This is a genomic window from Ancylobacter moscoviensis, from assembly GCF_007559435.1.
GTDB lineage: Bacteria > Pseudomonadota > Alphaproteobacteria > Rhizobiales > Xanthobacteraceae > Ancylobacter > Ancylobacter moscoviensis.
In genome coordinates, this window is sequence record NZ_VMBP01000002.1 from 1 (window position 1) to 55,530 (window position 55,530).

Below are 55,530 nucleotides of genomic sequence, written 5' to 3' on the forward strand. Positions count from 1 at the left end.
GAGCTCTTCTTCCGCGACAACACCATGATGCTCTTCGCCGACGCCAAAAAAATGGTCGAGGATATCGTCAAGAATCTTTGACGGCCGGCCGTCGCGGCGGCCTCATCCTTGTGCAAGCAAAAGGCCGGGCCCACGCCCGGCCTTTTTCATGTGCGGCCATGTCGCCGCCAATGCTGCGCTGCCGCGACTCTTTTCGTTGACGGCTTGTGTATGGCATACCAGACTTAGACCAAAGAATAAGATGACGTGACGGCCAAGGCCCGCAACCAGAGGGATGTGCCATGCTTGTCGCTGATCTCATGAAGCTCAAAAGCGCCCGCGTGCCGACGATACGCATGTCGGAAAACATCGAGATGGCCACCACGCTGCTCAATCGCGAGCACATCGGCGCCGTGGTGGTGAAGGATGCCTGCGGTTCGGAAGGGGATACCGTGGTCGGCATCTTCTCCGAGCGCGACGTGGTGCGCGCCCTCGCCGAGCGCGGCGCGGCGGCGCTGCGCCTCACCGTCGGCGATCTGATGTCGCGCAACATGATCTCCTGCGCCATGGACGACACGATCGACCATGTGCGCGCGCTGATGGACCAGCATCATGTGCGCCATCTGCCGGTGCTCGAGGAACACCAGCTCGTCGGCGTGCTGAGTATCCGCGACGTGCTTGCCCATGACGTTCGCCAGGCGAACGAGTTCACCGGCCGGGCAACGCCGGCAACGGTCCACCCGCTGCCGGCCTGATCCCGCAGGGAGAAACCCGGCGCCTCACAGCGCCGGGGAGGTCTCCTGCCGCATGGGCGCCGATTCCATCTGGTGCACGCGGTCGATCACCGCCTTCTGCACCTTCTCGAAGGCGCGGACCTCGATCTGCCGCACGCGCTCGCGCGACACGCCGAACTCGGCGGCGAGGTCCTCCAGCGTCATCGGGTCGTCCGACAGGCGCCGCGCCTCGAAGATCCGGCGCTCGCGCTCGTTGAGGACGGAGAGGGCGCCGGACAGCGCGCTGCGCCGGTTGTCCATCTCCTCGACCTCGGCGAGCGTGGTTTCCTGGCTGTCACGGTCGTCGGCAAGCCAGTCCTGCCACTCGCCGCCGCCCTCGACATCGCCGCGCAGGGGCGCGTTGAGCGAGGCGTCGCCGCCGAGACGGCGGTTCATGTCGATGACTTCCTGCTCGGTGACGCCGAGCTTGGTGGCGATCTGCTGCACCTGGTCGGGGCGCAGGTCGCCGTCCTCGAGCGCGGAGATCTGGCTCTTCGCCTTGCGCAGGTTGAAGAACAGCTTCTTCTGCGCCGCCGTGGTGCCCATCTTCACCAGGCTCCACGAGCGCAGGATGTACTCCTGGATCGAGGCCTTGATCCACCACATGGCATAGGTGGCGAGGCGGAAGCCCTTATCGGGCTCGAAGCGCTTCACCGCCTGCATGAGGCCGACATTGCCCTCCGAGATGACCTCGGAGATCGGCAGGCCGTAGCCGCGGTAGCCCATGGCGATCTTGGCCACGAGACGCAGATGGCTGGTGACGAGCTTGTGCGCGGCTTCCGGGTCCTCGTGCTCGCGCCAGCGCTTAGCGAGCATATATTCTTCCTGCGGCTCCAGCATCGGGAACCGGCGGATTTCCGCGAGATAGCGGCTCAGGCCGCCCTCCGCGGAAGGTAGGCTCATAGCGGAACGGGCCATGAATGCACCCTCCTGTCTTTCTCGGTCCCCATGATTGGGCGACCGGTTTACGGCCGCTTTCAGCCGGCCGTTATTCTATAATAACAGGAACATCGTCTTTTTGCGAAAGCGCAAGGCGATGAGGGGTCACGATGCGTTGAGCGGGCGTGTCCGCGCTCAACTTCTCCCATCGAGCGGCGCTTCGAGAGCCGCCTGGAGGCGCGCGAGATCGTCGGGAAGCGCGCTTTCGAACAGCATGAAGTCGCCGGTGGCCGGATGCTCGAAACCCAGCCGAAAGGCGTGCAGCGCCTGCCGCCCCAGCGCGTCCAGCCGGTCGCGGGCTTCCGGGCCGAGACGGTTCGCCCGGGTGCGCTGGCCTCCGCCATAGACCGCGTCGCCCAGCAGCGGATGGCCGATATGGGCCATGTGGATGCGGATCTGGTGCGTGCGGCCGGTTTCCAGCCGGCACTCGACGAGCGAGGCGACGGGGCGGCCCTGCGTGTCCGGGTAGCTTTCCAGGCGCTGCCAGTGGGTGATGGCGAAACGGCCGTTCGTGCGCACCGCGATGCGCTCGCGCGAGACCGGATGGCGCGCGAGCGGCGCGTCCACCGTGCCGCTCGGCAATTCCGGCACGCCCCAGACGAAGGCGAGATAGGCGCGCTCCAAGGGGCCGCTGCGGCCGTGATCGGCGAACTGCGCCGCGAGAACTTTGTGGGCGCGGTCGTTCTTGGCGACCACCATGAGGCCGGAGGTGTCCTTGTCGAGCCGGTGGACGATGCCGGGCCGCCGCACCCCGCCGATGCCGGAAAGACTTGTCCCGCAATGGAACAGCAGAGCGTTGACCAGCGTGCCGTCGGGATTGCCGGGGGCGGGATGGACGACGAGGCCGGCGGGCTTGTCGATGACGATGAGGTCGTCGTCCTCGTGGACGATGACGAGCGGGATATCCTGCGGCACCGGCTCGGCGGGCTCGGGGGCGGGCACCTCCACGGTGAAGCCCTCGCCGGGGCTCACCTTGGCCGAGCCGCCGGTGACGGGGCGGCCGTCGCGCAGCACCTTGCCGTCGGCGATCAGCGCCTGCAGCCGGGTGCGGCTGAGCTCGGGCAGATGGCGTGCCAGCACGCGATCGAGCCGAAGCCCTTCATCCTCCGGCCCGGCAATGATATCGACGCGCGTCGCGGCCGCCTCGGGCGCGATCTCGTCCATATCCTCATTCAGTTCGTCCGGTGCCGGCATGACCTCTCCTGATACAGACGACGAAAAGCTCGATCCGGCCGCCGAACGCGTGCTGCGCAAGCTGCGCGGCTTCGCCGCCTTTTCCGGCCTGCTGATGGCTTTCGGCTTCCTCGCCCTGTTCGGTGCCATCGGATACAGGGTCGTGACGGGTTGGAAAAGCGCGCCGGTGGAGATCGCCGGCACGATTCAGCTTCCCAGGGGGGCGAATGTCCGCTCGGCGGTCGTTTCCGGCGACATGATCGCGGTGACGCTGGAGCGGGACGGTCTGGTCGAGACGCGCTTCTTCGACCTTGCCTCGCGCGCCCCCCGCGGCGTTCTGGGCTTCGCCAGCGAGCCGTAAGGCGGCGGTATGCCGGCCATCCCGCGGGGGCGGACAGCGCCGCCGGTGAAAATCCACCGGGATGAGCGTGCGCCGCCCTTGATCCCGCTGCCGAATGGCTCTAAGAGACCGGCCTGCCTAGATGCGCCCATCGTCTAGCGGTCAGGACGTCGCCCTCTCACGGCGAAAACCGGGGTTCGATTCCCCGTGGGCGCGCCATTCCGTGCGTGGTGCCGGGATGGATGCCGTGGCCGGCGGGTAGATCCCCTTCTCAGCATCGCCTTTCGTGAGCCGCGATCCGTTCGGCGCGTTGCCGGCATCCGCGACAGGTTTCAGCTTTGTCGAACCTCAGAAGATGAAGTCGACGGAGGTCAGCAGCCAGCAGCCTCGTGCCCACTCGATTCGGTTGCCCGAGGCATCCGCGTTGATCGAGCTGGTGCGGAAGACCGGCGTGCCGGGGGTGAGCTGAAGCAGCAGCGCTTCCTCGGCGGTCGCGAAGCCTCCGCTGATGCGGGTCTCGACGCGCCGGTACTTCTGGATTCCGTGCGCCACGAAGACGTCGGTCACCGATTGACGCCGCGAATACACCACCTCGAAGTCCGGCAGCAGATCCGCCGGAAAGACCTTGGTGCTGATGTAGATCGGCTGGCCGTCGGCGCTGCGCACGCGCCGCAGCCGGATTGCCGGCGCGCCGGCCTGCAGCCGCAGCTCGGCGGCCATTTCCGGATCCGCCGGCACCCGCTCCAGAAAGAGCGTCTGGGTGGCGACCGCCTTGCCGTCGGCGCGCAGGCTTTCGGCGAAGCGGCTGCCGTCGCGCACGACCAGTGCCGACGGCAGGCTGCGCACGAAGACGCCGACCCCCTTGCGCGAGGTGAGATGGCCCTCCTGCTGGAGCTGCTGAAGGGCGCGGCGCAGCGTGATGCGGGTCACGCCGAGCTTCTCGGCGAGGTGGATTTCACCGGGAAGCTGGCTGCCGGCCCGCAGGCAGCCGCTGTCGATCAAGGCCAGGATGTAGTCGTAGATCTGTTGCCAGATCGGCGTGTCGCTCCGTGGACGGAAGACGAGGCCGTCGAAGCCGGATACGTCGCCCGACCGGGCGGGCTGGGACCGAAGGCTCGTATTCACGCTGTCACTCCGCCGCGCTCGCGAGGGTGGGTACCGGGAGGCGATCGATCGCCCGGCTAGCATAGACGATTTTGCCGGCGACCATCGTCGCCACCACCTGCGGGTGCGCCATGTCGCCGGCGTCGACCAGGATGAGGTCGGCGCGGTGACCTTCGCCGAGGCTGCCGCGATCCCGCAGCCGCGCCACCCGGGAAGGGTTGCCGGAGACGAGCGGCCAGATGGCGGCCAGCCGGTCCGGCGCGCCGTCGGCCAGCTTGAAGGCGGCATGCAGCGGGGAGGGGTAGTGATAGTCGCTGGTGAGGACGGTGCAGAGGTCCTGGCGGATCGCGTCGGTCGCGTCGAGGGCGCCGTTGTGGCTGCCGCCGCGCACGACGTTGGGGGCGCCCAGGATGACGTCCTCGCCCGCGGCGCGGGCAGCCTCGGCGGTTTGCAGCGTCAAGGGAAACTCGGACGACACCGCACCCAGCGCGCGGAAGCGCAGGCGCTCCTCGGGGGAAGCCTCGTCATGGGCGAGCAGGACGTTGCCGTGCGCGCGCGCGGCGGCGGTCATGGCCTCGATCGCCATGGGAACCTCGTCCCGGCGGCTCCACACATGGTCGAGCAGGGCCATGTATCCCTCGCGGCTGAGGCTCGAGCGTTCGGCCATCTGGCCGATCTTGCGGGCAATGCTGCCCTTCAGCACCGATCCGGTCGTGTGGTCGTTGAGGGCGAGGATGGGGGAGGGAGACAGCTCCAGCCACCGGATCACCTGCGCGGCCTCGTCCAGCGCGAAGGTCTCCCAGCGCAGATGCAGGCGCGTGTCGCAGCTCAGCGATCCCCGCAGGTCGATGAGCATGCTCACGAAGGCCCGCGCGGCGTCGAGGGAACGAAGGCCCGGCTCCCAGGAGATGGTGACGCCGTGGAACGCCGTGGTGATCCCGTTGGCGACGAGCTGGCGGTCGGTGTCGCGCAACGCCAGCTTCGTGTCGAAGCGCACGCCGGGACGCGGCATGATGTGACGCTCGAAGGCGTCCCCATGAAGGTCGACGATGCCGGGCAGGATCAGCAGCCCCGAGGCGTCGAGGGCCGGCGCTCCGGCGCCGCCGTCCGGCGCTCCGGCGCCGCCGTCCGGCGCGAGGGTCGCTCCGGCGACCGCGAGCGGGGCGTCGCTCCAGCGGCCGTCGATCAGTGCCAATCCGTTCTCAATCCGCCAAGCCATTGCCATTCACCTGCTGACCCACCGTCACGAACCCGTCATCTGCTGTATATACAGATAATCAAACAACGATATTCCTGTCTATACAGCAAGAGGCAGAAAATGTTTCGCACGCTCGTTCCCGCCCTCGCCATCACGCTGGCGGCGGCATTCTCGGCGATGGCCGAACCGGTCCGTTTCGCGGTGACGGACATCGAGGGGCTCGAGGCGCTCCAGCAGGAGTTCGGCGGCTTCCAGAAGGCGCTGGAGGAGAAGACCGGCCTCGATATCGAGCTGATCCCGGTCAGCTCCCGCACGGCGGCGGTGGAGGCGATGAATGCCGGCCACGTCGAGCTCGTCCTCACCGGCCCGGCGGAATACGTCGTCATGAAGCAGCTCAGCGATCCGCGGATCGTGGTGGCGTGGCAGCGTCCCGACTATTTCGCTCAGGTCGCCGTGCTGGCGAACGGTCCCATCCGCACCTTGAACGACCTCAAGGGCAAGAAGATCGCCTTCGGGGCGGTCGGCTCGACCTCGCAGCATCTCGGTCCGGCCCAGGCGCTGGCGGATCAGGGGCTGATCTACGGCAAGGACTATGAGGGTGTGATCATCGCCCGCAACGTCGCGGCGGAAGCCCTCATCCGTGGCGACATCGCCGCCATCGGCCTGAACTTCGGCCACCTCAATTCGATCCGCAAGGCTTTCCCGGACGCCGCCTTCGCGGTGGTGGCCCGCGGCCGCGATCTGCCGAACGACATCCTCGTGGCGCGCAAGGACGTTCCCGAGGAGGTGTTCGTGAAGGTCCGCGAGGCGTTCCTCAAGCATGGCAACGAGCTGATGAGCGCGGTGCTGACGGGCGAGGACAATCAGAAGTTCAAGGGCGGTGTCTTCATCACCGACGTGAAGGACAGCGACTACGACTACGTGCGCTCGATGTACCGCACGATCGGCATCGAGAGCTTCGGCTCCTTCGTCGAGTGATCTTCCCGCCGGATGCCGGATGGGCCGCGCGCCCCTCCGGCGTTCCGGTCGCGCATGGCCGTTTCCCGGCAGTTCACCAGATCGTCGACCGATGGAGGCCGCCATGGAGCATGTTCCGGTGCAGAAGACCGACGGGCCTCGTCCGGGCGGTCCTCTGATCGCGCCGCTGGCAAGGGCGCCGGCACCGTCTTCCGGTCCCCCGATCATCCGCACGCACGGTCTCGCCAAGACCTATCCCAACGGACAGGCGGTGTTTGCCGGCATCGAGCTCGATATCCGCGCAAACCAGCGCGTCGCGCTCATCGGTTCCAACGGGGCGGGCAAGTCCACCCTGCTGAAGTGCCTCATCGGCCTTCTTCCCTCCACCGGCGGCGAGATCGCGACGCTGGGCGAGCGCTTCACCGCCATGCCCGGCCCCGCGCAGATGAAACGCCTGCGCCGGCAGATCGGTTTCGTGTTCCAGAACCACGGGCTCGTCGGGCGCCAGTCCGTGCTGACCAATGTGGTGCAGGGCAAGCTCGGCCTGCCGGGCAGCTGGCGCGCCTGGCATCAGGGCATCGCCCCGCGTGCATGGCGCGAGGAGGCGATGCAGGTGCTCGCCGAGGTGCGTCTCGCCGACAAGGCGGGCGCCCGGGCCGATCAGCTGTCCGGCGGTCAGGCCCAGCGCGTCGCCATTGCCCGCGCCCTGATACGCCGTCCGAGGCTCCTGATCGCCGACGAGCCGGCGGCGAGCCTCGATCCGGCGGTCGGGCGCGACATCATGCGCATCTTCTCCGATCTCGCCGGCGAGCACGGCATCACCCTCGTCTACACGACGCACGACATGCAGCACGCGCTCGACTACTCCGACCGCATCGTGGCGCTGAAGGGCGGCAAGGTGCATTTCGACCGGCCCACCGCGCGGGTCTCCCGCCGCGAGATGGATGGCGTGTTCCATGGCTAGCACGACCTCGACGGCGTCTCTCCCCTCGCGCCTGCCCCCGATCTCGCCGCTGTCCTTCACGCTGATCGTCGCCGTCGGCGCGCTGTTCCTCGCCTCGATGGGGCAGGTGGCGCCGTCGCCTGAAAAGCTGGCGGCCGGCGCGCCGCGCATGGCCGAGCTGGTCGGGCGCATGTTGCCGCCCAATTCCGATCCGGCGTTCCTCCAGCGCATGGGCTGGCGCATCCTGGAGACGCTGCAGATCGCGCTCGTCGGCACGGTGTTCGGCGTCATCGCCAGCCTGCCGATGGGCTGGCTGGCGGCGCGCGGCATCTCGCCCCTCGGCGCGCTGCGTCATCTCCCGCGCGCGCTGATCTCGCTGTTCCGTACCGTGCCGGACCTCGTCTGGGCGCTGCTGTTCGTATCGACGCTGGGCCTCGGGGCGGTCGCCGGCACCATGACCATCGTCGTCGACACGATCGGCTTCTGCGGCCGCTTCTTCGCAGAGGCGATGGAGGAGGCGGACAAGAAGCCTCAGGAAGCGCTCCACGCCATCGGCGCCAACCGGGTGACGGTGCTGTGCGGGGCGGTCCTGCCGGACGTCATGCCGACGCTGATCAACTCCTCGCTCTTCGCGCTGGAAAAGGCGGTGCGCTCCTCCGTGGTGCTCGGCCTCGTCGGCGCGGGCGGAATTGGTCAGGAGCTGAAGGTCGCGTTCGACCTGTTCCAGTACAGGAACGCCTCCGCGATCATCCTGGCGATCTTCGTCATCGTGCTGGCGATGGAGTTCCTGACCGACCGTCTGCGCGCGCGCTTCCAGTAGCGCCGCGACGCCGCGCGCTGGGCGAACGTGTCCGCCCTGCGCTTCCGTTCCCTCACGGGCAGCGCGAGAGGATGCGGTTGGTCGCGGCGGTGATGCCGTCGAGCGAGAAGACGTAGCTCGTCTCGTTGCCGCGCGCGGAGGTGGCGGTGATCGCCATTTCGGCGCCGCTGCGCATCGCCTGCAGGAAGGCGGGCTCGCGCTCCGCGCGGTGCAGCCAGGCGCCCTTTCCTTCCGTGAACAGGGTGAAGGTGTCATCGCCGATGCTGGCGACCACCCTGGAACCCTCCGCGAGATCATAGCCGGTCTGCAGGCTGACCTGCGTCCGGGACTGGCGGCTTTCCTTCGCGGTGACGAAGAACGCCACCTCGCCGTGATCGAGATGCGTCGGCCGGGCCGTCGAGGGCCAGCTGACGGCGTAGCATGTCGGCTTGCCGTCGACTTTGTAGGCGTAGGCTCCCCAGTCGTCGAACTTTCCCATTTCGGTAACCTGAGCAGCCTCCACTTCCACGTTGGCGAAGATCAGCATGCTGAGGGCAATGGCGGTCCGTCCGATCATTGGCCTTGCTACTCCTTTTCCGGAATGAGGTCGCGCGAGCCTTTTCGATGCGGCCTAACAGGAGGTTAACCGCGCGGTGCGCGTCCGCCCCGCGCGGGGGCGCCGGCGCCGGGCTCACCTCTCGCGCCGGAACACCATGCCGCCGTGATGCAGCGTGTCCGCGTCGACGAACGTGCCGTCGGCGGTGAAACCGGTGTCGTCCCAGTAATCGATATGGTTTCCGCGCACTTCGTAGCGCCCCTGATAGGCGCTCTGGCGGCTGCCGCGCGCCTCGTCGTAGCGGCCGTTCGGCAGCAGTTCATGGCGGATATGGCCGTCGAGCGTTACCCACATACCGACATAGGGGTGGCTTTGTGCGGGCCGGGAGGGGGATGAAGAATGCGTGATCATCTGGGCGCCGGATCTGTCGATGGGGGGAAGGAGCGTGCCGGTGGCGAGCGCGATCAGGAGCATGGGCAGCCGGCGTGCAGGCCCGTGCCGCGCCTTGGCCATGGGTGCGGCGCATGGGCGCCGCTTCCCGGTTGTCGTGGCGGCGGCAACCGCGTGCGGCGGGGCGTGGACGGACATCCGTCTTGCCCTCACGCGCCGCCGGCCGGGCGCACGACGATCTCGCTGACATCGACGTCGTCTGGTTGCTCGATCGCGTAGCGCACCGCCCGGCCGATCGCGTCGGGCTGCAGCGCGATGGCGCGAAAGCTCTTCATCGCCTCGGCCGCGACCGGGTCGGTGATGGTGTCGGCGAGTTCGCTCTCGACGACGCCGGGATGGATGCAGGTGACGCGGATATGCCTGTTCTCCTGCCTGAGCCCGTCCGAGAGCGCGCGCACCGCGTATTTGGTCGCGCAGTAGACGGCGGCGGTCGGCGAGACCTGCAGCGCGCCGATCGAGGCGATGTTGACGACGTGGCCGGAACCCCGCTGCGTCATCTCCGGCAACACGGCGGCGATGCCGTAGAGCACGCCCTTGATGTTGACGTCGATCATGCGGTCCCATTCCTCGACCTTCAGCGACGTCATGAGCGAGAGCGGCATGACGCCGGCGTTGTTGACGATCACGTCGACGCGCCCGAAGCGTTCGCGCGCCGCATCCGCGAAACCCGCGACGTCGGCGCGATCGGTCACGTCGAGGCGTCGGACGAGAACCTCGCCGCCGATCTCGCGGGCCAGCGCGTCCAAGCGTTCCGTGCGGCGGGCGCCGAGCGCCAGCCGGGCGCCGGCCTTGCCCAGTTCGCGGGCGATGCCCGCCCCGATGCCGCTGGAGGCGCCGGTGATCAGCACGACCTTTTCCAAAGCCATCTCGTTTGTCTCCTCTGCTGCTCCGGACCGGAGTTGGCGGGAAGATAGGGGCATGGCATTGTCGCGATAAGGCGCCTTCAGATGTACGAAATGGAAAGTCATACTAACCAATGAGCCCCGACCTGAACGCGCTCGCGGTCTTCATGCTGGTGGCGGAGGAGAAGAGTTTCCGCGCCGCCGCGGACCGGCTCGGCGTGACCCGCTCCGCCGTCAGCCAGACCATGGCGCGGCTGGAGGCGACGATGGGCATCGCGCTCGTGCGGCGTACCACGCGGAGCGTCAGCCTGACGGAAGCGGGCGAGCGGCTCGCGGTTTCACTGGCTCCGGCAATCGCCGATATCCGCGCTGCGGTGGAGAGCGCCGGCAGCCTCGGCCGGCGCCCGCGCGGCCAGCTGCGTCTGGCGGTCTCGTCGATCGCCGAGACCTTCCTGGCCGGGCCGCTGCTCGCCGGCTTCGCCGGGGCCTATCCCGAGATCCAGCTCGACATCACCGTGACGGATGAGGAATTCGATATCGTGGCCGAGGGCTACGATGCCGGCGTCCGGCTCGGCGAGGTGATCGCGCAGGACATGATCGCCGTCCCCGTCTCGGGCGAGCAGCGCCAGTCCGCCGTGTGCGCGCCGGCCTATCTGGAGCGCGCCGGCATGCCGAAGCATCCGGGCGAGCTGGTGGGCCATCGCTGCATCGGCTGGCGGCCGGCGCCGCGCGTGGCGCCCTATCGGTGGGAATTCGGCGTGGACGGCAGGGAGTTCGCGGTTGAAGTCGCTCCCGAGATCACCACCAACGACATGGCGCTGATGATCAAGCTCGCCGTCGCCGGCGCGGGCATCACCTTCGGCATGGAGGAGAGCTTTCGCGCGGAGGTGGAGCGCGGCCGTCTGGTGCCGATCCTGGAAGAGTTCTGTCCCCGCTTCGCCGGCTTCTATCTCTACTATCCCAGCCGCCGCAATCTCGCGCCGAAACTGCGGGCGCTGACCAATCACCTGCGTACGGCTCGCAGCGGCATGAGGGGCTAGAGGCGGGCGCCGCCGCTGCGAGCACTGCCTCCGCCTTCCAGCCGTGCCGCCGGTCGCCGATGTTCGAAGGACATCAGTTCGTCGCGGGCGAGAGCGCCTCGTCGAGTGCCGCCTGAGCCGGCCAGCCTGTGGTCATCCCCGCGAGGATTTCGGAGGAATGCTGCCCGAGCAGCGGCGCCGGGCCCATCGGCAGCGTTCCCGAGCCGAGGAAGTGCACCGGCTGCGACACCAGCGGGATCGTTCCCGCCGTAGGATGGGCGACGGTGCGGATGAAGCCGCGCGCCTTGGCGTGGACGCTCTCGATCATCTGGTCGACCGACAGGATGGGCGAGGCCGGCACCTGTGCCGCTTCGAGCGCGGCCACCGCCTCGGCGACGCTGCGCGCCCCGCTCCACTGCTCCAGCATCACCTTCAGTTCGGCCTCGTTGGCCTTGCGCGCGATGTCGGTGGCGAAACGCGGGTCCCCGGCCAGCTCCGGCCGCCCGATCGCCGCGGCGAGCCGGGAGAAGAGCGCGTCATTGGCCACCGCGATGATCAGGTGTCCGTCCGCGGCGGCGAAGCTGTCGAGCGGCGCGCTGATCGGATGGGCGTTGCCGATGCGCCCGGGCACCTCGCCGGTGAACAGATACTGGGACAGGGCGGTGATCATGATCGCGACGATGGAATCCACCATGGCGATGTCGAGATGCTGCCCGCGTCCGTCCCGGTTGCGTCCGTGCAGCGCGGCCAGGATCGCCCAGGTTCCCTGCAGGCCGGCGATCAGGTCGCCGATCGATTCACCCACCCGGTTGGGCGCCGAGCCGGCCGGGCCGTTGACGCTCATGATGCCGCTCATCGCCTGGGCGATGATGTCGTAGGCCGGCCGGTGCGACAGCGGCCCTTCCTGGCCGAAGCCGGAGATGCTGGCATAGACCAGCTTCGGGTTGATCGCCGCCAGCGTCTCGTAGTCGATGCCGAGGCGCCGGGCGACGCCGGGCCGGAAGTTCTCGACCACGACATCCGCCTCGCGCGCCAGCGCGTGGACGGTGCGCCGCCCTTCCTCGCTCTTGAGGTCGAGCACCAGCGAGCGCTTGCCCCGGTTGATCAGCAGGAAATAGGCGCTCTCGCCCCCCACGCGGGGCGCGAAGTGGCGGGCATCGTCGCCTTCCGGGCTCTCGATCTTGATGACGTCCGCGCCGGCATCGGCCAGCAGCGCCGTGCAGAACGGGCCGGCCAGCATGCGGGAAAAGTCGAGCACGCGCAGCCCGGCGAGCGGCGGGGGCAGGTGGGTCATCGTCAGGTCTCGTCGCAAAGGGGAAGAAGGCAGGTCACATCGGCCAGCGTCTCGATCCGGCCGAGCCGGTCGAGCAGGCTGGCGGCGTCGGCCGGTGTCGTCACGCTTGCGGCGCAGTCGAGGAACTTGGCCGCCAGCGCCTGGTCGGAGAGCGGGTCGGCCGCCGCGCCGCGCGGAAAGGCCCGGAAGCCCTCGAGCCGCCGTCCGTCGCGCAGAAGCAGCGTGACATGGGCGCCCTCGGGCGCGGCGCGCCGGGCCGCCTCGTCCCAGCGCTCGCCGGTCTGCATGCTGATCCGTGGCAGCAGCCGGGCGAGAGCCGGATCGGCGAGCACGGCGTCGTCGAGATGGCGCAGCCGCACCTCGCCGAACACCAGCGTCGCGGCGATGGCGAAGGGCATGCTGAATTGCGCCTGCTGGCGGTTCGCCGGCAGATCGTAGATGAGATTGGCGATCACCACCGGCGGCACGTCGCAGGCGATGTGCACGATCTCGCCCGGCTCGACGTCATGGGTCCGCGCCAGCTCGTCCACGACGTCGACCGCCGCGTGCGAGGAGAGGCACACCGGGATGCGCTTGACGTCGATGCCGGGCTCGAGAAGCCGCCACGTCCGGCCCAGCGTCGCGAAGGCTTCGTCCTCCCGCACGCCGCCGTTGAACAGGCCGGCGAAGCCGCGCGGATGCTCGACCGCGTCGAGCGGTCCGCTCACGCCGGCCCGCGCCATGAACGCCGCGATCACGCCCGCCTCGGCGGCGCGGCCGGCGAGCACCGGCTTGGCGTCGGTGCCGAAGGCGGCCTTGGCGCCCCCGGTGCCGGCCAGCGCGATGCCGATCGCCGCCCCGGTCGCCCGGGCGTCGAGCCCGTAGAGGCGGGCCGCGGCGACGCTGGCGCCCACCGGCCCGAGCACCGCCGTGGTCCACCAGCCGCGCTCGTACAGCGCCATGGTCATGCCGGCGCCGAGGGCGTACTCCGCCTCCGAGCCGGCGACGATCGCCTCGATCAACGCGGCCCCCGACGCGCCGACGCTCTGCGCCACGGCGAGCGCGGCCGGCACGATCACCGCCGAACCGTGCACGACCCCGGAATAGCAGTTGTCGTCGAAATCGAGCGCATGGGCGGCGGTGGCGTTGGCCGCCGCGGCGCCGGGGGCGGCGAGACGCGCGGCGGAGCCGAGAAGCTGCGCCTCGCCCACCGCGCCGATGTCGGCCAGCACGCCGCGCGCGCGGCGGGCGACCGGGGTCGCCGACCCCGCCAGGGCGACGCCGAGCGTGTCGATCAGGCAGTTGCGGGCGACCCGCTGCACCGGCGCCGGCACATCGCCGGGGCGCAGGCCGCAAGCCCAGCGGGCCATGCGCTCGATGGCGGTCGCCGGTCGCTCCTCCATGGGCGGCTAGCCTCCGGCGGCCGGCGGCGCGCCGAAGGTCCGCAGCCCTTCGCGCTCGACGGTCGCCAGCGCCTCGTCATAGCCGGCATCGGCATGGCGGAACATCGCCACCGAGGAATCGTTGGCCAGCACCCGGCTGAGGCGGCGCGCGGCGTCCTCGCTGCCGTCCGCCACCACCGCGAAGCCGGCATGCTGCGAATAGCCGATGCCGACACCGCCGCCATTGTGCAGCGACACCCAGGTCGCCCCGCTGGCGCAGGAGACCAGCGCGTTGAGCATCGGCCAGTCGGCCACCGCGTCGGAACCGTCCAGCATGCCCTCGCTCTCGCGGTTGGGGCTGGCCACCGAGCCGGAGCTGATATGGTCGCGGGTGACGATGACGGGGGCGCCCACCTCGCCGGAGGCGACCATCTGGTTAAGCGCCAGCCCCGCCGCGACGCGGTCGCGCAGGCCCATCCAGTAGCTGCGCGAGGGCAGTCCCTGGAAGCGGATGCGCGTCTCCGCCATGTCGATCCAGCGCGCGAAGCTGGGGTCCTCGACGATGCCCTTCAGCTTGCGGCTGGAGACGAGGATGTCCTGCGGGTCGCCGGAAAGCGCGATCCAGCGGAACTGCGTCCGGCCCCGGCAGAATTGCGGGCGGACATAGGCCGAGATGAAGCCGGGAAAGGCGAAGGCCTCTTCCACCCCGACATCGCGCGCCATCTGGCGGATGTTGTTGCCATAGTCGAACACCGGAATGCCGCGCGCCCGGAATTCCAGCATCGCGCGCACCTGCCGCGCCATGGTCTGCTTGGCGGCGGCGATGACGGCCTCCGGCTCGCTATCGCGCCGGCGCTCCCACTCGGCGATCGTCCAGCCGGCGGGAATGTAGCCGTAGAGCGGGTCGTGCGCCGCCGTCTGGTCGGTCACGAGATCGGGGAGCGTGCCGCGCGCGAGGATCTCCTCATAGACCTCGGCAGCATTGCCCAGCAGGCCGATCGAGACCGCCTTGCCGGTGCGCTTCGCCTCGGCCAGCAGGGCGAGGGCCTCGTCGAGGCTCGCGGCGCGGCGGTCGAGATAGCCGCCCTCCATGCGCCGCTCGATGCGCTCGGCGCGCATGTCGACCGCCAGCACCGAGCAGCCGGCCATGACGCCCGCCAGCGGCTGCGCGCCGCCCATGCCGCCGAGCCCGGCGGTGAGCAGCCAGCGGCCGGAAAGATCGCCGCCATAATGCTGGCGGCCGGCTTCCACGAAGGTCTCGAAGGTGCCGCCGATGATCCCCTGGCTGCCGATATAGGTCCAAGAGCCGGCCGTCATCTGGCCGTACATCATGAGCCCGCGACGCTCCAGCTCGTCGAAGACCTCCTGCGTCGCCCAGCGGCCGACGAGGTTCGAATTGGCGATCAGCACACGCGGCGCATCGGCATGGGTGCGGATGACGCCGACCGGCTTGCCGGACTGCACCAGCAGCGTCTCGTCATTGTCCATCGCCTTCAGCGTGGCGACGATGCGGTCGAAGGATTCCCAGTTGCGCGCCGCCCGTCCGCGCCCGCCATAGACGACGAGGTCCTCGGGACGCTCGGCGACCTCGGGGTCGAGATTGTTCATCAGCATGCGCAGCGGGCCTTCCGTCTGCCAGCTTCGCGCGTTCAGGGTGGAACCGCGCGGGGCGCGCACGACGCGGCTGTTCTTGGAAATGCTGATGTCGGAGGTGGTCACGCAAGGCTCCCCGATGAGGGGCCACCCGAAGGCGGCCGGCAGGCTTACCGGCGGGACCATAGGGGCGACAGAGAATGAATTGTACTAATGAATTTTCATAATCTGGATAAGACAAACTAATTCAGATCGGGATCGGGCGTGCGGTCTCGGAAATAGTCCTTGGCCGTCTCGACGAAGGCTTCGGCCGCCCGCGTCATGGGCGAGCGGGCGGAGGAGCCGATGATCACGCGCTGCGGCGGCACGATCTCGACCAGCGGCCGGCACACCAGCGGCAACCCGTCATGCGAGCGGTCGCCATAGGGGCGCGTCACCAGCACGCTGTTGCCCAGCCCGTGCGCGACCATGCCCCGCAGGGTCGGCAGCGAGGTGCAGCGGATCAGTTGCTCGGGCATCACGTCGGCGATGCGGAACAGCGACAGGAAATAATCGCGGCTGTGGGGAAGATCGATGAGCACGAAGGGCTCGACGGCGAGGTCGCGCAGCGAGACGCGGTCCTGCGCCCCCAGCGGGTGGCCCTCCGGCAGCAGCGCGTAGGGGCGGTGGGCGCCGAGCGGGATGCGGACCATCTCGCCCATCGTGTCGATCTCGTAGAGCAGCGCGATCTCGATGGCGCCGTCGTCGAGGTCGCGATGAAGCTGGTCGAGCGTCGCCTCGCGCATGCGCACCCGCACCTTGGGATGGGCGGCGCCGAAGGCGCGCATCAGGCCGGGCGCATAGGCGGGGGCGAGGGTCGAGAAGACGCCGATCTCCAGATCGCCGATCAGCTCGTCGTCCTCGCCGGTTCCCATCACCGCCTGGCCATGCGCCAGCAGATGGCGCACCTCGGCGAGCTTGCGTCGGCCGAACGGGGTGAGGTCCACACCCTGCGCATGGCGGCGGACGAACAGCTTCTGGCCGAAGGCCTGTTCGAGCTGGCCGATGGCGACGGACACCGCCGGCTGGGAGACGTGCAGCGTCTCGGCAGCGCGCAGCGTGCTTCCGGCCTCGGCGGTGGCGACGAAGTAGGAGAGCTGTCGCCAGGAGATGTGGAGGGCCATGGATAAGCTTTTTTAATTCAGAATATGAACAGCGAATATTTTTATTATTCCGAACAGGGCGTCAAGCTTGGATCAGTATTCCTGTTCCGAGCGTGCCATGGACCCTTTCTGCTCCGCCGATGACCTCGCCATCGCCGACGCCATCGAGCGTTTCGCGGCGGAACGGATCGCCCCGCGTGCCCACGCCATCGATGCCGGGGCGCTGTTCGCCGGCGAGCATGTTCCCGCGCTCGCCGAGATCGGCCTCATGGGCATGAACCTGCCGGAGCAATGGGGCGGGGCCGGCGTATCGGCGGTCGGGCTCTATCTCGCGGTGGAAGCGCTCGCCGGAGCCTGTGCTTCCACCACTTCGATGCTCACCGCCCACTTCCTGGCGACCGATTCCATATTGATCGGCGGCGATGACGGGCAGCGCGCCCGCTGGCTGCCGGAGGCCGCCGCCGGCACGGCCCTCGGCGCCTTCGCGCTGACCGAGCCCCGCGCCGGCTCCAACCCCGCGGACATGCGCACCCGCGCCACGCGGGAGGGGGAAAATTACCGGCTCGACGGCACCAAGCACTTCATCTCCAACGCGGCGCATGCTCGCTTTCTGGTCGTCTTCGCGCTGACCGATCCCGGAGCGGGCGCGCGCGGCATCAGCGCCTTCGTGGTCGACCGGGAAATGCCGGGCCTGAGCGTCAGCTCGCCGGAGCCCACCATGGGCCTGCGCGGCGGCCATGTGTTCGAAGTCACCTTCGACGGCTGCCTCGTTCCCGCCGGGCGGCGGCTGGGGGAGGAGGGCACGGGGTTCCGCACCGCCATGAAGGTGCTGGACAATGGCCGGGTGGAAGTCGCCGCCACCTCCACCGGCATCGCCGCCGCCGCGTTGAAGGCCGCGCGGGAGTGGGTGCAGCAGCGCGAGGTCGACGGCGCGCCGATCGCCCGGTTCCAGGGGCTCCAGTGGATGCTGGCGGATATGGCGACCGAGCTCGACGCGGCACGCCTTCTCGGGCTGCGGGCCGCCCATCTGCGCGCCAGGCACGGGCGCTTCTCGCAGGAGGCCGCCATGGCCAAGCTGTTCACGGCGGAGGCGGCGGGACGCATCACCGACGCGGCCCTGCAGATCCACGGGGGCTATGGCTACTCGCGCGACCTGCCGCTGGAGCGGCTGGTGCGCGACGCGCGGATCATGCGGATCTACGAGGGCTCCTCGGAAATCCAGCGCAACATCATCGCCCGCACGCTGCTCAAGTGAGGTCCCGGTGATGCAGCTCTCCGCCACTGTGCCATCGCCGGGACCGGGAAGCTGCTCACCGCAAAGGCAGAAGGCCGCTCAATTCTGGTTCATTTTGGATCAAACAGTTCATAATCTATGCAAATTGAAACATTCGTTGCAAAGCCCGTTCGGGCGTCCTAGCCTCGGCGTCATGAAGCACGCTGACTTCGTGACGAAGGTGAAGCACCAGTTCGACGCGCTGCCCGGCCAGATCCGGATCGCCGCCGAGTTCGTGCTCGATCATCCCCAGGATGTGGCGCTCCTCTCCATGCGCGAGCAGGCACGCCGTGCCGGCGTGCCGCCCGCCACCATGACACGCTTCGCGCAGCATCTTGGGCTGGCCGGCTATGACGAGGTGCGGGCCATTCATGCGGCCGCCATCCGCGAGGCGCCGGAGGCGTATAGCGGGCGCGCGCAAAGCCTCGTCTCCCGCCACCGCGAGGTCGGCGTCGCCGGCGTTGCATCGGAAATGACGGCGCGCCTGTCCGGTCATCTCGCCGATATCGGCGTGCCGGCCTCGGTGAGGCGGCTGGTCGACGCCGCGCAGCAGATGGTGCAGGCGCGGCACATCTACTGCCTCGGCCACCGCTCGTCCTTCCCGGCGGCGTTCCAGTTCAATTATCTGCTGTCCTTCTTCGACACCCGCTCGACCCTGCTCGACGCGACCGGCGGCATCGGTCATCCGGGGATGCTGAATGCCGGGGAGGGGGATGTGCTGCTCGCCATCTGCTACTCCCCCGCCGCGCGCCATGTGGTCGAGACGGTCGCGTTCGCCCGCCGCCAGGGCGTCCACGTCATCGCCATCACCGACAGCGAGACGAACCCCATCGGGCGGCTGGCGAACCTCACCCTGCTGGCGTCGAGCCAGTCGCCGTCCTTCTTCGATTCCATCACGCCGGCGGTGGCCGTGTGCGAGACGCTGGTCGCGCTGATCGCCGGCCTGCATCCGGGCGATGTGCCCTCCGCCGTCGCGCGCTCGGAGGAGAAGCTCTGGGATCTCGGCGTCTGGTGGCGACCGGACGATCCGCTCCCGCCCTCGCATTCCGAAAAGACCAGACCGAAAGGGAGGGCCGGGTGATGGACACGCAGACACCCCGCTACAACGCCTACATGCCGTCGGCCGGCATTGCGAGCTTCCTGCGCTCGCCGATCTGCGAGGATTTCTCGAAGGTCGAGGCGGACGTCGCCATTCTCGGCATCCCCTATGATTGCGGCGTCGGCTACCGGCCCGGCACGCGCTTCGGGCCGCGCGAGATCCGCAACCAGTCGACGCGCTACGCCTCCTGGGGCACCGGCAACGCCGCCGGCTACTGGGACGTGAACCAGAAGAAGCGCTTCCTGAGGGATGTCTCGATCGTCGATTGCGGCGACGTCGACATCACCTATTTCGACATCGCCGCCAACATGGCGAAGATCACCGAGTCCGTCTCGGCGCTGCTGGCGCGCGGGGCGCTGCCGGTCATCCTCGGCGGCGACCATTCGGTGACCTTCCCGAACGTGCGCGCCTTCGCCCCGCTTGGCCCGATCGACATCGTCCACATCGACGCCCACATGGATTGGCGCGACGATATCGCCGGCGTGCGCTTTACCAATGCGAGCCCGCTGCGCCGCTCGAAGGAGCTGCCCTTCGTGCGCCACATGGTGCAGCTCGGCATCCGCGACGTGCGCACCCGCGAGAGCGACTACGCCGACGCGACCGCGCAGGGCGTGCAGATCGTCACCCGCGAGGACATCCGCGAGAGGGGCGTGGCGGCGGTGCTGGGCGCGATGCCGGAACTCGGCAACGTCTTCGTCACCATCGACATTGACGGCCTCGACCCCTCCATCGCGCCGGGCACCGGCTCTCCGACCGTCGACGGGCTGCTCTACCACGAGGTGCGGGCGCTGCTGCAGGGCGTGGCGGCGCGGGGCAACGTGGTCGGCTTCGATCTGGTCGAGGTGAATCCCTTCATCGACGTCGAGGGGCAGACCAGCCTCCTCGCCACCACGCTGATCCTCGAATTCCTCGGAGCGATCTTCGCGGCCCGCGGCCGCTGAAGCATACCCGGCGCCCCGCGCGGCGCCGGCGAAATACCAAAAATATCAAGAACATAAAAACCAGATGGAGTTGGGAATGAAGAAGCGAATTATCGGTGCCCTTGGGGCTGCGGCCGTCAGCCTTGCCGCGCTGATGGCCCCTGCCATGGCGGACGGCAATCTGCGTGTCGCCATCCCCGCCAACCTCAACACGCTCGACGCCGCGAAGACCAAGCTCGGCGAAGAGTACATCATGAACTTCCTCGTCTTCAGCGGGCTGACCGAGGTCGACGGCAAGGGCGGCGTGAAGCCCGACCTCGCCGAAAGCTGGGCCAAGAGCGACGACCAGAAGACCTGGACGTTCAAGCTGCGTCCGGGCGTGAAGTTCCACGACGGCCGGCTTCTGGAAGCCGAGGACGTCAAGGCCACCATCCAGCGCATCCAGGACAAGGCCACCGGCTCCACCGCGCGGGTGAATTTCGACATCGTCGAGAGCATCGAGACGCCGGACAAGCAGACCGTCGTCTTCAAGCTGAAGATTCCCTATTCCGGCTTCGCCGAGCTGTTCGGCGACCGCCAGGTCCGCATCCTGCCGCGCGACAAGTTCGATACCGTCGCCACCAGCCCCGTCGGCACCGGCCCCTTCATCTTCAAGTCCTTCACGCCGGGCGACCGCGTGGAGCTGGTGAAGAACCCCGACTACTTCGTCGCCGGCGAGCCGAAGCTCGATGCCATCACCCTCCGCATCATGCCGGAGAGCGCCGCGCAGATCGCTGCCCTGGAGACCGGGGACATCGATCTCGTCTGGAACCTGCCGCTCGAATCCATCGATCAGATGAAGAAGAACCCGGACGTCGTCGTCGACTCGACCTCGACCTCGACCTGGGACGGGCTGATCATGAACGCGGCGCAGAAGCCCTTCGACGACAAGCGGGTGCGCAAGGCGATCCTGATGACCCTCGACAAGCCGGCCCTTGTCGAGGTCGCGCTCTACGGTCAGGGCACGCCGACCCACACGATGATCCCGCCGTCGCATCCCTACTTCAACAAGGACCTGCCGATCTCGACCCCGGACATCGAGGGCGCGAAGAAGCTGCTGGCCGAAGCGGGCTATCCGAACGGCTTCGAGGCGACCCTCTACGTGCCGGTGGGCCGCCCCACGCGCGAGCGCCTCGGCATCGCCGCGAAGGAGCTGCTCGCGCCGATCGGCATCAAGGTCGATCTGCAGCGCGTGCCGTGGGACAAGTTCGTGAAGGAGATCGAGGGCAAGGCCGCGTTCTACACGGACGGCTTCTTCAGCCGCCCGACCATCGACACCTCGATCTATCCCTTCTTCCACTCGACGGGTTCGTGGAACACCCAGCTCTGGAACTACAAGAACCCGGAGATCGACAAGGTTCTGGACGACGCGCGCGCCGCCAAGACCGAGGAAGAACGGGCGGCGCTCTACAACAAGTTCCAGGCTCTCGCCGAGGACGATCCGGCCGGCGCGATCCCCTACGTGCTCAATCACGTCAATGCCTACCGCAAGAACGTGAAGGGCTTCTCGTCCAGCCCGATGATGTGGCTCGATCTGCGCGAGACCACCATCCAGTGAGCTGAAGGCCGTTCGGCCAGCTCGCTCTTCCTGACGCGCCCGGCGCCATGCCGGTCCCGGGCGCGTTCACGCCCTCCTTTCGTCCGGCGCCTTCGCTGGAAGCGCGCCCTCACATGCGGATGACCGATGGCCATCTACGTGATCAAACGGTTGCTCGGCATCGTCGCGATCCTCGCGGTCATGTCCGTGTTGGTGTTCGCCATCACCCAGGTGATGCCGGGCAACGTCGCGAACATCCTCGCCGGGCAGTTCGCCGACGACGCCACCATCAAGGCCATCGAGCACAAGCTCGGCCTCGATGCGCCGGCCTATGTGCAGTACTGGCGCTGGGCTGGCGGCGTGCTGAGCGGCAATCTCGGCAATTCCATCATCATGGAGCGTCCGGTCGGCCCGCTTATCTGGGAGGCGTTCAAGTCGTCGGCGCTGCTCGCCATCCTCGCCTTCATCATGGTCGCCGTGTTCGGCATCCTGCTCGGCGTCATCGCCGCCATCCGGCAGAACAGGTTCGCCGATCACGCGGTGTCGCTGTTCTCCTATGTCGGCGTGTCGGTGCCGGAGTTCTTCTGGGCCATCGTCGCCATCATCGTCTTCGCGCGCTATCTCAACTGGCTGCCGAGCGGCGGCGCGGGGAATATCTCCCAGGGGTTCTGGGTCTGGGCTTCGCACCTCGTGCTGCCCGTGCTCACGCTGACCCTGACCCTCATCGCCCATGTGTCGCGGCTCACGCGCTCCAGCATGATCGAGACGCTGCGCTCCAACTATGTGCGCAACGCCCGCGCCAAGGGATTGCCGGAGAAGGTGATCATCCGCCGGCACGCTCTGCGCAACGCGCTGCTGCCCACCATCACCGTGCTGGCCATCGATGTCGGCTGGCTGCTGGGCAACATCGTGGTGGTGGAGGCGGTGTTCTCCTATCCCGGCATCGGGCGCCTGCTGCTGTTCGCCATCGAGCGGCACGACCTGCCGCTCATCCAGGCCGGCATCCTGCTGATCGCGGCGGTCTACTGCTTCGCGAACCTGATCGCCGATCTCCTCTATGCCTATTTCAACCCGAAGATCCGCTATGGCCATGCCGAAAGCTGAAACCGCGCAAAGCGCGGCCGCACGCCCGCGACGGCTATGGCCTCGTGGTCTCAATGGAAAGCTCGTGATCGGCAGCGCCGTTCTGCTGCTGCTGATCGTCGTCGCCGTCGCGGCACCCTGGATCGTGCCCTACCGCTTCGACGAGATGAGCATCCTCAATCGTCTCAAGCCCCCGAGCCTGCGCAACTGGCTCGGCACCGACGAGTTCGGGCGCGACGTCTTCAGCCGGACACTGATCGGCGCGCGGCTGTCCCTGCTGATGGGCTTCGCCGCCACCGCCGTCAGCCTCGCCATCGGCGTGCCGCTGGGCCTGTGGGCCGGCTACCGGCGCGGCCGGGTGGACGAGATCGTCATGCGCTCCACGGACGTGCTGCTGTCCTTCCCGCCCATCATGCTCGGCCTGCTGCTGCTCGCCGTCACCCCGCCCTCGCTGTGGAAGATGATCGTGGCGGTGGGCATCGTCTATGTGCCGAGCACGGTGCGCCTGACGCGCAGCGTCACGCTCGATCTCGCGGGTGAGGAGTTCGTGCAGGCGGCGCGCGCCCGTGGCGAGCGCACCTCCTACATTCTCCACGCGGAGATCCTGCCCAATGCCTGGCCGCCGATCATGGTGGAGGCGAGCCTGCGCGTGACCTTCGCCATACTGCTCGGCGCCGCGCTGTCCTTCATCGGCCTCGGCGCCCAGCCGCCCAGCTCGGACTGGGGTCTCATGATCGCCGAAGCCCGCCCCCTCATCGACCGCGCGCCCTGGGTGGCCATCGCGCCCGGCATCGCCATGGGCATCACGGTCATTGCCGTGAACCTGCTCGGCGACGGCCTGCGCGAGGCGCTCGACCCGCGCATGCACCGGAAAGGTGGCTGATGACCGCTCCCCTCCTGACCCTCGACAATCTGACCCTGGCCTACCAGACGGGCCGCGGCACGCTGCGGGCGCTGAATTCCGTCAGTCTCGGCGTCGGCGCGGGCGAGACGCTGGCGGTCGTGGGGGAGTCGGGCTCCGGCAAGAGCTCGATCGCCTTCGCCACCATGGGCCTGCTCGGCCCCGAGGCCGCGATCAGCGGATCGATCCGTTTCGACGGCACCGAGCTTGTCGGTCTCGACGAGGCGTCGCGTCGCGACCTGCGCGGCCGGTCGATCGGCATGGTGTTCCAGGATCCGTTCACCTCGCTCAACCCGAGCCTGCGCGTTGGCGAGCAGGTGGCCGAGCCGCTGGTCTATCATCAGGGCCTGACGCGTCCGGCCGCTCTGGAGCGGGCCATCGCGGCGCTGGGCGAGGTGGGACTGCCGAGCCCGCGTGAACTGGCCTCGGCCTATCCGCACCAGCTCTCGGGCGGCATGCAGCAGCGCGTGCTGATCGCCAGCGCCATCGTCTGCGATCCGCGCATCCTCATTCTGGACGAGCCCACCACCGCGCTCGACGTGACGGTCGAGGCGCAGATACTCGACCTGCTCGACCATCTGCGGCGCAGCCGTGGGCTGGGCATGCTGTTCATCACCCACAATCTGGGCGTGGTGAACCGCATCGCCGACCGGGTCTGCGTGCTCTACGCCGGGCAGGTCGTCGAGATCGGGGCCAAGGAGGCGGTGCTCGGCCGCTCCTCCCATCCCTACACCAAGGGGCTGCTCGCCTCGCTGCCGCAGCTTTCCGCGCAGGGGCGCAGCCAGCGCATCGCGCCGATCCCCGGCCGCTTTCCGGATCTGGTCGATCCGCCGCCGGGCTGCATCTTCGCCCCCCGCTGTCCGTTCGCCGAGGAAAAGTGCGCCGCCCCGCAGGCTTTGACCGTGGACGACACCGGCAGCGGCGCCCGCTGCTGGAAGAGCGGCCGGCTGCCCGGCTGGCCGCAGGCCGACACGGCCCCCCGCGTGGCGCAGCCGGCCGGGGCAGGGGAAGAGCCGCTGCTGCGCGCCGAGCATCTGGTCAAGCGCTACCGGCGCGGGCGCATCGGCGGCGGTATCGCGTGGACGCGGAAGTTCGGCGTCCTGCCGTGGCCCGAGGTGCGCGCCGAGATCGTCAACGCGGTGGACGACATCTCCATCGATGTCCGGCGCGGCGAGACGCTCGGGCTGGTCGGCGAGAGCGGCAGCGGCAAGTCCACGCTGGGCCGCACGGTGCTGCGCCTCATCGATCCCTCGGCCGGGCGCCTGCTGTTCGAGGGCGTCGATGTCGCGGCGGCGCCGGCGGACGATCTGCAGGACCTGCGCAAGCGGGCGCAGATCGTGTTCCAGAACCCGGATTCCTCGCTCAATCCGCGCCGCAAGGTCGGCGACGCCATCGCCCGTGCCGTCGCGCTGCAGACCAACGTGCCCCGCGAAGGGCGCCGCGCCCATGTCGAGGACCTGCTCGACCGGGTCGGGCTGCCGCGCTCCTATTATGATCGCTACCCGCACCAGCTCAGCGGCGGCGAGAAGCAGCGGGTCGGCATCGCACGCGCGCTGGCGACGGGGCCGGACTTCATCGTCTGCGACGAGCCGGTCTCCGCGCTCGACGTCTCCGTGCAGGCCACGGTTCTCAACCTGCTGGACGAGCTGCGCGACGACCTGAAGCTCTCCTACCTGTTCATCTCGCACGACCTGTCGGTCGTCGCCTACATCGCCGACCGCATCGCGGTGATGTATTCCGGCCGCATCTGCGAGATCGGCGACGCGAAGGACGTGCTGTCGCCGCCCTATCACCCCTACACGCAGGCCCTGCTCTCCGCCGTGCCGCTCGCTACCCCGGGAGCGGAGAAGAGCGAGCGTATCCGGCTGCGCGGCGACCGCCCTCCATCGGAGGGCGAGCGTTCGGGCTGCGTGTTCCACACCCGCTGCCCGCGCGCGCTCGGCGACATCTGCGCTACCACGATGCCACCGTTGCAAGAGCCCCGCCCCGGCCACCGCATCGCCTGCCATCTGCCGCTCGACGAGCTGATGCGCGCGCCTTCCGCGCTGCCGGCCGCCGCGGAATGATTTCCCGCGAGCGGGAAGCCGCTCGTTCAAGCCTGAGGATGTGATCCGATGAGTGCCCGCCTGACTACCCCTCCTAAGCACGGCCATAAGAGCCTCCTCTATTCCGAGGTCGTGGACGACCTCGATAACCTCAAGGCCGACATCGCCGTGCTCGGCATTCCCTATGGCTCCGCCTATACGATCGAGGAAGTCAGCAACGATCAGTCCAATGCGCCGACGGCGATCCGCCAGGCCTCGGACCGCGCCGTGCGCGCCCTGGAGCGCTACGACTTCGACATTGGCGGCCCGCTGCTGATGAACAAGCCGATCCGCATGGTGGATTGCGGCGACGTCATCAACGATCCGCGCGATCTCGGCATGAGCTACCGCAACGCCGAGGCCGCCGTGCGCAAGATCCTGAAGGCTGGCGCCCTGCCGATCATCCTCGGCGGCGACCATGGCATTCCGATCCCGGTGCTGCGCGCCTATGACGATCAGGAGGGGCCGATCACCCTCGTCCACATCGACGCGCATCTCGATTGGCGCAACGAGGTCAATGGCGTGACGGACGGCTATTCGAGCCCGATCCGCCGCATCTCCGAAATGGACCATGTGAAGGACATCTTCCAGATCGGCATTCGCGCCCAGGGCAGTGCCCGGCAGGAAGAGGTCGACGTCGCCTATGCCTATGGCGCTAACATCATCACCGCCTACGAGCTGCACGATGTCGGCATGGACGCCGTTCTGGAGCGCATCCCCGCCGGTGGGCGCTACTACATCACCATCGATGCGGACGGCATGGATCCGTCCGTGATGCCCGCCGTGAACGGCCCCGCGCTCGGCGGCGTGACCTATCACCAGGCGCGCAAGCTGATCCACGGCCTCGTCAACAAGGGGCGTGTGGTGGGCATGGATCTCGTCGAGATCACGCCCGCCAAGGATGTGAACCGCATCTCGTCGATCGCGGCCTGCCGCCTCTTCGTCAACCTGATCGGCGCGACCATCAAGGCCGGCTATTTCGACCGCTGAGCATCGGGAGCCATCATCATGACCACCCATACCCGCATTCGTCCCTTCAACACGAAGGAGACCTATCCCGAGCAGAAGCTCGACAACGATCTCTGCCAGGCGGTCGTCGCGCGCGGAACCATGGTGTTCCTGCGCGGCCAGATCGCCCAGGACCTCGACACGCGTGAAAGCCTGCATGTCGGGGATCCCGGCAAACAGGCCGAAAAGGCGATGTCGAACATCAAGATGCTCATGGAGGAAGCCGGTGGCGACATGAGCCATATCTGTCGCATCGTCGTCTATCTCACGGATATCCGCTACCGCGAGGCGGTTTATTGCGAGATGGGCAAGTGGTTTAAGGGCGTGTTCCCGGTATCGACCGGCCTCGTCGTTCCCGCGCTTGCGCGACCGGAATGGGTCGTCGAGATCGAGGCGACCGCCGTCATCCCCGACGCGTCCTGAGCGCCATCGCGAGACGGGCGTCGAGCGAGCAGGGTCCGACGGGATCAGGATTGCTCGACGCCTGCCCCTACATCAGGGCAGATTCAGTGTTCAAGTTCGGGTCCGGCCTTTGAAAAGGCTGCAGGATGCAGCGATGCCATGACTTCATGTTGAAATCTGACAAATGGCCGGATTCTGCAACCTTACGAAAATGTAAATTTCATATTCAGTTTCGGTTCAGGTGCTGTTGTATAGGTTGACTTCATCAGAACGCTTCATTCGTTCAGGAGTTAATTATGTACAAGTCTGTCATCGCCGGCCTCGCTATGCTGATGATACCGGGGTCGACCGCAGTATTTGCGCAGGGATATTATAACCCGCAGGGCAAGCCGCCGGCCGGATACCATCAGAATTACAAGCCTCATCACGGATATCAGGCGCCCAGGAAGCGGTCGCATTGGAGCCGGGGCGAGCGTCTTCCGTCGCAGTATCGGCGAGATGTGGTGCGTGACTACAAGCGTTATCGGCTTGCACCGCCGCCCCGCGGACATCATTGGGTGCGCGTGAACAATGATTACCTGCTGATCTCGGCAACGACCGGGTTGATCGCTTCGGTCTTCGGGGCGCGCTGAGTTCCTGTCGCAAAGCAGAACCCGCCAGATACGATCCCCCGCTCTCCGACCGGTGGGCGGGGGATTCTGCTGCGCTGCCGCTGGCGCAGCGTGATGGTTTCGGTTCAACGCCAGCCCTGTCGTGCTGCGTTGCAGCATAACGGGGCTGGCTGTCCGCGCAATCGGCGGATGCCGGCTCGCCGCCTTTTGCCTGGAACGTCACGGGCAAGGTGTTCCCGTCATAAACTTGACGCGGAATCCCAAAGAGCTTTCGTCGCCCGAATTGATGTTGTGGTGCAACATGGGGGCGGTTACGGTGCGCCGGTTCCGTTGGAAAGGCGTGCCGCATGTCCCGCGCGAAGTCCCCGACACCCGCCCGTTCTCCCCGCAAGACCGCCGCCGCATCGTCCGAGGCCGCCGCAAAGCCGGAGGCTGGCGTTTCGCGTGCGCCGGTGCTGGTCGATCTCGCCTTGCAGGGGGGTGGGGCGCACGGAGCGTTCACCTGGGGGGTGATCGACCGGCTGCTGGAAGAGGAATGGCTGCGGATCGACGGCGTTTCCGGCACCTCAGCCGGGGCGATGAACGCCGCGGTAATGGCGGACGGCTATGCCGCCGGCGGCGCCGCAGGCGCGCGCGCCGCTCTCGACGCCTATTGGCGCCATGTGGCCGATGCGGCCCGCTTCAGCCCCTTCCAGCGCGGCCCGCTGGACGTGCTGCTCGGGCGCTGGACGCTCGATAACTCGCCCCTGTTCATCGCCATGGACCTGATGTCCCGGCTCTATTCACCCTATGACCTCAATCCGGCCGGCACGAACCCGCTCCGGTCCGTGCTGGAGAAGGCAATCGACTTCGACCGCCTCAAGACATCGCCGGTCAAGGTCTTCATCACCGCCACCAATGTGCGCACCGGGCGCGGCCGGGTGTTCCGCAACGCCGAGATCACCCCAGAGGTACTGCTGGCCTCCGCCTGCCTGCCGACCCTTTTCCAGGCGGTCGAGATCGACGGCGAGAGCTACTGGGACGGCGGCTATGCCGGCAACCCGACCATGACGCCGCTGGTGCGGGAACTGGACTCGGACGACACCATCCTCGTGCCGATCAATCCGATCGAGCGGCCCGGCACGCCCCGCACCGCCGCGGAGATCCTCAACCGCCTCAACGAGGTATCGTTCAACTCGGCGCTGCTGAAGGAGCTGCGGATGATCGCCCTGCTTCGGCAGGTCGCCGATCCCGGCCACAGCGAGGGCGCGCAATGGGCGAAGATGCGCATCCACCTCGTGCGCAACTCCATCATGAGCACGCTCGGCTATTCCTCGAAGCTGAACGCCGAATGGACATTCCTGAGCATGTTGCGGGACGAGGGCCGCAAGGCGGCCGAGGCTTTCCTCGAAGCCGACGCCGACAATATCGGCAAGCGTTCCTCCGTTGATCTCGACCTGTTGCTGGAAGGGGTCTGAGCCATGGGCCTTCTCGGCATACTGCTCGGCCTCGGGCTCCTCGTCTGGTTTGCCTATCGCGGCTGGAGCGTATTGCTGCTGGCGCCGCTTTCGGCGCTGATCGCCTCCTTCCTCTCCGGCGAGCCGCTGCTCGCCAACTGGACGCAGACCTTCATGGGCAGCGCGGCGAGCTTCGTCGGCCAGTTCTTTCCGCTGTTCCTGCTCGGCGCTCTGTTCGGTAAGCTGATGGAGGACAGCGGCTCGGTGTCATCCATCGCCGACTTCATGACCGAGAAGCTCGGGGCGCAGCGCGCCATCCTCGCCGTCGTGCTGGCGGGTGCCATCGTCACCTATGGCGGTGTCAGTCTGTTCGTCGCGCTGTTCGTGCTGGCGCCCATGGCGGAGGCGCTGTTCCGCGTCGCCGACATTCCCCGCCGGCTGATGCCGCCGGCCATCGCGCTCGGCACCTTCACCTTCACCATGATGGCGCTGCCCGGCACGCCGGCGATCCAGAACGCCATTCCCATGCCGTTCTTCGGCACCACGCCCTTCGCCGCGCCGGGGCTTGGCATCATCGCTTCGGCAATCATGCTCGGCTTCGGCTTGTGGTGGCTGGCGGGGGCGGAAGCCCGCGCGCGGCTTGCGGGAGAGGGCTTCGGCGACGGCGCGGCGGGCGTGAACGCGCATCTGGACGATCCGCTGCTGCGCGAGCGGGCCACGACGGCGCGCGAATTCGATCCGGCTGAGATCGCGCATGGCCATGTCAGCACGGACCGCCCTTCCATCGCCCTTGCCGCGCTGCCGCTGGTGCTGGTGATCGTCGTCAACCTGCTGATGTCCTTCGTCGTGCTGCCGAGCCTCGATTTCAGCTTCCTCGCCGAGGAGCGCTGGGGCGGCGTGCCCTTCGCGGCGGTCAGCGGCGTGTGGTCGGTGGCGGTGGCGCTGATCGTCGCCATCCTCGCCACGCTCGCCCTCAACTGGCGTCGCCTGCCGAAGCTGCGCGAGACCATGGACGCGGGCGCCAACGCCTCGGTGCTGCCGATCTTCAGCGTGGCAAGTCTCGTCGGTTTCGGCGCGGTGGTGGCGGCGCTGCCGGCGTTCGAACTGGTGCGCGACTGGGTGCTCTCCATCGAGGGAGGACCGCTGGTCTCACTGGCGGTGGCGACCAACATTCTCGCGGCGCTCACGGGTTCGGCTTCCGGCGGCCTCACCATCGCGCTCGACGCGCTCGGGCCGACCTTCCTCGCGCGCGCCGGCGAGCTCGGCATCGACCCCGCCCTGCTGCACCGCGTGGCGGTGATGAGCGCGGGCACGCTCGACAGCCTTCCCCATAGTGGAGCGGTGGTCACGCTGCTCGCGGTCTGCGGTGCGACGCCGAAACAGAGCTATCTCGACATCGTCATGGTTGCCATCGTCGGTGCCATCGTGGCACTCGTCGCAGTTATCGCGCTCGGTTCGGTGGTCGGAAGCTTCTGAGGCGGCGCCTTCGCGAACCTGCGTATGGGGCAACGATGACGTCGATCGCATTTTCCGGCCTGCTGACCTTCACCATCGCCATCGTGGTGTTCTTCGTCGGCTCGGGTATCAACCAGGCGGTGCCCGCCCTGCGGAGCTGGAACATTCCCGAGGCGGTGACCGGCGGTCTGCTCGCGGCGGTCGCCACGCTCATCGCCTATCGCGTGTTCGACACCGAGATCGCCTTCGCCCTTGGCGCGCGCGACATGCTGCTGCTTTATTTCTTCACCGGCATCGGCCTCAACGCCCGCCTCGACGACCTTCTCGCCGGCGGCAAGCCGCTGCTGATCCTGCTGGCGCTCACCGTCGCCTTCCTAGTGATCCAGAACCTCGTCGCCATCGGCGCCGTCGCGGCTCTGAGCCTGCCGGAGGGGCTGACCGTCTTCCTCGGTTCGGCGTCGCTGATCGGAGGGCATGGCACGACGATCGCCTGGGCACCGCTGATCTCGCAGCGCTTCGGCGTCGCGAACGTGATGGAGGTCGGGATCGCCGTGGCCACGCTCGGTCTCGTGCTGGCGAGCCTTGCGGGCGGCCCCATCGCCCGCCACCTCATCACCCGCTATCGGCTGAAGAGCCCGCCGGGCGAGGAAGCGGTGGTCGGCCTGCCGGCGTCGGCGGATCGCAAGGCTTCGGACGACATCAGCCATGTCAGCCTGCTGCGGACCGTTCTCGTGCTGAACGTCGCGATACTGATCGCTTTCGCGCTGGAAGGAGTGGTCGAGAACACCGGCCTGAAGCTGCCGATGTTCGTCGTCTGCCTGCTGGTCGGCATCGTGCTTACCAATACGGTGCCGCGCCTTTTCCCGCGCCTGCTTTGGCCGACGCGAACCCGCGCGCTGGCGCTGGTGTCGGATCTCGCGCTGAACGTCTTCCTCGCGATGTCGCTGATGAGCATGCAGCTCTGGACCATAGGCGGTCTCGGCCTCGCGCTCGTCATCGTGCTTGGCGTGCAGACCCTGGTGGCGGTCGCCTACATCATCTTCGTGGTGTTCCCGCTGATGGGGAAGGATTATCAGGCGGCGGTCATCTCGGCCGGCTTCACCGGTATCAGTCTCGGCGCGACGCCGACGGCCATCGCCAACATGACGGCGGTGACCAAGACGCACGGTCCTGCGCCTCGTGCCTTCATCATCCTGCCGCTGGTGTCGGCCTTCTTCATCGATATCGTGAACGCGGCGGTCATCGGCTTCATGGTCCGTTGACCGCTTGCCGTCTCCCGAGTGTGCCCGGGGGAAGGTTCAGTCAGCGCCGGGGTCTTCGACGGTGCCGCTCACCGCACGGCCGAACTGTTCGACCTGCCCCTGATAGGTGCGGCGCGTCTTCGGGTCGATGACCGCGAGCGGCGCGCTGAGGGCAAGGCCCGCCGCGCCGCCGACCGTCTGGCCGACGCCCATGGCGGCGACGCCGATGCGATCGCCGATGCTGACGTCGGAATCGGTTACGGTCTGGCCGTTGACCAGGCGTTGGCCGATCAGCTTCACCACTTCGGGTGAAGAGGCGAAGCGGCCGTGATTGAGTGTGTCACCGCTGCGCATCGCCGTGAGGTCGATCACCACGATGCCGGATTTCTCCAGCTCGGCGTAATACTGCTGGGTGTCGATCATGCCGAGCCGGTCGACGCCGCCGGCGATGCGGCGCGAGACCTGGAGGGCGCGGTCGTCGCGGGAAACGAACAGGGTGAAATGCGCGTTCGGCCCGTTGAGCGCGCGCCACTGAGAGGCAAACACATCCACGTCGACATCCGGTGAGGCGAGGATGACGTTGCTGATCTTCGCCGGCAGTTGGCCACGGCGGATCGCCATCTGTCGCAGGCCTTCCATGGCGAGCCAGGCGCCCATGGAGTGCGCCATGACGGTGACGTCCTCCACGCGGGGATCGCTCACCACCTGCCAGACGGTCTCCTCGAAGGCATCGCGCGAGAAGATGGTGCTCTCGCGATCGAACAGATAGTCGAACACCCGCGCGCGCGATGGCCAGGTGAACAGCACCGGCGCCACTTCCGAACGGGAGTCGTGCGTGATCTGCGCAAAGCGGTAGACCGCGTCCTCGAAACGGTTGTTGTAGCCGTGCACGAAAATCAGCACGCGACGGCTCGGAGGCAGATGGGCGTTGAGCCAGCCCTTGGCCGCCTTCACGCTGTCGAGCGGTTCCACCGAGAGGGTGGCGAAATCGGTTGCGGGATTGGCCGGCAGGCTGCGCGGCCACTGGACCTCGCCGATCTGCCGACGGTCGTCCGGCGGAATCGAAACGGTGAAGGCGCTCAGCGAGACGCCGCGTCCGCGCTCGCCGCTGAAGAGTTCTCCGGCATTGGGGGAGGGCGCGCGGGTCGTGGCAACCAGAAGGTCGAGCTTGGTCGCGTCCGGCGCCGTTTCCTCGACGGGCGTGAGCACGCCCACCGGTCGTCCGGCACATCCGGCGCTCAGGGCGCAGGCCAACGCAACAATGACCAGACGCATTCCGCCTCCATCGGGCTCCGCCCGTGACCGCGAACCAATATCGCGCCCCGGAGGCTGTGACCAGATTGCCGATGTCGTTGGTGGCGGGGCGCGGCCTCGGGGCAACAGTCGGGGAAGGGACGCAATGCCATGGTTTCCCGCACGGGCCGCATATAGTGTGCGAGAAATACCGTCATAACGCGATGATCCCACCGCACTATCGCGGATGGGCATGTCGCGCTTCGTGGTTTTATGGTGCGACGGACTTGTTTGGTGGGGACTGGGACCGAGATGACGACAGCTAGGCCGTGGATGGTATTTGTCGCGCTCGGTGCGAGCCTGCTTCTTGCCGGGTGCGGAGCGGAGACCGAGGCGGAAGCGCCGCAGCCGCGGCCGGTGCGGGTCGTCACCGTCGAGAAGGGCGAGGGCGGGCAGGTCGTCAGCTTCACGGGCGAGGTGCTGGCCCAGGACGAGGCGTCGCTGGCCTTCCGGGTCTCCGGGCGGATGATCGAGCGCAGCGCCAATATCGGCGACCAGGTGAAGGCCGGCCAGATCGTGGCGCGGCTCGACCCGCAGAACGCGCAGAATACGTTGCGTTCGGCGCAGGCGGCACTGGCGGCGGCGGAAAGCCAGCTTGTCACGGCAGCCAACGCCTTCGAGCGGCAGGACCGCCTGCTTGCCAACGGCTTCACCACCCGTGCCAACCACGATTCCGCCCGCACCGCGCTCCAGGCGGCGCAGTCGGCGGTGGACGACGCCGAGGCGCAGCTCAAGATCGCGCAGGACAATCTCAGCTACACCGATCTCGTTGTCGACGCCGCCGGTACGGTGACGGCGCGCGGTGCCGAGCCGGGCGAGGTGGTGCAGGCGGGGCAGATGATCCTTCAGCTCGCCCGTCAGGGCGGGCGCGACGCCGTGTTCGACCTGCCGGCGAACATGCTCCGCCAGGCGCCGGCCGATCCCGTCATCACCGTCTCGCTCAGCGACGATCCGAATGTGACCGCCGTCGGCCGCGTGCGCGAGGTGGCGCCGCAGGCGGACCCGGTCACGCGCACCTTCCGGGTGCGGGTCGGGCTCGACAATCCGCCGCCGGCGATGCGGCTGGGTTCCACCGTCGTCGGCCGGGTGAGGCTCGACAACGACCTGGTGATCGATATTCCCGCCTCCGCGCTGACCGCGGTCAACAGCCAGCCGGCGGTCTGGATCGTCGATCCGGCGACGCAGACGGTCTCGCTGCGCAACATCGAGGTCCGCAGCTTCTCGCAGGCCCGCGTCGCCGTCGATTCCGGGCTCAGCCCCGGTGAGGTCGTGGTGACGGCGGGCGTGCAGGCGCTGCATCCCGGCCAGAAGGTGCGACTGCTGGGTGCGGGGTCGTGATGCGGTTCAACCTTTCGGAATGGGCCGTCCGCGAGCGCTCGCTCGTCATCTATTTCATGCTGGCGGTGATCGGCGCGGGGCTCTTCGCCTATACGCGCCTCGGCCGGGCGGAAGATCCGTCCTTCATCATCAAGACCATGGTGGTGCAGGCAGCCTGGCCCGGAGCCAGCGTCGAGGACACGCTCCAGCAGGTCACCGAGCGGCTTGAGCGCACGCTGCAGGAGACGCCGCATCTCGACTTCATCCGCAGCTATACGCGGCCGGGCGTCACCACGATCTTCGTCGCCCTCAAGGGCAGTACCACTGCCGCCGAGGTGCCCGACACCTGGTATCATGTGCGCAAGAGCATCGGCGACATGGCCCACACGCTGCCGCGCGGCGTGGTGGGGCCTGGCTTCAACGACGAGTTCGGCGACACCTTCGGCCTGATCTACGGCTTCACCGCCGACGGCTTCACCCATCGCGAGCTGCGCGATTATGTGGAGCAGGCCCGCTCCACGCTGCTGCATGTGCCCGACGTCGCCAAGATCGAGCTGCTCGGCGAGCAGGACGAGCAGATCTTCGTCGAGTTCTCCATGCGCGAGCTGGCCAATCTCGGGATCAACCGGGCCACGCTGATCGCGGCTCTGCGCGCGCAGAACGTGGTTCAGCCCTCCGGTACCATCCAGACCGGCGACGAGAAGCTGGCGATCGACGTCACCGGCGCCTTCGGCTCGGAACAGGACATCGCCAACATCAATTTCGCGGTCGGCGGGCGTATGCTGCGACTGTCGGACATCGCCACCGTCCGGCGCGGCTATGTGGACCCGCCGCGCCCGCTGTTCCGCGTGAACGGCGAGCCGGCGATCGGCCTTGCCATTTCGATGCGCGACGGTGGCGACATTCTCCAGCTCGGCCGCAACATCGACCAGGCGATGGCGAAGATCACCGCCGAGCTACCGGTGGGCATCGAGCCGCATCTGGTGGCGGACCAGGCGGTGACGGTGCGCAGCGCCATCTCCGAGTTCATGGAGTCGCTCTGGCAGGCCATCGTCATCATCCTGGCGGTAAGCTTCATCGCGCTCGGCGTGCGCGCCGGGCTGATGGTGGCGCTGACCATTCCGCTCACGCTGGCGGGCGTCTTCGCCGTCATGTGGCTCTTCAACATCGACATGCAGCGCATCTCGCTGGGCGCGCTCATCATCGCGCTGGCGCTCATGGTCGACGACGCCATGACCACCACCGATGCGACGCTCGGGCGCCTCGCTGCCGGGGACCGCAAGGAGGTGGCGGCGGTCTACGCCTTCAAGACCTACGCCTTCGCCATGCTGGCGGGCACGCTGGTGACGATCGCCGGCTTCGTGCCGGTGGGCTTCGCGGCCTCCTCGGCGGGCGAATACACCTTCACCCTGTTCGCGGTGGTGACGATCGCGCTGCTGATCTCGTGGCTGGTGGCGGTGGTGTTCGCTCCGCTGATCGGCCTCGTGATCCTCAAGGTGCCCAAGAATGCCGGGAGCGAACCGGGGCGGGTGATGCGCGTCTATCGCGGCTTCCTCTCCGCCGCGCTCACGGCGCGCTGGCTCACCGTCGCTGTGACGCTCGGACTGTTCGCCGCCGCGGTGCTGCTGATGCCGCTCATTCCCCGGCAGTTCTTCCCCTCGTCCGATCGGCCGGAACTGCTGGTGGACCTGCAACTGCCGCAGAACGCCTCGATCTACGCCACCGATGCGGCGATGCAGCGGCTCGACGCGGCGCTGAAGGGCGACGAGGATGTCGCGCGCTGGAGCGGCTATGTGGGCCGTGGCGCCATCCGCTTCTACCTGCCGCTCAACGCCCAGCTGCCGAATGATTTCTTCGGCCAGGCGGTAGTGGTCGCCAAGGACGTCGAGGCGCGCGAGCGGCTGCATGCGAAGCTGGTGACGCTGCTCGCCAACGAGTTCCCCAATGTGGTGAGCCGCGTCTCGCCGCTGGAGCTCGGCCCGCCGGTCGGCTGGCCGATCCAGTATCGGGTCGTCGGCCCCGAGCTCGGGCAGGTGCGCGACATCGCCTTCAAGCTGGCCGAGGTCATGGCCGCTGATCCGCTGACGCGATCGGTGAACTATGACTGGATCGAGCCGGCGCGCGAGATCCGTATCCGGGTCGACCAGGACCAGGCGCGCCTGCTCGGCCTCTCCACCGAGGCCATCGGCTCGGTGCTCAACACCGTCATCACCGGCGCGCCGGTCACGCAGGTGCGCGACGACATCTATCTCGTCGACGTGGTGCTGCGCGCGACCGACGAGCAGCGTGTTTCGCTCGACACGCTGCGCACGCTGGAGGTGCCGCTGCCCAACGGGCGCACCGTGCCGCTCAGCCAGTTCGCGACCTTCGACTACGAGCAGACCTATCCACTGGTCTGGCGCCGCGACCGGCTACCCTCGCTGACCGTGCAGTCGGATATCGAGGCCGGGCAGTTGCCCGAGACGGTGGTGCAGCAGCTCACCCCGAAGATCGAGGAACTGGCCAGGACCTTGCCGGCCGGCTACCGCATCGAGACCGGCGGCACGGTGGAAGAGAGCGCGTCCTCGCTCGCCTCGGTCATGGCGGTGGTGCCGGTCATGATCCTGATCATGCTCACCGTGCTGATGTTCCAGCTGCGTCGCTTCTCGCTGACCTTCCTGGTCATCAGCGTGGCGCCGCTCGGCTTGATCGGCGTGGTGCTGGCGCTGCTGGTCTCCAGCCGGCCGCTTGGCTTCGTCGCCATCCTCGGCGTGCTGGCGCTGATCGGCATGATCATCAAGAACGCGGTGATCCTGATCGGTCAGATCGAAGCCGAGCGCGCGGGCGGCAAGAGCGCACGCGAGGCGGTGATCGACGCTTCCTGCGCGCGTTTCACGCCGATCATGCTGACCGCCGTCTCCACCGTGCTCGGCATGATTCCCATCGCCCCGACGGTGTTCTGGGGGCCGATGGCCTTCGCCATCATGGGCGGCCTGCTGGTCGCCACGCTGCTCACCCTCATCTTCCTGCCGGCGCTCTATCTGGCGACGGTGGGAAGGGAGCGCACGAAGACGGCTTGATCGGGCGGCCGCCCGCGTCTGTCGTCAGGGCGCGGAGGAGGCGGAGGCCGCGTTCTCCGGCGTGCCGGCCTGTGCCGTGGAGACTGGCGGCGCGATCCGGTCGATCATGTAGGGGAAGAACGGGTTCGACGACATGCGCACCAGCGCGTCGAGGCTGACGATCAGCGCCCCGCGCTCGCCCCGCACCGCCATGGCGCCGAGCTGAAGCCCGAAATTCTCCTTCGGGTCGGGGGCCGAACCGTAGAGCGAGTCGCTCGACGGGAAGGGCAGCGCGACATGCGAGAGCGAATAGACGTCCAGCGGGTAGGAGAGGCCGAGCGGGCGCACGACCTCCTCGCTCAAGCCGGCGGCGATGCTGCGTTCCACCACCTGGTCGCTGCCGGAATCCTCGTTGGTGATGATCACGGTGCGGAAATTGCGCGGCAGCGGCGGCAACAGCCGCATCAGCGCCGAATAGGAGGTGGCGCGCAGCAGCGGGCCGAGCTTGGTGTTGCGGTTGATGTCGAACAGCACCAGCTCGCTGCCGTTGGCGGGAAGCTGGCTGTAGAAGGCGTCGATGATCGCGCGCGTCGAGACGGTGAAATCCATCACCGACTGGAAGGTGAGCGCCGGGGGCAGCTCCGCCAGCTTGCCGGCACGCGCCTGAGCCGTGATGGAAGCCTGCAAGGCCCGCGTCAGGCGATGCGACTGCACGGCGCCGTTGACCGGGAAGCTGTTGTACTTGAACGGATTGAACTCCGGCACAATGCCGAGCCACGCTGCCTTGTCGAAAGCTGGCAGCCAGGCGGGGAGCGCGGCGAGGCCGGCGAAACGCGCAAAGCGGGTGATGCCGATCATCGGCGAGATCAGCACCAGCCGGCTGGGCCGGGCGAGCTTGTCGTCGCTGAGCGCGTCGAGCGCGTATTTCAGCGCCAGCGCGCCGCCATTGGAGAAACCGACGATCTCCAGCGGCTTGCCCGGCGCCCGCGCCGCGGCCTCGCGCATCGCGAGGCGCGTCGCCGCGAGCCAGTCTTCCCATTCGACCTCGGTGAGGCCAGCGGGCACGGTGCCGTGCCCGGGCAGGCGGGGGGCCACCACCACGAAGCCGGCGGCGAGATAGCGCTGCGCGGTGTGGCGCAGGCTGTAGGGCGAGTCCGTCAACCCGTGCAGCAGCACGACCGCGCCGGCCGGCTCGCCCACGGGCACCATCTCGTAGGAGCGGTTCCAGTCGTGGGTGAGGCTCGGCGGGTAGACGATGCTGCCGGAGAAGTAGCGGTTCGAGGGGATGCGCTCATCCTCGGGCAGCTTCTGTACGACCTCGCGGGTCACGTCGCTGAAGAGCTTGTCCTCGCGGGCGAGATAGGCCGCCCAGTCCGCCTCGTCGAGCTCGGCGACGGTCATCTCCTCCGGCACGAAGGTGTGCCAGGGCTCCAGCGGCGCGCCGCTCTGGGCGAACCAGACTCGCGAGCCGAGGAAGCCGACGAACAGCACCAGCAGCAGGATGCCGACCCATTTCAGGGCTTTGCGCAGGGGCGTGAGCATGTCAGGCGACGGGCTCCTCTCGGCCGGACAGCAGGCGGGCGATCCAGCGCGTGCCCTCTCCCTCCTCGCAGAAGGTGAGGGCGGCGATTACCAGCGGCACGCCGATGAAGGCGCCCGGCAGGCCCCACATGAAGGACCAGAAGAACACCGCGAACAGCACGAGGAAGGGCGAGATGGAGAGCGCCTTGCCGGCCATGCGCGGCTCGATATAGCTGCCGGAGAAGAACTGGATGACGTTCATGGTGAGGAAGACCAGCACCGCTGTCTCCCACGATCCGAACTGCGCCAGCGCGAAGAAGGTCGGCAGCAGCGTCGCCACCAGCGGCCCGATGAAGGGGATGTAGTTCAGCGCGAAGGCGATGGCGCCGAAGGCGGGCGCGAGATCGAGCCCCAGCGCGGCGGTGACGGCCCAGACGAAGAGGCCAGTCAGCACGCTCATCGCCGTGCGCACCATCATGTAGGTGCGGAACTTCGCGGCCGTGGCCGCGCTCGCCCGCACCAGCCGGGTGCCCTTCTCCCCCGCCTCGGCGAGGAGCTTGCTGCGGATGATGTCGACCTCCAGCAGGCCGAGCATGACGAAGATCAGCGTCACCACCACGAAGCCGATCATGCCGTTCAGGCGCCCCGCGAGGCCCTGGAAGAAGCGGATCAGCCAGCTCGCGTTGAAGGTATCGGAGAGCATGCCGGCCGAATAGAGCCCCATCTCCTCCAGCCGGGCGGCGGTCTCGGTGTAGAGCGCCTGGAAGCGGCCGGCATTGGCGATAAGCCAGCGGCCCGTCTGGCTGAAGCCCCAAACGGTGACGTAGCCGAGCAGGGCGACCACGAGAATGGTGAGCAGCAGCGTGATCGCCATCGCCCCGAGGCCGGAGAGATGGTTCTGCAACCGCTTCTGAAGCGGCCAGACAAGGGCGATGATGAACAGCGCGAATGCCACCGGCGCGACGATCGGCTGCGCGAGATGGATGGCGCCGGCGCCGATGATGAACGTACTGATGCCGAGGAGAAGGTTGGTGGCGCGGGAGGTCATGGGGGCCTTTGGGTCACGCGGTCATCCTCGCCGGATAACATGGCGCAACCCAAAGGAAAATCGCTGTTTGTCCACGGTTCAAGCAAAGGGTGCCCGCATCGCGCTGGCACCCCGCCATCCTCAGAGACCGGCGCGGATCACCGCATCGGCGACCGTGATCTTTTTCGGCAGCAGGCCGAGGTCGAAGAAGGTGTCGGCGACGAGCTGCTGATCGGCGATCACTTTCTCGCTGAGCGGGGCGACGCCGAAGCTCTGCCGCGCGACCGCGACGGCGAGCACCGGAGCCGGAATGCCGGTCGAAGGCGCCAGTTCCGCCACCGCCGCGGCCGGATCCTTCTGGATCCAGTCGTCGGTCTCGCGGATGGCCTCAATGAGCTGCCCGATCACCTTGGGATTGGCATCGGCGAATTTCCGCGAGCCGAGATAGAACTGGTAGTTCGGCACGATGCCCTCGGCGGTGGTGAGGGTGCGCGCCTTGATCGCGACTTCCGCGGCCGCCTGGAACGGATCCCAGATCGCCCAGGCGTCGATGGCGCCCTTCTCGAAGGCGGCGCGGGCATCGGCCGGCGGCAGGAACTTGGTCGTGATGTCGGAATAGGCGAGGCCGTTCTGCTCCAGTGCCTTCACCAGCAGAAAATGCACGTTCGAGCCCTTGTTGAGGCCGACGATCTTGCCCTTGAGATCCTTGACCGACTGGATTGGGCTGTCCTTCGGCACGAGGATCGCCTCGCCCTTGGGCGCGGGAGGCTCGTTGGCGATGTAGGCGAGGTTGTCGCTGGCGGCCTGGGCGAAGATCGGCGGCGCTTCACCGGTCTGGCCGATGTCGATGGCACCGGCGTTCAGCGCTTCCAGCATCTGCGGGCCGGCGGCGAACTCCGCCCATTTCACCGTGACGCCGAGCGGCTCCAGCTTCTTCTCGAGGATGCCGCGCCCCTTCAGCAGCACCAGCGTGCCGTATTTCTGGAAGCCGACGCGGACCTCCGTATCGGCGGCGAAGGCGGAGTGAAGGCCGGGGGCGGCGAGCGCGGCGGCAAGGCCGGCAGTGCCGGCGAGCAGGGTACGGCGAGAAAGAGCGGTCATCTGCAGGGTGTCCTTCCGCGGGAATGAGCGGGACGGGATTAGGAACCGAAGAGCTGCTGGAGGATGCGCCCTTCGAGCCGAGCGAGTTCGGCCGAACCGCGCGGGCGCGGACGGGGCAGTTCGACATCGAGGTCAAGCGCCACGCGACCGCCGTCGATCAGCAGAACGCGGTCGGCGAGGGCGAGGGCTTCGGAGACGTCGTGGGTCACCAGAATGGCGGTGAAGCGCTGTTCCAGCCAGATGCGCTCGACGAGGCCCTGCATCTCGATACGGGTGAGGGCGTCGAGCGCGCCGAGCGGCTCATCCAGCGCCAGCAGGCGCGGGCCGGAAGCCAGCGCCCTAGCCAGAGCGACGCGCTGCTTCTGGCCGCCGGAGAGCACGGAGGGCCATTCGTCGGCGCGGTCCGCGAGGCCGACCTCGGCGAGGATGGCGCGGGCGCGTTCGTGGCGTTCCTCGCCCTTCACCGTGGCCGGGAGGCCGACCTCGACATTGGCGAGCACCCGCTCCCACGGCAGCAGGCGCGGCTCCTGGAACATGATGCGCAGAGCTTCGCCATCATGCGCGCCGTCGAACAGCAGGCGCCCGCTGCTCGGCTGATCGAGACCGGCGACGAGGCGCAGCAGTGTGCTCTTGCCGCAGCCGCTCTTGCCGACGATCGCGACGAACTGGCCGGCGGGAATGGAGAGGTCGATATTCTCCAGAACGCGCTTGGTGCCGAAATGGCGGCCGAGCCGCTCGAAACGGACGCCAAGCCCACGTGCGGCATCGACGAAGGCCGTGAAGCTGGCGGGAGAAGGGGCAGCCGTCATGTGTCCGCTCCGCCGCTTCAGCCGTGCGCGGGCGTCTGGAAGGCCGGGTGCCACTGCAGGCAGGTGCGCTCCAGCCAGCGCGTGAGCACGTCGGCGAGCTTGCCCAGCAGCGCATAGATGAGGATCGCCAGCACGACGATGTCGACCAGAAGGAACTCGCGCGCCTGCATCGCCATGTAGCCGAGGCCGGAGGAGGCGGCGATGGTCTCGGCGACGATCAGCGTCAGCCACATGATGCCGAGCGCGAAGCGCAGGCCGACGAAGATCGACGGCAGCGCGCCGGGCAGGATCACCCGGCGGAACAGCGTGAAGGGCGACATGCCGTAGACCCGCCCCATCTCGATGAGCTGGGGATCCACGGTGCGCACGCCGTGCAGCGTGTTGATGTAGATCGGGAAGAACACGCCGAGGGCGACGAGGAAGAGCTTCGCCTCCTCCTCGATCCCGAACCACAGGATGACCAGCGGAATCAGTGCCAGATGCGGCACGTTGCGGATCATCTGCAGCGTCGTGTCGGTATAACGGCGGGACAGTTCCGACAGCCCGTTGGCAATGCCGAGCGCGAGCCCGATGCCGCCGCCGACCACCAGCCCGGCGAGGGCGCGCAGCGTGCTGACGCCCATGTTGTGAGCCAGTTCGCCCGACTTCAGCGCCTGCCAGCCGGCGCGCGCCACGGCGGACGGCGCCGGCAGAACGTTCGGCGCGATATAGCCGATGCGGGAGAGATATTCCCAGGCCGCCACGAGCAGCACCGGAAGCACCCAGCCGGCAATGCGGGCCTCGACCGAGGAGAGGTCGAGGCGGCCGCGCGCATCCGCTTTCTTGCCGGAGGTGGCGACAGGCGCATCGAGCTCGGCCAGCGACATGTCAGGCGGCCTCCTCGGTGAGGCGTCGGGCTGCGCGCAGGCGGCCGTCGAGGGCATGCACCGCTTCGGCGACGAGTTGTTCGAAGCGCTGTTCCGCAGCTCCCGGCACAACCCGACCTTCGGCGAATTCGCGGTCGGTGAAGAAGATGCCGGTGCCGAGCGGCTGGGCCTGGAAGAAGGCGAAGAGCGGACGCAGCTGATGCTCGATCACCAGCGCGTGGCGGTCGCTCCCGCCGGTGGCGAGCAGGGCGACCGGCACGCCGACGAGGCTGCGATAGTCGAGAAGGTCGACGAAGTGCTTGAAGAGGCCGGAATAGGAGCCCTTGTAGACCGGCGAGCCGACCACCAGCAGATCGGCCGTCTCGACCGCCTGCAGAGCCGCTTCCTCGATCGTTCCTGCCGCCGGGCGGGCACGCAGCGCGCCGATATGTTCGAGTGCCGCGACATCGATCACCTTGCTGTCCACGCGGAATGACGCCCCTGCCGCGGAGGCGATACGGGCGACCGCGAGTTCGACCAGCGCGAGCGTACGCGAGGGCACGGACAGGCCGCCGCTCAGGCCGACGATCTTGATGTTTGCCATGGCCGCGCTCCGTTTCCGCTGCGTCCAGTCCCGATAAGTTGGTCAATCCGTGACATGACGATTGCCAAATGTCTATATAGAAAATAGATTTCTACCTATGTCCGGCGTGCGGGACTGGCGTCAAGTAGATGAAATATAAGGGCTATTCGCCGTTTTTCCGCGCTACCCGAGCCCCGCGATCCGCGCGTCGGACGTTGCTTTTCGCGGCGTCTGATGCGGCGAATTCGGTTCCTCTTGCCTGTTTCGGCGCGCCGCGAGGCCTGATCGCCGCCACCTAATCGGAAGGAAGCCTGAAATGTCGTCCCAATCCTCGATCCCGTCCACGCAGAGCGAGGGATTAAACGTCCTGTGGTTCCTGCCGACCCACGGCGACGGTCGCCATCTGGGTACCGGCGCCGGCGCCCGCGAGGTCGACATCGACTATCTGCGCCAGGTGGCGCAGGCGGCGGACCGGCTCGGCTATTACGGCGTGCTCATCCCCACTGGCAAAAGCTGCGAGGATTCCTGGCTGGTGGCCTCGGCTCTGGCGCCGGTGACGAAGCGGCTTCGCTATCTGGTGGCGGTTCGCCCCGGCCTTGCCTCGCCCACTCTTTACGCGCGCATGACGGCGACGCTCGACCGTATCTCCGACGGGCGGCTGCTGATCAACATCGTCACCGGCGGCGATCCGGTGGAGAATGCCGGCGACGGCATCTTCCTCAATCACGACGAGCGCTACGAGGTGACGGACGAGTTCCTCACCGTCTATCGGCGCCTGCTCGCCGGCGAGCATGTGAGTTATGAGGGCAAGCATATCCGGATCGAGGACGGCCATCTGCTGTTCCCACCGGCGCAGGAGAACGGACCGGCGTTGTATTTCGGCGGCTCGTCGGAAGCGGCGAACACCGTGGCGGCCGATCACGTCGACAAATACCTCACCTGGGGCGAGCCGCCGGCCGCCGTCGCGGCCAAGATCAAGCAGGTGAGGGAGCTCGCCGAGGCGCGCGGGCGCAAGGTGAGCTTCGGCATCCGCCTGCACGTCATCGCGCGCGAGACCGATGCCAAGGCCTGGGAGGCGGCGGAGGATCTCATCCGCTATCTCGACGACGACACCATCGCCGCGGCGCAGAAGGTGTTTTCGCGTCTCGATTCCGTCGGGCAGGCGCGCATGCAGGCGCTTCACGGCGGACGACGTGATAAGCTTGAAGTCAGCCCGAACCTGTGGGCCGGCGTCGGGCTGGTGCGCGGCGGTGCCGGCACGGCTCTGGTCGGCTCCGGCGAAACGGTGGCGGCGCGCATGCAGGAATATGCGGATCTTGGCGTCGACAGCTTCATCCTCTCAGGCTACCCGCATCTGGAGGAGGCCTATCGCGTGGCCGAGCTGGTGCTGCCCCGTCTCAAGCTGAAGCATGACATCGTGAAGGCCAGCTCGAAGGTGAACACCGGGCCCTTCGGCGAAACCATCGCCAACGATTACCGCCCGGTCACGCGCGCGTCCCAGTCGTGAGCACGTCCGCACATCAGGTGCCGGCGGTCGCGATTGTCGGCGGCGGCTTCTCTGGCGCCGCTGTCGCCTGGCACCTCTTCCGGCTGCGCCCGGATCTGGAGCGGGTCGTCGTGATCGAGCCGCGCGCGGAGCTGGGGCGCGGTCTGGCCTACAGCGCCGCCGATCCCAGCCATCGCATCAATGTACCGGCGGTGCGCATGACGCTGATGCCCGACCAGCCCGAGCATTTCAACGCGTGGCTGGAGGCGTCGGGCCGCCTTGATGGCGACCCGGCGGCCCGCATGCCGGACGGGCGGAATTTCCCCGCCCGCGCGGTGTTCGGCGAGTATGTCCACCGCATGCTGACCTCGCTCGGGCCGCGCCTTCATCATGTGCGCGCGGCTGCGCAGGACATCGAGCCGGTCGAGGGCGGCTATCGCATCGCCTGCTCCGACGGGAGCGAGGTGCTGGCCCGGATCGTGGTGCTGGCGGTGGCGCACGTCGCGCCGAGTCCCCCGTCACTCGTCGACCGAGCACTCGCCGGTCATCCCCGCTATGTGCGCGATCCATGGGCGACCGACCGGCTGGAGACGATCCGCCCCGAGGATCGCGTGCTGATCGTGGGTACGGGGCTGACCATGGCGGATATCGTCGCCAGCCTCGACCGTCTCGGCCACAAGGGCGAGATCGTCGCCATCTCCCGCCGGGGCCTGCGTTCGCGCGGCCATCCCGCCGAAGCGCATGAGCCTTATGGCGACTTCGCCACAGAGCCGGCGCAGACGGTGCGCGAACTGGTGCGGCGCGTGCGTGAGACGGTTCGGGCGGCCGCCCGCGAGGGCAAGAGCTGGCACTGCGTGCTCGATCAGGTACGCCTGCAGGGCAGCGCCGTCTGGCGGGCGCTGCCGCTTGCCGAGCGCGCGCGGCTGCTGCGTCATCTGCGCCCCTTCTGGGACGTGCATCGCTTCCGCATCGCGCCGCAGGTAGAGCAGGGGCTCGACCGGCGTCTGGCGGAGGGGCGGCTCTCGCTGCGTGCCGCTTCCCTGAAAACGGTGGAGCGCAAGGGCGAGACCATCGAGGTGACCCTCCGATCCCGCCGGGGCGCTCGCGTCGATACGGAGCGGTTCGATGCGGTGGTGGTGGCGACCGGCCCGGCACATGGCCGGGTCTTCGCCGAGACGCCGGTATTGGCGTCGCTGGAGGCTGCCGGTCTTGCCCGTCCCGATCCCCTGCAGCTCGGCATCGACGTGACCGGCGATGGCCACGCTGTCGGTGCCGACGGTGTCGCGCGTCCCGATCTTTTCGTCGCCGGGCCGCTGGCGCGCGGCACGGTGGGCGAGCTGATGGGGCTGCCGGACGTGACCAACTATGCCATCCGCGTGGCTGGTGGCGTGGCGGCGCAGCTCGATGCCCGGATCGCCAGGAAACCCGACCTGGTTCAGGCTTCCGGCTGAATAGAAAATAAATCTACTAGAAAAATAGATTATGATATTGACGAGGCGTCCGGCATCTGGTGTCATCCTGTCACCGAGGCCGGACGCGTCGCCCTTTCAGGGTGCCCGGTTTCGCTGAAGAGGGGCGGTTGGGCTTCACATGACTTGGAACTGTCGACGCGGCTGACGCCGCCGGATTGCCGGTACTCCCGCAGAATTCTCAGGGGCCGTGTGCAGGCGCGTGGGCGCCGCGACGGCACAATCAGGAAATTTCAGATGTTCACTCTGTCTCGCCGCGGCTTCGTCGCCGCCACGGCCGCGCTTGGCCTTCTGGCCGCGGGTTCCGGCCCTTCCTCCGCCTCGGCGGCCGAATTCACCATTGGCTACCAGACCGGCGCCGATCCGGCGAAGGTCGCGCAGGCCAGCGGCGCCTATGAGAAGGCGACCAAATCCACCATCAACTGGCGCAAGTTCGATTCCGGCGCCGACGTGATCGCCGCCATCGCCTCGGGCGACATCCAGTTCGGCTATGTCGGCTCCAGCCCGCTCGCCGCCGCCGCGAGCCGCGAACTGCCGATCGAGACCGTCTATGTCGCGGCGCTGCTCGGCGATGCCGAGGCGCTGGTCGTCCGCAACGGCGCGGGCATCGAGAAGCCGGAGGACTTCAAGGGCAAGAAGGTCGCGGTACCCTTCGTTTCCACCACGCATTATTCGCTGCTGGCGGCGCTGAAGCACTGGGGCGTCGATCCCAAGAGCGTCGAGATCCTGAACCTGCGTCCGCCGGAGATCGCCGCCGCCTTCACGCGCGGCGACATCGACGCTGCCTATGTGTGGGATCCCGCGCTCGGCAAGATCAAGGAGAATGGCAAGGTCTTCGCGTCGTCGGCTGACGTCGCCAAGTGGGGCGCGCCCACCTTCGACGCCTGGATCGTGCGCACGGACTTCGCAAAGAAGAATCCGGAGGCGGTAGCCGAGTTCGTGAAGGTGACGGCGGACTCCTATGCCGATTACGCCAAGAGCGGCGCCTCATGGACGCCGACCTCGCCAGAGGTCGTCGCCATCGCCAAGCTCTCGGGTGCCAAGCCCGAGGAAGTTCCGGATCTGCTGAAGGGCAACAAATATCCTCTGCTGAACGAGCAGCTGTCCGAAGGGCTGCTGGGCGGCGGCACGGTCGAGGCGCTGGTCGCCACCGCGAAGTTCCTGAAGGAGCAGGGCCGAATCGAGGCCGTGCTGAAGGACTACAGTCCCTATGTCAGCCGTGTGCCGGCCGAGCAGGCCGCCAAGCTGAACTGAGTTCCCGAGCGCTGCGGCTGGGTGAGAGCCCGCGGTGTACCTTGGCCCGGCACTCCTTCGTCGTCACCAAAGCGACCGAATGGATGCCGGGCCATTTTCTTCTCAGTCCGGGAGCAAGAACCATGGCGCTGACGATCTTCGAGCTGGGCGTGCGTTTCCCCGCGCCGGACGGTAGCGAGACCGCCGTCCTCCACGACATCAACCTGACGATCGAGCCGGGCGAACTGGTCGTGCTGCTGGGCGCCTCGGGATGCGGCAAGTCCACGCTGCTGAACGCCATCGCCGGCTTCAACCAGCCGAGTACCGGTGAAATCTGGGTGGATCGGCGCCGGGTCGAGGGACCGGGCATCGACCGGGGCGTGGTGCTGCAGACGGACGCGCTCTACCCCTGGCTCAATGCCCGCGAGAATGTGGGCTTCGGCCTGCGCCTGCGCGGCGTGTCCAAGGCCGAGCGAGAGGCGCGCGCCGATGAGGCGCTGGCTCTCGTCGGCCTCGAGGGCAAGGGCGATCATGCCGTCTGGCAGCTTTCCGGAGGCATGCGCCAGCGTGTGAGCCTCGCCCGGGCGCTGGTCGCCGACCCGGAAATCCTGCTGATGGACGAGCCGCTCGGCGCTCTCGATGCGCTGACCCGCGAGAATATGCAGGACCTCGTGCTCGATGTCTGGCAGCGCACCGGCAAGACCATCGTCTTCGTCACGCACGGCCTCGACGAGGCGCTCTATCTCGGCAGCCGCGTGGTGGTGATCGCCGGGCGGCCCGGCCGCATCGCGCTCGATGAGCGCTCCGATCTGGGACGCCGTGCCCTCGCCGAGGGAGCGAGCGGGCGCATCAAGTCCACCCCCGAATTCGCCGCCGCCCGCGAGCGGCTGCGGGGCGTGATCTTTGCGGGAGCCGAGCAATGAGCCATTCCACTCCCATCGCGGTACCGGATATCGCCCTGCCGCTCGTCGTCCCGTCCGAAGGCATCCCGCGCGGTGCCGAGGTCGACGCCGGCACCTCCGGCTCGGGCGGACGCGCCTTCGCTGTGCCGGCGCGCCTCTGGATCTCGGCTGCGACCATTGCCGGTCTCGTCGCGTTGTGGTGGGTGGCGAGCGCCTCCGGCGCGGTGCCTGCTCTCTTTCTCCCATCGCCGCAGAGCGTGCTGACGCGGCTGTGGAGCATCGCGACGGAAGGCTTCGTCGACGCGACGCTGGCGCAGCACCTGCTCGCCAGCCTGTTCAGGGTCTTCGCCGCCCTGGCGGCTGCGCTGATCATCGGCGTGCCGGTCGGGCTGGCCATCGGCCTTTCCACCGTCGGACGCGGCGTCCTCGATCCGATCATCGAGTTCCTGCGGCCGATCCCGCCGCTCGCCTACCTGCCGCTCGTCATCATCTGGGCTGGCATCGGGGAGACGGCGAAGGTGCTGGTGATCGGCCTCGCCATGCTGCCGCCCATCGTCATCGCCACGGCAGCTGGCGCGCGTGGTGTCGAACGCAACCGCGTCAACGTCGCCCGCGCGCTTGGGGCGACACGTGCGCAAGTGTTGCGCTTCGTGGTGCTACCCTCGGCGCTGCCGTCGATCCTCACCGGTACGCGCATCGCACTCGGCGCCGGCTGGTCGACGCTGGTCGCGGCGGAACTGGTGGCGGCGACGCGCGGCGTCGGTTTCATGATCCAGTCCGCCGCCAATTTCCTCGCCACGGACGTGGTAGTGGCCGGCATTCTTGTGATCGCGGCGGTGGCGTTCGTTCTGGAGCTCGGCGTCAGGCTGCTGGAGAAGGCGCTGGTCGGCTGGTCGCTGCATAGCTGAGGGCGCTCTCCACGTTTCACACTGCCGCAACGGCAGTTTCGGCGCGCTGCGAGACATATGCGCAACACCTTGTCGCTGTTTGGCCCGCGCGGGATGGAGAGTATCCCGCGCGGGTTTAAACTGCGTGAGACGATGGTCTATCTTGCCCCGATCGGCAGGGGCGGCGATTGCAGCTTCCCACACCGCAACGACAAAAGTCGACCAGAACGAGGGGGGATGCGATGGGAGGGCTGCTGGCCTTCAGCCGCGTCATCGACGGACTGAACGAGAGGTTCGGCCGCATCGCGGATTATTGCGTGCTGTTCGCCTGCCTCATCAGTGCCGGCAATGCCACCGTCCGCTATCTGCTCAGCTACAGCACCAACGGCCTGCTGGAGATCCAGTGGTACCTGTTCGGCGCCGTGGTGCTGCTCGGCGCCCCCTATACGCTCCAGCGCAACGAGCATGTGCGCGTCGACCTTCTCTACATGGCGCTCTCGCCGCGCGGGCGGCTCTGGGTCGACACGATCGGCTTCGTGGTGGTCCTCATCCCGGCCGGTATCTACCTGACCTGGCTGAGCTTCCCCTTCTTCTGGCAGTCCTTCGTCTCCGACGAGATGTCGCAGAACGCGGGCGGCCTGATCCTGTGGCCGGCCAAGCTGCTGCTGCCGCTCGGCTTCGCCCTTCTCACCATCCAGGGCATTTCGGAGCTCATCAAGCGCGTCGCCGCGCTCGCCGGTGCGATCGAGATCGAGACCGATTACGAGAAGCCGCTCCAGTAGCGTCCAGCCGCCAGAGTCTTCAGACCCGAGCCCCGAACTCCCCGAGCCGCGAGCCCTTCATGTTCTCCTATGGCGTGATGCCCCCGCTGATGTTCGCCGGCATGATCTGCTTCATGATCATCGGCTTCCCGGTCGCCTTCTCGCTGATCGCGGTGGGTCTGTTCTTCGGCTCGCTCGGCATATTGACCGAGCACTTTCACCCCAGCTTCCTGCAGGCGCTGCCCCTGCGCTTCTATGGCATCATCTCCAACGACCTGCTCCTCGCCATCCCCTTCTTCACCTTCATGGGCGCGATCCTCGAGCGCTGCGGGCTTGCCGAGGACCTGCTGGAGGGAACCGGCAAGCTCTTCGGCCGGGTGCCGGGCGGCCTTGCCTATGCGGTGATCGTGGTGGGCGCCATTCTCGGCGCCATCACCGGTACGGTCGCGGCCTCGGTCATTGCCATGGGCGTGATCTCGCTGCCGGTGATGATGCGCTACGGTTACGACCAGAAGCTGGCCACGGGCGTCATCGCCGCCTCGGGCACCATCACCCAGCTTATCCCGCCGTCGCTGGTGCTGATCGTGCTCGCCGAGCAGCTCGGCAAGCCGGTGGGCGACATGTATCTCGGCGCCATCGGCCCGTCGCTGCTGCAGGTGCTGATCTTCCTCGCCTATGTCTTCGTGCTCTCGCTGATCAAGCCGAACCACATGCCGCCTTTGCCGCCGGAAGCGATCGGGGAGGGCGGCTGGCCGCTGATCAAGCAGGTGCTGTGGGGCATGATCCCTTCCATCGTGCTGATCATGCTGGTGCTCGGCACGCTCGCCATGGGCCTTGCCACGCCGACGGAAGCCGGCGCGATGGGCGCCGTGGGCGCCATCGTGCTGGCGGCCATGCACCGTCGTCTCACCTGGGACCTCGTCCGTCAGGCCATGGCCTCGACCATGCGGCTGACCGCCATGGTGGTGTTCATCCTCATCGGCGCCACCGTGTTCAGCCTGGTCTTCCAGGGCATGGACGGCGCGCTGTGGATCGAGCACATGCTCGCGCAACTGCCCGGCGGCCGGATCGGATTCCTGATCTTCGTCAACATCTTCGTCTTCTTCATCGCCTTCTTCCTCGATTTCTTCGAGATCGCGTTCATCATCGTGCCGCTGCTCGTGCCGGTGGCGGTGAAGCTCGACATCAACCTCATCTGGTTCGGTGTGCTGCTCTGCGTGAACATGCAGACCGCCTTCATGCACCCGCCCTTCGGCTTTGCGCTGTTCTACCTGCGCGGCATCGCGCCGAAGTCGATCCGCACCTCGCAGATCTACTGGGGCGCGATCCCGTGGCTGCTGATGCAGCTCATTCTCGTGGTGGTCGTGATCATGTGGCCGGAAGCGGTGACCTACTGGATCAGTGCCGGCCCGACGGTCGATCCGGCGACCATCGAGCTCAACATTCCCCAGATGGAGCCGCCGACGCTCGACATGGGGCCACCCCAGTTCTGAGGACGGCTTTGGCCGCGTCGTTCCGCCGGTGCGCCGAGCACTGCTATCCGGTGCGGAAGCGTGATCGCGACCGCCAGGACCAGCCGGCTCGCGACGTTTTGATGATATCGATCATTTTTGTCGGGGCCAGCGTCGGCGCTGGCTCGCGGGCCATAATGGGTCTTCGGGTGGGTGCCTGTTATCGATTTCATCCGGCCTGTGTCTTCCGGCCAATAGGGCTGAGCGGCTTTCTGGGGCATAAGGCCAGCCCGCCTCACTTCCTGCCTTCTTCCAATGCATGGACATCGCATGAGCACGCCCGCGCCCGCGCCGGAGAATCCCCATCCCGGCATGGGATTTCGTGAATTCGTGCTGTTCATCGCCGGTCTGATGGCGACCAACGCCATCGCCATCGATTCCATGCTGCCGGCACTGCCCGAGATCGGTCATTCGCTGGCGATCGACACGGCCAATCACACCCAGCTCATCGTCACCGCCTATCTGCTTGGCTTTGGCTCCGCACAGCTCATCTACGGCACGCTGGCGGATCGTTTCGGGCGCCGCGCCGTCCTGCTGTTCGGCCTCGCTCTCTACACGTTGGCCTCGGTGGGGGCGATCTTTGCCGGTACGCTGGAGGTGATGCTGGCGGCGCGCGTGCTGCAGGGCGTCGGCTCGGCGTCTACGCGCATCCTCGCCATCACCATCGTGCGCGACTGCTATTCCGGCTCGCACATGGCACGAGTGATGTCGCTCGCTTTCCTCGTCTTCCTGTCGGTGCCGATCCTCGCCCCCTCCATCGGGCAGGCCATCATGCTGGTGGCGCCGTGGCGGGCGATCTTCCTCATGCTCTGCCTGCTCGGCGCCGTGCTGTTCTTCTGGACGCTGACGCGTCTGCCCGAGACGCTTCACCCGGAGGATCGTTCGCCGATCTCCCTCGCCGGCGTCTCCCACGCTTTCGGGCTGATCGTCCGCAGCCGCGTGACGGTGGGCTACATGCTGGCCATGACCATGGTGATGGGCGGACTGTTCGGCTTCATCAACTCGGCCCAGCAGGTGTTCGCCGACGCCTTCGACGCGGCCGAGCTGTTCACGCTGATCTTCGCGCTTATCGCCGTGTTCATGGCGGCCTCGTCGCTGGTCAATGCCCGCATCGTCGAGAAGCTCGGCATGCGGCGCGTCTCGCATGCGGCGCTCGCCGGCTACTTTCTGGTCACGGTGGTGCATGCCGCCGTGGTGCTGGCGGGCGTGGAGACCATCTGGACCTTCTCGGTGCTGCAGGGGGCGATGATGTTTTTCTTCGGCCTCATGGTGTCGAACTTCAACTCCATGGCGATGGAGCCGGTCGGGCATGTGGCGGGCACCGCATCCTCGGCGCTCGGCTTCGTCAGCACGGTGGGAGGCGCCCTGTTCGGCTTCGCGATCGGCCAGCGTTTCGACGGCACCACGCTGCCGCTCACCATGGGCTTCGTGGTGCTGGCCTGCGGGGCGCTGTTCTTCGTGCTGGTGGCCGAGCGCGGCCGGCTATTCCGCACGGACATGCGTGTTTCCGATACGGCGAACTGATCGCGGATCGTTGCGAGCCGACGGCCTCGCTCAGGTGCCAGCCGGGGGGGGCGCCTTGGCGTCTGCCGCCTTCGAGGCGCTCTCGCGGCGTGGGGCCAGCCGGCGTGCGGTTGGAGACTGGGCGAACTCGACGATCAGAGCGCCGAGTTCGGGCTCGTCCACCAGCAGCGCGGCATCCTCGGCATTGATCCACATCTGCGCCCGTTCGTGGCGTTCGGGCCAGTCGGAGAGCTGGCGACGGACGGCCAGTGGATAGACCGAGACCTTGACCAGTGCGAAATGCGTTTCCAGCCGCTTCCAGTAGCGGTACTGGCCGATGCGCTTGCGACCGATATCGCCGATCACGCCGGCCTCCTGCCGCGCCTCGATCTGCGCCGACTTCCAGTCCTTGCGGTTCTTCATCGGCCAGCCCTTGGGAATCACGACGCGGTGGGTCTCACGCGAAGTCATCACCAGGATATCGACCCCGCCGTCTTCCGTGATCCGAAAGGGAAGGGCCGCAACCTGCTCCAGGGGGCGTCCGTCAGCCAGATGCCGCTTCTTCTGTTTATCTTTGGCCATGGCTGCTAATGTAGTCTGCCTCGCGCAAATAGCGATGGATTTCGCCGTTCTTCCCTGCCGATCACCCTAGTCATGACGACGGAACTTATCCTGCTCGCCTGGACGCTGGTTCTTGCCTTGGTGCAGGTATTGTTGCCAGCGTTTTTCCGCAACCGTGAGACGGGCATTGCGTATAATGCAGGCCCGCGCGACGAGGCGGGTCCTCCCGTCGGCGTGGTCACCGGGCGGCTGCGGCGAGCGCAGGCGAATCTGTTCGAAACGCTGCCGGTCTTCGCCGCCGGCGTGCTCATCGCACATCTGGCGGACCGGGAAGGCACGCTGACGCTCTTGGGGGCCGGGCTCTATCTCGGCGCCCGGCTCGTCTACGTCCCGCTCTATGCCTTCGGGGTGCCCTATCTGCGCTCCCTGGCGTGGCTGGTCTCGCTCGGCGGCGTGGTGATGATCCTGTTCTCCGTACTCAGTCCGGCCTGATCCCGGGAGGCCCTGCCATGTCCGTCGATTTCGCCTCCTTCGACTTCCTCGTCGTGCCCGGCCGCGAGAACGCGCCGGCGGAACATTGGCAGTCGCACTGGCTCGGCGCCTTTCCGAATTCCACCCGGCTGATTCAGGAGAACTGGAGCCAGCCGGAAGTCGCGGCATGGACCGGGCGGCTCGATCGCGCGGTCGAGGCCGCTCCGCGCCGCGTGGTGCTCATCGCCCATTCGGTGGGTGTGGCGACGGTGGTGCGCTGGACGGCGGCACGGCCGGAGCTGGCGAAGACCAAGGTCGCGGGAGCCTTCCTCGCGGCGCCGACCAATGTCGACGATCCCGATCCATCCTTCGACGTGGTGCGCAATTTCGGGCCGATGCCGCTCGCCCACCTGCCTTATCCCGCACTGGTGGTCGCCTCGCGCGACGATCCGCGCGTGCGCCCGGCGCAGGCGCGGACCTTCGCCGAAGCGTGGGGCGCGGATTTCGCCGATGTCGGCGAGTTCGGCCATATCGGCAGCGCCGCGCGGCTCGGCATCTGGCCGACGGGACTGCTGCTGCTCGGCGGGCTGCTGGGGCGGATCTAGGCGGTTCGCGGCACGGTGGCCGCGACGGCTAGTGCTGGGCGAGGATCTGCGCGAGCGCCTGGGCCACCTGCCTGGTCACGCGGCGACGGTAGCGCCGGTGAACGAGCTGGCCGTTGTGATAGACGTCCTGCTCGACATAGAGATCGGTACCGTCCCAATGGAGGATGTTGTCGGACTCGGTGGTCTCGATCACGCCAATCTCCGGGATCAGGGTCCCTTCCGGCGCCGGGATGCTCATGTGTTTCCTCCTGCGACAGCGTGGAGCGCTTCGGCCCCAGCGCCGCCGATGATAGCCGAGCGCCGGGCGAATGGAATCGCCGTCTTCGAGGATCAGGAATTGGGCGTAGGCTGATCCGCTTCGTTCGCTCCGTTGGCGCTCTCAATACGTCCGCGGCGCTGAAGAAGGAGCGCCACGAACCAGCACAGCAGCGCCCAGGCGCTGCCGGCGCACCAGCCGGCGATGACGTCGGTCGGCCAGTGGACGCCGAGATAGATGCGACTGAGGCCCACCATGAGCGTGAGCCCCATGGCGACAGCCAGCACATAGGCCTTGATCCGACGGCGGCTTTCTGTCCGCACGATCAGCGCGCCGAGGGTGAGATAGGTCACGGCGGCGCCCATGGCGTGGCCGCTCGGAAAGCTCAGCGTCTGCACGTCGACGAGATGGGCGACGAGGTCCGGGCGCGGCCGCTCGAAGCCGAGCTTCAGCAGGTAGCTCGCGATCCCGCCGCCGGCGGTGGCGACAAGCACGAACAGCGCCGCGGCACGCTTGCGGTCCACCACGAGAAATCCCACCACGACGAGCGTGATGAGCGTCAGCACGGTGGTGCTGCCGAGTGCCGTGATGTCGCGTATGGCGCCTTCCAGCCAGGGCGGACCCAGCGGGTCGGCCGGATCGCCCGGCGTGCGGAAGGCGAGCAGGACGGCTTCGTCGAAGGCGTGGGTTTCGCCCTCCACCACCTCGTCCGCGATGAGTGCGAAGACGAGCAGCCCGAGCGCCGCGCCCATCAGGGCGATGAGCGCGCTCAGTTCGGACAGGACCCAGCGCGGCAGGTC

At 67.7% G+C, this 55,530-nt stretch carries 53 protein-coding genes and 1 tRNA gene (1 of these 54 only partly in view); 33 read left to right on the plus strand and 21 right to left on the minus strand.

Going from position 1 to position 55,530, the window contains the following annotated elements; all coding sequences use genetic code 11:
• Together FO470_RS06150 and FO470_RS06155 are read left to right on the plus strand one after the other, a co-directional pair.
• Positions 1–81 (plus strand): NAD(P)(+) transhydrogenase (Re/Si-specific) subunit beta (locus tag FO470_RS06150; RefSeq protein ID WP_144342786.1); only part of this gene is annotated, 81 nt, incomplete at its 5' end.
• A 200-nt stretch (positions 82–281) separates the two neighbouring features.
• Positions 282–734 carry a CBS domain-containing protein gene (locus FO470_RS06155; RefSeq protein ID WP_144342088.1) on the plus strand — a complete coding sequence of 151 codons (453 nt, stop codon included), beginning with the start codon at positions 282–284 and terminating at the stop codon, positions 732–734.
• 24 nt (positions 735–758) lie between these two features.
• Here FO470_RS06155 and rpoH read toward each other — a convergent pair whose 3' ends face one another.
• Both rpoH and FO470_RS06165 read right to left on the minus strand, forming a co-directional pair.
• Positions 759–1,670 carry an RNA polymerase sigma factor RpoH gene (gene rpoH / locus FO470_RS06160; RefSeq protein ID WP_144342089.1) on the minus strand — a complete coding sequence of 304 codons (912 nt, stop codon included), beginning with the start codon at positions 1,668–1,670 and terminating at the stop codon, positions 759–761.
• 156 nt (positions 1,671–1,826) lie between these two features.
• Complete coding sequence (locus FO470_RS06165) at positions 1,827–2,885, minus strand: RluA family pseudouridine synthase (RefSeq protein ID WP_144342090.1); 1,059 nt, start codon at positions 2,883–2,885, stop codon at positions 1,827–1,829.
• On the opposite strand from FO470_RS06165, the gene FO470_RS06170 reads away from it, so the two are divergent.
• A complete protein-coding gene (locus FO470_RS06170) occupies positions 2,884–3,225 on the plus strand; it encodes a hypothetical protein (protein ID WP_144342091.1) in 342 nt (113 codons plus the stop codon). The genes FO470_RS06165 and FO470_RS06170 overlap by 2 nt on opposite strands.
• A 123-nt stretch (positions 3,226–3,348) precedes the next feature.
• A tRNA-Glu gene (locus FO470_RS06175) sits at positions 3,349–3,423 on the plus strand.
• A gap of 129 nt (positions 3,424–3,552) precedes the next feature.
• Here FO470_RS06175 and phnF read toward each other — a convergent pair.
• Both phnF and FO470_RS06185 read right to left on the minus strand, forming a co-directional pair.
• The gene (gene phnF / locus FO470_RS06180; protein WP_246659497.1) at positions 3,553–4,329 is read right to left on the minus strand and encodes a phosphonate metabolism transcriptional regulator PhnF; all 777 of its coding nucleotides are present in this window, start codon (positions 4,327–4,329) and stop codon (positions 3,553–3,555) included.
• 4 nt (positions 4,330–4,333) lie between these two features.
• On the minus strand, positions 4,334–5,527 hold the full coding sequence (locus FO470_RS06185) for an alpha-D-ribose 1-methylphosphonate 5-triphosphate diphosphatase (protein WP_144342093.1): 1,194 nt from the start codon (positions 5,525–5,527) through the stop codon (positions 4,334–4,336).
• 99 nt (positions 5,528–5,626) lie between these two features.
• Between FO470_RS06185 and FO470_RS06190 the strand changes: the two genes are divergently transcribed.
• The 3 genes from FO470_RS06190 to phnE all read left to right on the plus strand — a co-directional run bounded on the left by FO470_RS06190 (position 5,627) and on the right by phnE (position 8,226).
• The gene (locus tag FO470_RS06190) at positions 5,627–6,484 is read left to right on the plus strand and encodes a PhnD/SsuA/transferrin family substrate-binding protein (protein WP_144342094.1); all 858 of its coding nucleotides are present in this window, start codon (positions 5,627–5,629) and stop codon (positions 6,482–6,484) included.
• 103 nt (positions 6,485–6,587) lie between these two features.
• A complete protein-coding gene (locus tag FO470_RS06195; RefSeq protein ID WP_246659498.1) occupies positions 6,588–7,427 on the plus strand; it encodes a phosphonate ABC transporter ATP-binding protein in 840 nt (279 codons plus the stop codon).
• Positions 7,420–8,226, plus strand: coding sequence for a phosphonate ABC transporter, permease protein PhnE (gene phnE / locus FO470_RS06200; protein ID WP_186291869.1), 807 nt, complete (start codon positions 7,420–7,422; stop codon positions 8,224–8,226). The genes FO470_RS06195 and phnE overlap by 8 nt, the downstream gene beginning before the upstream one ends.
• A gap of 52 nt (positions 8,227–8,278) precedes the next feature.
• Here the strand turns inward: phnE and FO470_RS06205 are convergent, their stop codons facing one another.
• The 3 genes from FO470_RS06205 to FO470_RS06215 all read right to left on the minus strand — a co-directional run bounded on the left by FO470_RS06205 (position 8,279) and on the right by FO470_RS06215 (position 10,077).
• On the minus strand, positions 8,279–8,782 hold the full coding sequence (locus tag FO470_RS06205) for an invasion associated locus B family protein (RefSeq protein WP_144342097.1): 504 nt from the start codon (positions 8,780–8,782) through the stop codon (positions 8,279–8,281).
• Positions 8,783–8,896: 114 nt separating this feature from the next.
• A complete protein-coding gene (locus tag FO470_RS06210; RefSeq protein ID WP_144342098.1) occupies positions 8,897–9,274 on the minus strand; it encodes an Atu4866 domain-containing protein in 378 nt (125 codons plus the stop codon).
• A gap of 86 nt (positions 9,275–9,360) precedes the next feature.
• Positions 9,361–10,077 (minus strand): SDR family oxidoreductase, encoded by a 717-nt coding sequence (locus FO470_RS06215; RefSeq protein WP_144342099.1) that lies wholly within the window; start codon positions 10,075–10,077, stop codon positions 9,361–9,363.
• 110 nt (positions 10,078–10,187) lie between these two features.
• Between FO470_RS06215 and FO470_RS06220 the strand changes: the two genes are divergently transcribed.
• Positions 10,188–11,093 (plus strand): LysR family transcriptional regulator, encoded by a 906-nt coding sequence (locus FO470_RS06220; protein ID WP_144342100.1) that lies wholly within the window; start codon positions 10,188–10,190, stop codon positions 11,091–11,093.
• 73 nt (positions 11,094–11,166) lie between these two features.
• Here FO470_RS06220 and FO470_RS06225 read toward each other — a convergent pair whose 3' ends face one another.
• From FO470_RS06225 to FO470_RS06240, 4 genes are all read right to left on the minus strand, one after another.
• Entirely contained in the window at positions 11,167–12,366 is a 1,200-nt protein-coding gene (locus FO470_RS06225) for a CaiB/BaiF CoA transferase family protein (protein ID WP_144342101.1), read from the minus strand.
• Positions 12,367–12,368: 2 nt separating this feature from the next.
• Positions 12,369–13,748: an MmgE/PrpD family protein gene (locus FO470_RS06230; RefSeq protein WP_144342102.1), complete on the minus strand. Its 1,380-nt coding sequence runs from the start codon at positions 13,746–13,748 to the stop codon at positions 12,369–12,371.
• A gap of 6 nt (positions 13,749–13,754) precedes the next feature.
• Positions 13,755–15,431 (minus strand): urocanate hydratase, encoded by a 1,677-nt coding sequence (hutU, locus tag FO470_RS06235; RefSeq protein WP_418655047.1) that lies wholly within the window; start codon positions 15,429–15,431, stop codon positions 13,755–13,757.
• Positions 15,432–15,562: 131 nt separating this feature from the next.
• Entirely contained in the window at positions 15,563–16,483 is a 921-nt protein-coding gene (locus FO470_RS06240; RefSeq protein WP_144342103.1) for a LysR family transcriptional regulator, read from the minus strand.
• A gap of 97 nt (positions 16,484–16,580) precedes the next feature.
• On the opposite strand from FO470_RS06240, the gene FO470_RS06245 reads away from it, so the two are divergent.
• The 13 genes from FO470_RS06245 (at position 16,581) to gltS (ending at position 31,572) form a co-directional block, all read left to right on the plus strand.
• On the plus strand, positions 16,581–17,717 hold the full coding sequence (locus FO470_RS06245; RefSeq protein WP_144342104.1) for an acyl-CoA dehydrogenase family protein: 1,137 nt from the start codon (positions 16,581–16,583) through the stop codon (positions 17,715–17,717).
• A gap of 172 nt (positions 17,718–17,889) precedes the next feature.
• Positions 17,890–18,816, plus strand: a complete 927-nt coding sequence (locus FO470_RS06250) for a MurR/RpiR family transcriptional regulator (RefSeq protein WP_186291870.1) — start codon at positions 17,890–17,892, stop codon at positions 18,814–18,816.
• On the plus strand, positions 18,816–19,775 hold the full coding sequence (gene speB / locus FO470_RS06255) for an agmatinase (RefSeq protein ID WP_144342106.1): 960 nt from the start codon (positions 18,816–18,818) through the stop codon (positions 19,773–19,775). The genes FO470_RS06250 and speB overlap by 1 nt, the downstream gene beginning before the upstream one ends.
• Positions 19,776–19,851: 76 nt before the next feature.
• A complete protein-coding gene (locus FO470_RS06260; protein ID WP_144342107.1) occupies positions 19,852–21,351 on the plus strand; it encodes an ABC transporter substrate-binding protein in 1,500 nt (499 codons plus the stop codon).
• A 126-nt stretch (positions 21,352–21,477) separates the two neighbouring features.
• A complete protein-coding gene (locus FO470_RS06265; protein WP_144342108.1) occupies positions 21,478–22,434 on the plus strand; it encodes an ABC transporter permease in 957 nt (318 codons plus the stop codon).
• A 64-nt stretch (positions 22,435–22,498) separates the two neighbouring features.
• Positions 22,499–23,296 (plus strand): ABC transporter permease, encoded by a 798-nt coding sequence (locus FO470_RS06270; protein ID WP_200837777.1) that lies wholly within the window; start codon positions 22,499–22,501, stop codon positions 23,294–23,296.
• Positions 23,296–25,380 carry a dipeptide ABC transporter ATP-binding protein gene (locus FO470_RS06275; protein WP_144342110.1) on the plus strand — a complete coding sequence of 695 codons (2,085 nt, stop codon included), beginning with the start codon at positions 23,296–23,298 and terminating at the stop codon, positions 25,378–25,380. Before FO470_RS06270 ends, FO470_RS06275 begins: the two co-directional genes overlap by 1 nt.
• A 48-nt stretch (positions 25,381–25,428) precedes the next feature.
• Positions 25,429–26,388, plus strand: a complete 960-nt coding sequence (locus tag FO470_RS06280) for an agmatinase (protein ID WP_144342111.1) — start codon at positions 25,429–25,431, stop codon at positions 26,386–26,388.
• Positions 26,389–26,406: 18 nt separating this feature from the next.
• A complete protein-coding gene (locus FO470_RS06285; RefSeq protein WP_144342112.1) occupies positions 26,407–26,829 on the plus strand; it encodes a RidA family protein in 423 nt (140 codons plus the stop codon).
• Between the two features lie 275 nt (positions 26,830–27,104).
• On the plus strand, positions 27,105–27,440 hold the full coding sequence (locus tag FO470_RS06290) for an RcnB family protein (protein WP_144342113.1): 336 nt from the start codon (positions 27,105–27,107) through the stop codon (positions 27,438–27,440).
• 326 nt (positions 27,441–27,766) lie between these two features.
• Positions 27,767–28,876 (plus strand): patatin-like phospholipase family protein, encoded by a 1,110-nt coding sequence (locus FO470_RS06295; protein ID WP_246659499.1) that lies wholly within the window; start codon positions 27,767–27,769, stop codon positions 28,874–28,876.
• A 3-nt stretch (positions 28,877–28,879) separates the two neighbouring features.
• Complete coding sequence (locus FO470_RS06300) at positions 28,880–30,331, plus strand: GntP family permease (protein ID WP_144342114.1); 1,452 nt, start codon at positions 28,880–28,882, stop codon at positions 30,329–30,331.
• Positions 30,332–30,366: 35 nt separating this feature from the next.
• Entirely contained in the window at positions 30,367–31,572 is a 1,206-nt protein-coding gene (gene gltS, locus FO470_RS06305; protein WP_144342115.1) for a sodium/glutamate symporter, read from the plus strand.
• A 36-nt stretch (positions 31,573–31,608) separates the two neighbouring features.
• On the opposite strand, the gene FO470_RS06310 is transcribed toward gltS, so the two are convergent.
• Positions 31,609–32,826: an alpha/beta hydrolase gene (locus tag FO470_RS06310; RefSeq protein ID WP_144342116.1), complete on the minus strand. Its 1,218-nt coding sequence runs from the start codon at positions 32,824–32,826 to the stop codon at positions 31,609–31,611.
• A gap of 270 nt (positions 32,827–33,096) precedes the next feature.
• On the opposite strand from FO470_RS06310, the gene FO470_RS06315 reads away from it, so the two are divergent.
• Positions 33,097–34,182, plus strand: coding sequence for an efflux RND transporter periplasmic adaptor subunit (locus FO470_RS06315; RefSeq protein ID WP_144342117.1), 1,086 nt, complete (start codon positions 33,097–33,099; stop codon positions 34,180–34,182).
• On the plus strand, positions 34,182–37,220 hold the full coding sequence (locus tag FO470_RS06320) for an efflux RND transporter permease subunit (protein ID WP_144342789.1): 3,039 nt from the start codon (positions 34,182–34,184) through the stop codon (positions 37,218–37,220). The genes FO470_RS06315 and FO470_RS06320 overlap by 1 nt, the downstream gene beginning before the upstream one ends.
• Before the next feature lie 24 nt (positions 37,221–37,244).
• Here FO470_RS06320 and FO470_RS06325 read toward each other — a convergent pair whose 3' ends face one another.
• The 6 genes from FO470_RS06325 to FO470_RS06350 all read right to left on the minus strand — a co-directional run bounded on the left by FO470_RS06325 (position 37,245) and on the right by FO470_RS06350 (position 43,106).
• Positions 37,245–38,741, minus strand: a complete 1,497-nt coding sequence (locus FO470_RS06325) for an alpha/beta hydrolase (protein WP_144342118.1) — start codon at positions 38,739–38,741, stop codon at positions 37,245–37,247.
• A gap of 1 nt (position 38,742) precedes the next feature.
• Positions 38,743–39,768, minus strand: a complete 1,026-nt coding sequence (locus tag FO470_RS06330) for an AI-2E family transporter (protein ID WP_144342119.1) — start codon at positions 39,766–39,768, stop codon at positions 38,743–38,745.
• A 120-nt stretch (positions 39,769–39,888) separates the two neighbouring features.
• On the minus strand, positions 39,889–40,848 hold the full coding sequence (locus tag FO470_RS06335) for a sulfonate ABC transporter substrate-binding protein (RefSeq protein ID WP_144342120.1): 960 nt from the start codon (positions 40,846–40,848) through the stop codon (positions 39,889–39,891).
• Between the two features lie 38 nt (positions 40,849–40,886).
• Positions 40,887–41,657 (minus strand): ATP-binding cassette domain-containing protein, encoded by a 771-nt coding sequence (locus FO470_RS06340; RefSeq protein WP_144342121.1) that lies wholly within the window; start codon positions 41,655–41,657, stop codon positions 40,887–40,889.
• 17 nt (positions 41,658–41,674) lie between these two features.
• On the minus strand, positions 41,675–42,523 hold the full coding sequence (locus FO470_RS06345) for an ABC transporter permease subunit (protein ID WP_144342122.1): 849 nt from the start codon (positions 42,521–42,523) through the stop codon (positions 41,675–41,677).
• 1 nt (position 42,524) lies between these two features.
• Positions 42,525–43,106 carry an NAD(P)H-dependent oxidoreductase gene (locus tag FO470_RS06350; RefSeq protein ID WP_144342123.1) on the minus strand — a complete coding sequence of 194 codons (582 nt, stop codon included), beginning with the start codon at positions 43,104–43,106 and terminating at the stop codon, positions 42,525–42,527.
• Between the two features lie 295 nt (positions 43,107–43,401).
• On the opposite strand from FO470_RS06350, the gene ssuD reads away from it, so the two are divergent.
• The 8 genes from ssuD to FO470_RS06390 all read left to right on the plus strand — a co-directional run bounded on the left by ssuD (position 43,402) and on the right by FO470_RS06390 (position 52,858).
• A complete protein-coding gene (gene ssuD, locus FO470_RS06355) occupies positions 43,402–44,592 on the plus strand; it encodes an FMNH2-dependent alkanesulfonate monooxygenase (protein WP_144342124.1) in 1,191 nt (396 codons plus the stop codon).
• Positions 44,589–46,022 (plus strand): FAD/NAD(P)-binding protein, encoded by a 1,434-nt coding sequence (locus tag FO470_RS06360; RefSeq protein ID WP_144342125.1) that lies wholly within the window; start codon positions 44,589–44,591, stop codon positions 46,020–46,022. Before ssuD ends, FO470_RS06360 begins: the two co-directional genes overlap by 4 nt.
• Positions 46,023–46,277: 255 nt before the next feature.
• Positions 46,278–47,294, plus strand: a complete 1,017-nt coding sequence (gene tauA / locus FO470_RS06365) for a taurine ABC transporter substrate-binding protein (protein ID WP_144342126.1) — start codon at positions 46,278–46,280, stop codon at positions 47,292–47,294.
• A gap of 122 nt (positions 47,295–47,416) precedes the next feature.
• The gene (locus FO470_RS06370) at positions 47,417–48,196 is read left to right on the plus strand and encodes a taurine ABC transporter ATP-binding protein (protein ID WP_144342127.1); all 780 of its coding nucleotides are present in this window, start codon (positions 47,417–47,419) and stop codon (positions 48,194–48,196) included.
• A complete protein-coding gene (locus tag FO470_RS06375) occupies positions 48,193–49,083 on the plus strand; it encodes an ABC transporter permease subunit (protein WP_144342128.1) in 891 nt (296 codons plus the stop codon). Before FO470_RS06370 ends, FO470_RS06375 begins: the two co-directional genes overlap by 4 nt.
• Positions 49,084–49,304: 221 nt before the next feature.
• The gene (locus tag FO470_RS06380; RefSeq protein ID WP_144342129.1) at positions 49,305–49,844 is read left to right on the plus strand and encodes a TRAP transporter small permease subunit; all 540 of its coding nucleotides are present in this window, start codon (positions 49,305–49,307) and stop codon (positions 49,842–49,844) included.
• A gap of 59 nt (positions 49,845–49,903) precedes the next feature.
• Positions 49,904–51,316 carry a TRAP transporter large permease gene (locus FO470_RS06385; protein ID WP_144342130.1) on the plus strand — a complete coding sequence of 471 codons (1,413 nt, stop codon included), beginning with the start codon at positions 49,904–49,906 and terminating at the stop codon, positions 51,314–51,316.
• 288 nt (positions 51,317–51,604) lie between these two features.
• Positions 51,605–52,858 (plus strand): multidrug effflux MFS transporter, encoded by a 1,254-nt coding sequence (locus tag FO470_RS06390; RefSeq protein ID WP_246659500.1) that lies wholly within the window; start codon positions 51,605–51,607, stop codon positions 52,856–52,858.
• A gap of 30 nt (positions 52,859–52,888) precedes the next feature.
• On the opposite strand, the gene FO470_RS06395 is transcribed toward FO470_RS06390, so the two are convergent.
• The gene (locus tag FO470_RS06395; RefSeq protein ID WP_246659542.1) at positions 52,889–53,308 is read right to left on the minus strand and encodes an NUDIX hydrolase; all 420 of its coding nucleotides are present in this window, start codon (positions 53,306–53,308) and stop codon (positions 52,889–52,891) included.
• A gap of 183 nt (positions 53,309–53,491) precedes the next feature.
• Here FO470_RS06395 and FO470_RS06400 point away from each other — a divergent pair, with 183 nt between their 5' ends.
• Both FO470_RS06400 and FO470_RS06405 read left to right on the plus strand, forming a co-directional pair.
• Positions 53,492–53,890 carry an MAPEG family protein gene (locus FO470_RS06400; protein ID WP_144342131.1) on the plus strand — a complete coding sequence of 133 codons (399 nt, stop codon included), beginning with the start codon at positions 53,492–53,494 and terminating at the stop codon, positions 53,888–53,890.
• 17 nt (positions 53,891–53,907) lie between these two features.
• Positions 53,908–54,474: an RBBP9/YdeN family alpha/beta hydrolase gene (locus FO470_RS06405; protein ID WP_144342132.1), complete on the plus strand. Its 567-nt coding sequence runs from the start codon at positions 53,908–53,910 to the stop codon at positions 54,472–54,474.
• 28 nt (positions 54,475–54,502) lie between these two features.
• Here the strand turns inward: FO470_RS06405 and FO470_RS06410 are convergent, their stop codons facing one another.
• Both FO470_RS06410 and FO470_RS06415 read right to left on the minus strand, forming a co-directional pair.
• The gene (locus FO470_RS06410) at positions 54,503–54,712 is read right to left on the minus strand and encodes a hypothetical protein (RefSeq protein WP_144342133.1); all 210 of its coding nucleotides are present in this window, start codon (positions 54,710–54,712) and stop codon (positions 54,503–54,505) included.
• A gap of 92 nt (positions 54,713–54,804) precedes the next feature.
• Positions 54,805–55,530, minus strand: partial view of a phosphatase PAP2 family protein gene (locus tag FO470_RS06415; RefSeq protein ID WP_186291871.1) — the 3' portion only. 54 nt of this gene lie beyond the right edge of the window; 726 of the gene's 780 nt are visible here — the last part of the coding sequence; its start codon lies beyond the right edge, outside the window; the stop codon is at positions 54,805–54,807.

Excerpts from the sequence above, each read along its gene's own strand:
- FO470_RS06295 (WP_246659499.1), top strand. The coding sequence starts at position 27,767 with ATGTCCCGCGCGAAGTCCCCGACACCCGCCCGTTCTCCCCGCAAGACC.
- FO470_RS06310 (WP_144342116.1), bottom strand. The coding sequence starts at position 32,826 with ATGCGTCTGGTCATTGTTGCGTTGGCCTGCGCCCTGAGCGCCGGATGT.
- gltS (WP_144342115.1), top strand. The coding sequence starts at position 30,367 with ATGACGTCGATCGCATTTTCCGGCCTGCTGACCTTCACCATCGCCATC.
- FO470_RS06405 (WP_144342132.1), top strand. The coding sequence starts at position 53,908 with ATGTCCGTCGATTTCGCCTCCTTCGACTTCCTCGTCGTGCCCGGCCGC.
- FO470_RS06285 (WP_144342112.1), top strand. The coding sequence starts at position 26,407 with ATGACCACCCATACCCGCATTCGTCCCTTCAACACGAAGGAGACCTAT.
- FO470_RS06385 (WP_144342130.1), top strand. The coding sequence starts at position 49,904 with ATGTTCTCCTATGGCGTGATGCCCCCGCTGATGTTCGCCGGCATGATC.
- FO470_RS06225 (WP_144342101.1), bottom strand. The coding sequence starts at position 12,366 with ATGACCCACCTGCCCCCGCCGCTCGCCGGGCTGCGCGTGCTCGACTTT.
- FO470_RS06275 (WP_144342110.1), top strand. The coding sequence starts at position 23,296 with ATGACCGCTCCCCTCCTGACCCTCGACAATCTGACCCTGGCCTACCAG.
- FO470_RS06265 (WP_144342108.1), top strand. The coding sequence starts at position 21,478 with ATGGCCATCTACGTGATCAAACGGTTGCTCGGCATCGTCGCGATCCTC.
- FO470_RS06185 (WP_144342093.1), bottom strand. The coding sequence starts at position 5,527 with ATGGCTTGGCGGATTGAGAACGGATTGGCACTGATCGACGGCCGCTGG.
- FO470_RS06370 (WP_144342127.1), top strand. The coding sequence starts at position 47,417 with ATGGCGCTGACGATCTTCGAGCTGGGCGTGCGTTTCCCCGCGCCGGAC.
- FO470_RS06260 (WP_144342107.1), top strand. The coding sequence starts at position 19,852 with ATGAAGAAGCGAATTATCGGTGCCCTTGGGGCTGCGGCCGTCAGCCTT.
- ssuD (WP_144342124.1), top strand. The coding sequence starts at position 43,402 with ATGTCGTCCCAATCCTCGATCCCGTCCACGCAGAGCGAGGGATTAAAC.
- speB (WP_144342106.1), top strand. The coding sequence starts at position 18,816 with ATGGACACGCAGACACCCCGCTACAACGCCTACATGCCGTCGGCCGGC.
- FO470_RS06195 (WP_246659498.1), top strand. The coding sequence starts at position 6,588 with ATGGAGCATGTTCCGGTGCAGAAGACCGACGGGCCTCGTCCGGGCGGT.
- FO470_RS06335 (WP_144342120.1), bottom strand. The coding sequence starts at position 40,848 with ATGACCGCTCTTTCTCGCCGTACCCTGCTCGCCGGCACTGCCGGCCTT.
- FO470_RS06345 (WP_144342122.1), bottom strand. The coding sequence starts at position 42,523 with ATGTCGCTGGCCGAGCTCGATGCGCCTGTCGCCACCTCCGGCAAGAAA.
- tauA (WP_144342126.1), top strand. The coding sequence starts at position 46,278 with ATGTTCACTCTGTCTCGCCGCGGCTTCGTCGCCGCCACGGCCGCGCTT.
- FO470_RS06340 (WP_144342121.1), bottom strand. The coding sequence starts at position 41,657 with ATGACGGCTGCCCCTTCTCCCGCCAGCTTCACGGCCTTCGTCGATGCC.
- FO470_RS06210 (WP_144342098.1), bottom strand. The coding sequence starts at position 9,274 with ATGGCCAAGGCGCGGCACGGGCCTGCACGCCGGCTGCCCATGCTCCTG.
- FO470_RS06330 (WP_144342119.1), bottom strand. The coding sequence starts at position 39,768 with ATGACCTCCCGCGCCACCAACCTTCTCCTCGGCATCAGTACGTTCATC.
- FO470_RS06315 (WP_144342117.1), top strand. The coding sequence starts at position 33,097 with ATGACGACAGCTAGGCCGTGGATGGTATTTGTCGCGCTCGGTGCGAGC.
- FO470_RS06215 (WP_144342099.1), bottom strand. The coding sequence starts at position 10,077 with ATGGCTTTGGAAAAGGTCGTGCTGATCACCGGCGCCTCCAGCGGCATC.
- rpoH (WP_144342089.1), bottom strand. The coding sequence starts at position 1,670 with ATGGCCCGTTCCGCTATGAGCCTACCTTCCGCGGAGGGCGGCCTGAGC.
- FO470_RS06325 (WP_144342118.1), bottom strand. The coding sequence starts at position 38,741 with ATGCTCACGCCCCTGCGCAAAGCCCTGAAATGGGTCGGCATCCTGCTG.
- FO470_RS06155 (WP_144342088.1), top strand. The coding sequence starts at position 282 with ATGCTTGTCGCTGATCTCATGAAGCTCAAAAGCGCCCGCGTGCCGACG.
- FO470_RS06190 (WP_144342094.1), top strand. The coding sequence starts at position 5,627 with ATGTTTCGCACGCTCGTTCCCGCCCTCGCCATCACGCTGGCGGCGGCA.
- FO470_RS06390 (WP_246659500.1), top strand. The coding sequence starts at position 51,605 with ATGAGCACGCCCGCGCCCGCGCCGGAGAATCCCCATCCCGGCATGGGA.
- FO470_RS06350 (WP_144342123.1), bottom strand. The coding sequence starts at position 43,106 with ATGGCAAACATCAAGATCGTCGGCCTGAGCGGCGGCCTGTCCGTGCCC.
- FO470_RS06375 (WP_144342128.1), top strand. The coding sequence starts at position 48,193 with ATGAGCCATTCCACTCCCATCGCGGTACCGGATATCGCCCTGCCGCTC.
- FO470_RS06410 (WP_144342133.1), bottom strand. The coding sequence starts at position 54,712 with ATGAGCATCCCGGCGCCGGAAGGGACCCTGATCCCGGAGATTGGCGTG.
- FO470_RS06300 (WP_144342114.1), top strand. The coding sequence starts at position 28,880 with ATGGGCCTTCTCGGCATACTGCTCGGCCTCGGGCTCCTCGTCTGGTTT.
- FO470_RS06245 (WP_144342104.1), top strand. The coding sequence starts at position 16,581 with ATGGACCCTTTCTGCTCCGCCGATGACCTCGCCATCGCCGACGCCATC.
- FO470_RS06380 (WP_144342129.1), top strand. The coding sequence starts at position 49,305 with ATGGGAGGGCTGCTGGCCTTCAGCCGCGTCATCGACGGACTGAACGAG.
- FO470_RS06240 (WP_144342103.1), bottom strand. The coding sequence starts at position 16,483 with ATGGCCCTCCACATCTCCTGGCGACAGCTCTCCTACTTCGTCGCCACC.
- FO470_RS06290 (WP_144342113.1), top strand. The coding sequence starts at position 27,105 with ATGTACAAGTCTGTCATCGCCGGCCTCGCTATGCTGATGATACCGGGG.
- FO470_RS06400 (WP_144342131.1), top strand. The coding sequence starts at position 53,492 with ATGACGACGGAACTTATCCTGCTCGCCTGGACGCTGGTTCTTGCCTTG.
- FO470_RS06280 (WP_144342111.1), top strand. The coding sequence starts at position 25,429 with ATGAGTGCCCGCCTGACTACCCCTCCTAAGCACGGCCATAAGAGCCTC.
- FO470_RS06230 (WP_144342102.1), bottom strand. The coding sequence starts at position 13,748 with ATGGAGGAGCGACCGGCGACCGCCATCGAGCGCATGGCCCGCTGGGCT.
- FO470_RS06205 (WP_144342097.1), bottom strand. The coding sequence starts at position 8,782 with ATGATCGGACGGACCGCCATTGCCCTCAGCATGCTGATCTTCGCCAAC.
- FO470_RS06395 (WP_246659542.1), bottom strand. The coding sequence starts at position 53,308 with ATGACTTCGCGTGAGACCCACCGCGTCGTGATTCCCAAGGGCTGGCCG.
- phnE (WP_186291869.1), top strand. The coding sequence starts at position 7,420 with ATGGCTAGCACGACCTCGACGGCGTCTCTCCCCTCGCGCCTGCCCCCG.
- FO470_RS06250 (WP_186291870.1), top strand. The coding sequence starts at position 17,890 with ATGAAGCACGCTGACTTCGTGACGAAGGTGAAGCACCAGTTCGACGCG.
- FO470_RS06220 (WP_144342100.1), top strand. The coding sequence starts at position 10,188 with ATGAGCCCCGACCTGAACGCGCTCGCGGTCTTCATGCTGGTGGCGGAG.
- FO470_RS06170 (WP_144342091.1), top strand. The coding sequence starts at position 2,884 with ATGACCTCTCCTGATACAGACGACGAAAAGCTCGATCCGGCCGCCGAA.
- FO470_RS06165 (WP_144342090.1), bottom strand. The coding sequence starts at position 2,885 with ATGCCGGCACCGGACGAACTGAATGAGGATATGGACGAGATCGCGCCC.
- FO470_RS06320 (WP_144342789.1), top strand. The coding sequence starts at position 34,182 with ATGCGGTTCAACCTTTCGGAATGGGCCGTCCGCGAGCGCTCGCTCGTC.